The sequence below is a fragment of the Paractinoplanes maris genome (assembly GCF_023544465.1).
Lineage (GTDB): Bacteria > Actinomycetota > Actinomycetes > Mycobacteriales > Micromonosporaceae > Actinoplanes > Actinoplanes maris.
Genome location: NZ_JALPVL010000015.1, coordinates 1 through 54,707, shown reverse-complemented (window position 1 = coordinate 54,707; position 54,707 = coordinate 1). Strand labels below are relative to the sequence as shown.

Genomic DNA, 54,707 nt, shown 5'->3' with positions numbered 1-54,707 from the left:
CCGTGCCGGATCACCGCGCGCACCTCGGGACGCGCCTCGAGCAGCGCGTCGTCGACCGGGGCGGACGGCCGGAAGCGGATCCGCTGCTCGGTGTCCATGCCGGCGATCAGACCGGCCGGGGTGTCCAGCGCGACGACCTGCCCGCGGTCGATCACGGCGAGCCGGTCGCAGAGGCGCTCGGCCTCCTCCATGAAGTGGGTGACCAGCACGATCGTGACGCCGCTGTCGCGCACGCCCTCGATCAGGTCCCAGGTGTCGCGGCGGGCCTGCGGGTCCAGCCCAGTGGTCAGCTCGTCCAGGATCGCGATTTTGGGACCCCCGATCAGCGCGAGCGCGATCGAGAGGCGTTGTTTCTGACCGCCCGAGAGCTTCGCGTACGGGGTCGAGAGCTTCTCGCCCAGGCCGAGCTCGCGGGTGAGCGCGCGCCAGTCGGCGGGCGCCGGATAGAAGGAGGCGTACAGATCCAGTGCCTCGCGGACGGTGAGCTTGTCCGGCAGGCCGCTCTCCTGGAGCTGGACGCCGACGTCGTCGCGCAGCGACCGGTCGCCCGGATCGCGGCCGAGCACCCGGATCGTGCCGCCGTCGGGCCGGCGCAGACCGGAGATGCTCTCGACCGTGGTGGTCTTTCCGGCGCCGTTGGGACCGAGAATGCCGAAGATCTCGCCGGCTTCCACCGAGAACGAGACGTCCCGCACCGCAACCGTGTCCCCGTACGCCTTGCGCAGGTTACGGACCTCGATGACTGTCATGCATCGAGCGTCCCAAGAGGACCGGGGGTCGCGGATCGACCAGCTCGCTCCACCCCGGATCCACCAGTTGGTGGATGCCGGGCTACGCCACCGCTTCCTCGGTGCTGGTCGTCGCGGGGTTGCCCCGGCGCAGGCCGGTTACCGCCGAATAGACCGAGCCGACCTGAGCCGCGACCCGCTTCCAGGAGTACGCCTGACGGGCCCGGTCGACCGCCGCGGAGGCGTAGGCGAACCGCCGCACCTTGTCGTTGACCAGGCGCCGCAGGGCACTGCCGAGCGCGCGCGGGTCGCGGGCGGGCACCAGGTCGCCGGTGAGGCCGTCGACCACCGTCTCGTCAAGGCCGCCGACCGAGGTGCCGATCACCGGCACGCCGCAGGCCATCGCCTCGAGCGCGGACGGCTCGAACTGCTCCTCCCAGGGCGCCGCGACCAGCAGATCGGCCGAGCGGTACCAGCGCGGCATGTCGCGCGCGGGCACCCCGCCGACCAGCCGGAACCGGTCGGACACCTGAAGCTTCTCGGCCAGCGCGCGCAGCTTGCGGGCGCCCGGGTCGGTGGTCAGCTGGTCGGCCGGCGGGCCGCCGACGACGACCACCTCGGCCGTGGGGACATAGCGCATGGCCTGCAGGACGTCGCCGAAGCCCTTGCGCTCGACCAGGCGGCCGACCGACAGGATGCGGGGGCGGTGGGGGTCACGCTCGACGGCCGGGCCCTCGGGGGTGAAGCGGTCGCTGTCGACACCGGCGGGCACGACGGTCAGCTGGGCCCGGGGCACGCCGATGCGGACGAGACCCTGGAGCTCCTCCTGGCTCTGGGCGACCACCCGGTCGACCGCGCGGCCCAGGGCGCGCTCGTAACCCGTACGGGAAGGCCGGCCGTTGCCGGCGGTGATCTCGCCGAGCTCGTGGAACGACTGCACCACCGGGATGCCGAACCGGCGCGCGGCGGTGACGGCGGCGAGCCCGCTCGTCCAGAAGTGGGCGTGCACGACCTCGGGCACCCAGTCGCCGGAGCGCCAGTTCTGCTCGAGCCACCGGGCGAACTCGCCCATGTGCGGGAGCAGCAGGTCGGGCGGCAGGAACTGAGGCGGGCCGGCGGTGACGTGGACGACGCGGATGCCGCCGGGCGTCGTGACCACCTCGGCCGTCGCCGGGTCGTCGCGACGGGTGTAGACGCACACCTCGTGACCGAGCTCAGCCAGGGCCGCCGAGAGGCCGGCGACATGGGTGTGCTGGCCGCCGTCACCCAGGGGGCTGGCGTGCTCGGAAATCATGGCAATGCGCACGAGGTCCCCTCCGTATTGCTGCGGTTCGCGGGAGGCTGATGCCCGGCTGCCGGATCCGTAAACCTGGGCCCATCCGTTACGGCGTCTTCTCGCAGGGTATGTCCTCCCCGTGGCTACCGTGCAACGAACTATCCAGGCTCCGCCGGACCGTGTCTTCGCCGTCCTCGCCGACGGCTGGACCTACAGCGACTGGGTCGTCGGCACCGTCCATATCCGCGACGTCGACCAGACCTGGCCCCAGGTCGGCTCGCACCTGCACCACAAGGCCGGGCCGTGGCCGCTCTCCCTGCACGACAAGTCGACCGTGCTCGACATGGAGCCCGGCCGCCGCCTGCGCCTCAACGCGGGGCTGTGGCCGCTCGGCGAGGCGGTGGTCGACATCCACCTGGAGCCTGCGGGCCCCGGCGCCACCAGGGTGACCATCCACGAGGACTTCGAGCGCGGCCCGCTGCTGGCCGTGCGCAACAAGCTCAACGACCTCATCCTGCACCGCCGCAACATCGAGTCGCTGCGCCGGCTGGCCGACATCGCCGAGCGCAGCCACGCCCGTCAGTTCGACGAGCCCTAGATCAGCTCTTGTAGATCAGCTTGTTCCCGCCGTTGATCACCGCGCGGTAGGCGCCGCCCAGCAGAGCCCGGTCGCGAGCCAGGGCGGCCCGGGCGGCGTTGCTGCCGGGAGCGCCGTGCACGCCGCCGCCCGGGTGGGCCGACGAGCTGGCCATGAACAGGCGGTCGATCGGGGTGTCGGCCCGCCCCAGGCTCGGGATCGGGCGCAGGAACAGCTGCTGGAAGGCGGCCGCGGTGCCGCCGCCGAGAGCGCCGCCGACCAGCGACGGGTCCTGCTCCTGCAGGTCGGCCGGCGAGAAGACGTTGCGCCCCACCACCTCCTGCTGGAAGCCGGGCGCGTGCTCCTCGATCACCGCCTCCATGCGCTCGACGTGGGCGGCGATCTCGTCGGGCTCCCAGTGCGCGCGGTGCGGCAGGTGGGTGTACGACCAGAGCGACTCGGTGCCCTCGGGCGAGTGCGCCGGGTCGGCCGTGGTCATCTGGCCCAGCAGCAGGAACGGGTGCGTCGGCACCTCGTCGGTCGCCAGCTTGGCCGCATACCGGGTGAGGCCGTTCATGTCGGCGCCCAGGTGCACTGTCCCGGCGCCGGCGGCGGCCGGGTTCTTCCAGGGCATCCGGCGGCGTACGGCCCAATCGACCTTGACCGTCGCGCCGTCCCACCGGAAGTGGGCCAGGTCCTCGACCAGCCGCGGCGGCAGCCATCGCTCGCCGACCAGGTCGAGATAGAGGGCCGGCGCGGGCACGTCGGCGATCACGCCGCGAAAGGCCCGATAGTGCTCCGAACCCGACTGGACGCCCATGGCCCGGCCCTGGGCGATGAGCACGCGGGAGACCGGGGTGTCGTAGACGATCCGGCCACCGCGCTGCTCGAGCCGCGCGACCAGGGCGTCGGTGATCCGCTGGGCGCCACCCACCGGCACCGGCCAGCCGTACTGCTGGCCCAGCATGGCCAGCAGCCAGCCGTAGACCCCGCCGCCGGCCTCCTCGGGAGACAGGTCGGTGTGCAGGGCGCACCCGGCCATCAGCAACGGCCCGCCGTCGCCGGCGAACATCTCCGACCCCATTTCCCGTACGGAGAGAAGCAGCCGCCGGGCCAGCCGGAGCGCACCGCCGGTCCCCAGCCGGCGCGCCAGCGAGACGCCGTGCCGCACCGGCGGGAACGGCGTGAGGATGGTGTCGAGCATGACGTCGGAGACCGACAGCCACTCGTCGTACGCGTTCTTCCACTTCTGGCCGTCACCGGGGGCGAAGGCCTCCAGCGACTCCATCGTGCGGGCCAGGTCACGGTTGATCGTGGCCGCCCGCCCGTCCGGGAAGAGATGGGTCAGCACATCGGGCGCGTGCGTCCAGGTCAGACCGTGGTCGCCGAGATCGAGACCGTTGAGTACCGGCGAGGCGAACCCGAGCGGATAGAACGAGCTGAAAAGATCACTGAGGTAGCCCGGCGCGGTCACGTAACCCGACCGCACCGCGCCGCCCGGATGTGGGGTCGCCTCCAGCACCAGCACCGACCAGCCGGCGTCGGCCAGCAGATTGGCGGCGACCAGGCCGTTGTGCCCGGCACCGACCACGATCGCGTCCGCGCTTTCCATGCCCACCCCCTGCGTTTGCCGCCTGACGTGCCCGGGTAGCTGCCGTCAAAACATGTCAGGAGCCGGCATGGACACCGAGCGCACCGACGACACCGAGCGCACCGACGCCGAACCCACCAACGCCGACGCCGTCGACAGCGAACCCACCGTCGATCGGGAGTCCGAGGCGTTCGCCGACGACGTTACGCCGCGTCCGCTGCCGCTCAAGCTCCGGCAGCTCCGCTGGCGCAGCTGGCGCTCGGTGCTGTGGCGCAGCGTGGCCGGCTACATCGAGGACGACTGCTCGGACTACGCCGCGGCGATGACCTATCAGACCGTCACCGCGCTGATCCCGTCGCTGGTCGTCATCGTCGCCCTGATCAACCTGGTCACCGACGGCTCGACCGTCCTGACCGCGGTGGTGGGCATCCTGCGCGACCTCGGCGTCGGCGCGGTGGTCGACAACGAGAGCCTGCTCCCGGTCGTGCAGGCGCTGCTCGTGCAGCAGAGCTCGGCCAAGGTGCTGTTCGGCTTCGGCCTGCTGCTGGCGCTCTGGTCGGCCTCCGGCTACGTCTCCACGTTCTCCCGGGCGTCCAACCGCATCTATGGCGTGCGCGAGGGCCGCACGTGGTGGAAGCTGCAGCTGCTGGAGATCGCGCTGGCCGCCGTGGCCCTGGTCCTGCTGGCATCGATCGGGGCCGGTCTGATCATCAGTGGCCCGCTGGTCGACGCGGTCGGCAACGCGCTCGGCGCCGGCGAGACGGCCCGGCAGTTCTGGTCGATCGGGCGCTGGCCGGTGCTGGTGGCCATCGCCACGGTGGTGCTCTCGCTGCTGTTCTGGATCGCCCCGAACGTGCGCCAGCCGCGTTTCCGCTGGCTCACCGTCGGCGGCACGGTCTCCCTGCTGGTGTGGAGCATCGTGTCGTTCGGGTTCGGGCTCTACGTGGCCAACTTCGGCTCCTACAACCGCACGTACGGCAGCCTCGGCGCGATCATGGCGTTCCTGGTCTGGATCTATCTGTCGAACATCGCGGTGCTGCTCGGGGTGCAGGTCAACGCCGAGGTGCAGCGGGCCCGGCTGCGGCAGGCGGGCGACGAGGATCCGAAGACTCCGCTCGCACCTCGTTTAGCCCCGGCCGACCCGGGCACCAGTTAGTGCGTAAGGCGGGGTAACACAACCAGGAGGAGTTCACACCGTGAGCACCGTGACCGAATCCGTAGACGTCGAGGTCCCGATCCGCGCTGCGTACAACCAGTGGACGCAGTTCGAGGAGTTCCCCCGGTTCATGGAGGGCGTGCAGGAGATCCGTCAGCTCGACGCGACCAACACGCACTGGAAGACCGAGATCGCCGGGGTCAAGCGCGAGTTCGACGCCGAGATCACCGAGCAGCTGCCCGACGAGCGGGTGGCCTGGAAGTCGACCGAGGGCGAGAAGCAGGCCGGCGTGGTCACCTTCCACCGCCTCGACGACACCAAGACCCGCGTGACCGTGCAGATGGACTTCGAGCCGCAGGGCGTCGTCGAGAACGTCGGTGACAAGCTGGGCGTCCTCGACCGCCGGGTGAAGGGCGACCTCAAGCGGTTCAAGGAATACATCGAGGGCCGCGGCGGCGTCGAGACCGGCGCCTGGCGTGGCGAGGTGGACCGCCCCGGCCAGTGAGCAGGGGGTTCTCCCAGGGATGAAACGGCCGTCCGGTCCTCCGGGCGGCCGTTCCTCATATCTCACCCCGGCGCAGGGCCAGCAGGCCGATGGCCGATCGGGCCCGCAGCCAGTAGCGGTCGCGGGCGGTCGGCCAGATGGCCGGAGTGAGGACGGTCGCCGCCGGAAGTTCCTCGTCGGCGGTCCACGGGGTCAGCGCCGAGCCGGCACCGCGGGCCAGATTCAGCCGGAGCGGGGTGAATTGCGGCGTACGGATGCTGAGCGTCCCGATGCCGCCGACGAGCGTGATCGGCACGGTTCCCCGCGGGGCGGGCAGCCGCAGCTCGACCAGGCCGGCCGGCCCCAGGTCGAGCCGGGTGACGCGGCCCCGGCTGAGATCCAGACGCTGTTCGCCGGCCCCGGCCGGCAGCCGGAGATCCCAGCGCACGAAGCGGTTGAGCACGATCCGCACCTCGTCCGGCCCGCCCTCGCCGGTCGGCAGCAGCCCGACCCGGAGGATGCCGCCCGGGCGGGTCACCCGCGGGGTCAGACCCGACCCGGCGGGCGTGGTGATGCGATAGAGCAGGCCGGGGATCGTGGCCAGCACGACGTGGACCCGGGAAGCGGCGTCCGGGACGATCAGCCGGGCGCCCTTACGTGACTGCAATGGGCCCGTCACGACGTGTTCACCAGGCACAGGCGCACCAGCCGGCACAGGCCTCTCACAACCGGTAATCGCCAGCGCGCTGACCAGCAGCAATGCGATAATTGAGCGGTGGCGACGCAATGCTGGGGGCACGATCGGACAACGGAGAATCGGCCGAATGGGTGACGGCGATCCGCCCGATGCGAGCCAGACTGTCCGAATGCGTGCTGCCGGTTTCCTCTCCGAGCGTCAGCGTCGACTCGCCTGGCTGGGCTTCATGCTCGCCGCATTCCAGGCCCCGCTGGCCGCGAAGCTGATCGACGACGCCTCCTGGCTCTTCGCCGTGGTCGTGGCCCTGGTCGTCGCCACCGTCATCCTCGCCGACGACGCTCAGCGCCGCCGGCCGGCCCAGGTCGAGATGGAGTAGGAAGCCTCACCGCGCCTCGTGCCCGGCCTTGCCGTGGGTGCGCCGGCGCTCCTTGAGCTCGGCCTCGAAAAGGTGCCGGCGCCCGCCGGCCAGCTCGTCCCGGGCCGCCCGCTCGACCGTCCGGAACTCGTTCCAGTAGGTGTCGTCGTACTCCTCGATGACCTGGAACGTCCAATGGCCGGGGATGACGTTGCGGCCGATCAGGTCCTGCTGGATCCGGTCGGCGATCTTGTCGTGCCCGGCCCGGCGGAACAGCGCCACGGCCTCGTCCAGCTCGAAGTCGGCCTTGCCGGTGAGCTGGTGGAACGAGTGCAGATGGCCGCGGGCGCGATCGGTCGTCTCCAGGGCCGAGCTGAGCTTGCCCAGCGCCTCCACGGTCGTGTCGTCCATCCCGTCCGGGCGCCGATGATCGGTCATGCCGCTGTGCTTTCCCCGCCCGGCCCGGTTCAACCGAGCTGCACCTGTCCGAAGAACCGTTGGCTACCCCAGGCTTCTTAATGTTCCTACTCATGAATGGCCTGTTCAGCGGCGCTGCCGCCCGTGCTGCCCACCGTTCCGCCCACGCCAGCCTGACCGAGCTGCACGACACCGTCGGTGCCGGCCTCGTCCAGGCCGACGCCAACCCCGGCCTGATGGCCCTGATCGACCAGCACTCGGCCGGCATCCGCGACAGCCTGTCGGTGGACACCCGTCCGCTGACCGCGGTGCTGCTCGCCGCGTACGCCGAGGGGGTGCGCGACGCCGCCTTCACCCACGGCTGGCGCCCGCCGGCCGGCGAGATCGACTGGACCGCGAACGACTGGGTGCTGCGCCGCCTGCTGGCCGTCTGCTCCCTCGCCCGCAGCCTCCCCCAGCCCGCCTGACCACTGCTGTGACCCGCTGATCGACCTTTCATTACGGGGGCCGGTGCCGAGATCTTCGGTACCGGCCCTCCTCATGTCCGCCTCTGTTTCATTTCTCGTCGCCGGGCGGGATGACCTGGGTGCTCTCGATGCCTTCGGTGCCGCTGCCGATGACCAGGGTGTCGTTCGGGCCCGGGTTGACGATCGTGGTGTCGCCGGCGGCCGTGTGGATCACGGTGGCCTCGTTGTCGCCCCGGCGCGGGGCGATCACCTGGGTCTCGTCCGGGGCGTGCTCGTCCGCGGTGGTGGTGGCCGGGGCGAGCTGCGTCGGTGTGCTGGCCCAGCTCGGCCGGTCCGGATTCCCGTACGAGATGACCTGCGTCTCGCCCGGGTCGGCGGCCGCGGCCCGGTAGGCGCCGACGTGCTCGCGAATCGTCGCCGCCTCGGCCTCGGCCCGCTCCAGCCAGGTCTCCCAGCGCTGCTGCATGGGACGGATCAGCCCGCCGCCGACCCCCACGATCACCACCCCGGCCACGACGGCCAGCACCGTGATCAGCAGCGGCTGGGTCACGGCGGCGGCGATCCGCACCTGGTCGAGCGCGGCGATCACGCCCAGGACGACGATCACCCCCGACACCACCCGGCCCACCAGACGCCCGTAGCTCAGCCCGCCCAGCGCGCCGGCGATGAGATCCTGCGCCGTCCGGGCGATCGTCGTGGCCACGACCACCAGCACGATCGCCACCAGCAGCCGGGGCAGCCAGCCGAGCAGGTCGCTCAGCAGGTCGCTGACCGGGTTCGGCCCCCACACGCCGAACGCGAGCTGCAGCGCGACCAGCAGCACACCGGCGAAGGTCAGCTTGCCGCCCACCTCACTGGCGGTGGGCCGGCCGGGTGGGAACAGCCCGGCGGCCGCGCCCCGCTCGATCGCCCGGTCGAGGCCCGCCCGGCGCAGGACGCGGACCACCACCGTCCGCAGGAGCCGCGCGACCAGATAGCCGGCCAGCAGGATGCCCGCGAAGAGCAGCGCGGCCGGCACGATCAGCACGATCGACCGCCACATGTCACTGAGACCCCGGCTCAGCCCGTCCCCGGTCATCGTGCACTCCCTGCTGCCGGCCGGGCGGCCCACCGCTGCCCTGTTGTGACCACAGGACGCAACGACCGGGTGGCGGCGCCGCCACGGTCGCCCGGCGAACAGTTATCGGGCGTGGACCGGGTCGGCGGCGGCGGTCGGGGTGCCCCACCGGACCGGCGCCGGTGGCGCGGGCGTCGCGGCGGCGGGCGGGGCCGGGACGGCGTCCGGCGTGGTCGCGGCCAGGGCGGGACGCAGGGCGGTGTAGCCACCGGCCCCGGTGAGAGCCGCGACCACGGCCACCACGGCGGCCTGGCGGCGGAGCCGGGCGTGGGGGTGGCGAGGCGCCGACGGTCGGATCACCGACAGGTCGATCAACGGCTCGGACGGCGGGCGGCTCTCGGACACGACCAGGACTGTAAGTGACCATCGCTCCATTCGGCCAGCTCAGCGAGTCGGTTTGGAGCTACTAAGAGTGATATACCGTCGGGAACGCCCGAGAGGGACCAGAGGGTCGTACCGTCAAGAATCGGACGGTTGGCTGGTGCGGCATCGTCCGAATGGACGAGCCGGGCTACTCTTCAGGCATGGCCGGGACGGGTGGGGTGAGCCCCTCAGTGATGCCCGCTCTGCCCGCGCAGACCACCGCGGCCGGGCTGGGCCCTCCCGGCTGTGCCGATCTGGTGCGCGGGCGCGACTGGAGCGACACCGAGCTCGGCCCCCGCGAGCACTGGGATCCGGCCGTCTCGGCCACCGTCGAGCTGGTCCTGTCCTCCCCCATGCCGATGGCCTACAGCCACGGCGACGGCTTCCTGCTGATCTACAACGACGCGTACGCGGATCTGATCGGCACCCTGCACCCGGCCGCCCTGGGCCAGCCCGCGGCCGAGGTCTTCGGCGATCTGTGGGAGTCACGCGGCTTCGGCGGCGCGGTCGAGCAGGTCTACCACAGCGCCCAGCCACTCCTCGAGGCCGAGACCCAGCTGACCGTCACCCGCGGCCAGCAGGGCCGCCCGGAGCAGGCATTCTTCACCCGCGGCCACTCCATCGTGCGCGACCTGCGCGGCCAGGTCACCGGCGTGCTCACCGTCGTCGCCGAGACCACCCAGGTGACCCGCCGCCTGCAGAACCTGGGCGACCTGACCTCGCGCCTCGCGGGCGCGCTCACCGTCGACGACGTGGCCCGGGTCGTGCTGGCCTATGCGATGACCTCGTTCGACGTCGACCACTGCGCCTTCGCGGTGGACGACGGCGGAGCCTACCGCTATGTGCGGCGCATCCGGGGCGAGATGCTCGACGAGGCCGACGAGCGCCTGCCCCCGGTGTGGAAGAGGGTGCCCAACGACCCGCAGGCCCCGATCGTCGCGGCCGCCCAGACCGGCGAGGCCACGTTCGTGGCCGACGGTGAGCCGCTGCTGCCGGTGGCCTCCGACCGGCACGAGCGCCGCATCCGGGCCCTGGCCGCCGTGCCGCTGCGCACACCGCTGCTGACCGGGGCGCTGACGATCGGCTATCGGGAGGCCCACCGCTGGCTGCCGGCCGAGCGGGCGCTGCTCGACGCCGCCGCCCGCCTGGTCGCCCAGGCGGCCGAGCGGGCCCGCCGGTTCGAGGCCCAGCACGGCACGGCCCAGCTGCTGCAGCGCAGCATGCTGCCCGAGCATCTGCCCGAGCTGGAGACGTTCCGCATCGCCGCCCGTTACGACGTGGGCGTCGACGGCAACGCGGCCGGCGGCGACTTCTACGACGCGTTCCGCCTGATCGACGGCCGGCTGGCGATGGTGCTGGGCGACGTGGCCGGGCACGACGTGCGCGCGGCGGCCGTGATGGGCCAGGTGCGGGCCGCGCTGCGGGCGATGGCGCTGACCGATCCGGCCCCGCCGAGCGTGCTGGCCGGGCTCGACCGGCTGGTCGGCTCGCTGGGCGCCGAGTCGCGCAACGAGGAGATCTTCGTGACCGTCGTCTACGGGGTGCTCGACCCCGCGGACGGGACGATCACCCTGGCCAGCGCCGGCCATCCGCCGCCGGTGCTGCGCCGGGCCGGGCAGGGCGGCGGGCCTCCCACGGCCGAGCTGGTCAAGGTGCCGCCGGGGGCCCCGCTGGGGCTGGGCGGGCGCTGGCAGACCGGCCAGGTGCGGCTCGAGCCGGGCGACACGATCCTGATGTACAGCGACGGCGTCGTCGAACGGCGCGGGCACCCGCTCAACGAGGGCCTGGACGCCCTGGTGGCGGCCGTGGCCGGAGCCGCCGGCGGCGACCCGCGCAACCTGTGCTCGCTGGCCACCTCGGCGGTGGCGGGCTCGACCGACGACGACGTGGCCGTGCTGGCCGTCGAGCACGCGGTGGCGATGAGCCGCTCGGCCACCATGCTGGTGCCGGCTGAGCCGACCGGCCCGAGCCGGGTCCGGCAATGGATGACCACCCGCCTGCGCGAGTGGTCGGTGCCCGAGCCGGTGATCGGCGCGGCCATCCTGTGCACGAGCGAGCTCACGACCAACGCGCTGCTGCACGCCGGCACGCCCGCGCAGGTCCACATCGACCTCAACGCCGAGCGCTTGCTGGTCTCGGTGGCCGACGAGGGCACCCGGGGCAGCGTCATCCGCGCGCACGCCGACACGATGAGCAGCCGCGGCCGCGGGCTCGGCCTGATCGAGGAGCTGAGCGACTCGTGGGGCACCGATCCGACCGTGCGGGGCACGACCGTCTGGTTCGAAATGCTCATCCCGCACACCACCACCGATCGACCGTCGTGACTGGACACGCTCCCACTACCGGCAACTCACCGAACCGTTAACGCTCGCGTGACACCGGACCTACAGGCAGTCACTTTAGGTAGCGGAAAGCTCCTCCAAAGCGGACATTGAACCCCCAGGTAGTGACGGCGCGTATAGATTGCCGTAGAGTCATCGCCATTCGGGGACGTCCACGTTGGAGTGGTATATGCGGATCAGAGGCTTTGCGCCGTCGACTCCTTGCTGGGTCGAGCTGACGACGTCAGACCCGGACGACGCGGCAGGTTTCTATGCCGGGCTGTTCGGCTGGCAGGTCGAGGGTGATCGATTCCTGCTGGACGGCAAGGCAGTGGCCGGCATCGGCCGCACCCGGCCCGCGCAGCCGCCGGGATGGCTCACCTACCTGGCCGCGCCCGATCTCGCGGCGACCGTCGAGCGGGTCATCCAGGCCCACGGCCGCCAGCTGACCTGGCCCGAGGAGCGGCACGGGGCGTGCACGGCGATCGTGTCCGACACCGACGGCGCCGTCTTCGGCCTGTGGCAGGCCGCCGGGTTCGCCGGCGCCCAGCTGCGCGGTGAGCCGGGCACTATGGAGTGGTCCGACCTGCTGGCCGGTGACGTGTCCGCGGCGACTGCCTTCTACGGCTCGGTCTTCGGCTGGACACTGACCCACGAGTTCGGCAGCGGCGAGTGGCTCAGCCAGGCCCACGACTCGGTGGCCGGGCTGGTCACCGGGCGCTACGACGTCCGCTGGCAGCCGTCGTTCCAGGTGGCCGACACGACCGAGACGATCGACCGGTGCGCCGGGCTGGGCGGCCGGATCGTGGCCGGCCCGGTCGAGATGGGCCTGGGCAGCTACGTCGAGATGCTCGACCCGCACGGGGCCCCGTTCGCCGTGACCGCCCCGGTGCATCGCCCGGTCGAGTTGAACGTGGCTTACAACGACATCATCGGCATGGAGTTGACCTACGGCGGGTAGAGGAACAGGTGTTCGAACACCTGATCACCACCGGAGGCATGCGTCATGACCGACCAGTCGAACGCCGAGAAGGACCCGTCGGACTGGGTCACCGGTGAAGAACCGGCCACCGGCGCCCAGGAGTCGTACCTGCACACCCTCGCCGGCGAGGCGAAGGAAGAGGTACCGGACGGCCTGACCAAGGCGGAGGCGTCGCAGAAGATCGACGAGTTGCAGGAGAAGACCGGCCGCGGCCAGTGAGCTCCCGCTGAAGGCCGGCCCATGCGGGCCGGCCTTCTTTTTTTGTCCTTGGTGTCAACCCGGGTTGACGATCAGCGCCTCGTCAACGTAAGTTGACAGCATGACCGAAGCAACCGATCTCGCCGCCGCGGCGAGCAGCGCCGACCCCCGGGTCGGCCTGCGCGCGGTGGTGGCGCTGCGCCGCCTGCTGGAGGGCCTCGAGCATCTCCAGGTGGCCAATGCCCGCCGCAAGGGCTGGTCCTGGCAGGAGATCGCCGACGCGCTCGAGGTGACCCGCCAGGGCGTCCACAAGAAGCACGCACGCCTCATGCCGTCGCCGGACCCACGGGAGGACTGACATGTTCGAACGATTCACCGCCGGGGCGCGCGCCGTCGTGACCAACGCCCAGAGCGAGGCCCGCAGCCTGCGCCACAACCACATCGGCACCGAGCATGTGCTGCTCGCCCTGCTGGCCGACCCCGACGGCCCGGTCGCCCGGTCGACCGGGCTCACCGCCGAGGCCGTCCGGGTCGACGTCCTGGAGCGGATCGGCGGCCACTCGCAGGACGGGCCGGTGCTCAGCGACGCCGACGCCGAGGACGCGGCCGCCCTCAAGGCGATCGGCATCGACCTGGCCGCCGTCCGGGAGGCGATCGAGGCCAATTTCGGGGCCGGCGCGCTGCGTCTGCCCCGCCCGCCGGAGAAGAAGCGGGGCCTGTTCGCCAAGTTCTCCCCGACCAGCGGGCACATCCCCTTCACCAACCGCAACAAAAAGGTGCTCGAGCTGTCGCTGCGCGAGGCCCTCCGGCTCAAGCAGAAGTTCATCGCGCCCGAGCACATCATGCTCGGCCTGCTGCGGGAGGGCCACGGCCTGGCCGCGCTGATCATGGTCGACCGCGGGGTCGACCTCGATCGCCTCCGCCAGGACATGGAGCGCACGGTCACCGCGGCGACTCAGCCGCGGTAATAGACCCGGAGCTGGTGGCCGTCGGCGGTGTGATGCCAGCCGACGTCCCCCAGGGTCGTGATGTCCGGCCGCTTCTCCAGCCAGGCGGCCGCCATCGCGAAGGCCTCGGCCGGCGTCGGCCCGACGAAGACCACCCGGCGTTCCCACTCCTCCCAGACGGCGGGGCCGGGACCCGAGATGAGCGCCGTCGGGCCGATCCGCCGCCCGTTGCGCACACCGCGGACATACCAGTCGTCGACTTCCTCGTCGTGCTCGACCGCCCAGCCGTCGATCCGGCCCAGATCGTTCACGATCGCGTTGCGCGCGCAGTCCAGCGCGGCGTCCAACGAGGCGAACTCCACCACTTCGCCCTCGTATTCGACCCTGTACCCCATGCATCGCCCCCACACCGGCCGACCCAGGGGCACGATGATAGGCGACTTTACGAGTAAGTTTCAGATCATGCCTGCTCACGTCCTCGTCACCGGGGCGGCCGGCCTCATCGGCACCGCCGTGCTCGACCTGCTGTCCTCCGACGGCGTCACCACCTCCGCCCTCGTCCTCGACCCCACCAGCACCCGAGCCGACCGCACCCTCGTGGGCGACGCCCGCGACGTGGCGCTGGTCGACGACGCCCTCGACGGAGCCGAAGCCGTCATCCACCTGGCCGCCATCCCCCACCCCGGCAGCGACCCCGACGAGGAGGTCTTCGGCCGCAACACGCAGGCCACGTTCACCGTGCTCGACCGGGCGGCCCGCCGGGGCGTGCGCAACGCGGTGATCGCCAGCAGCTACGCGATCGGCGGCCTGCCGTTCGCCCGCCGCCCGTTGCGCCTGCCCTACCTGCCGATCGACACCGCCCAGCCACTGCAGATCACCGACCCGTACGCCCTCTCGAAGCGCACCGACGAGGCCACCGCCGACATGATCCACCGCCAGTACGGCATGACCGTGGTGGCGCTCCGCCTGCCCTTCGTGGGGGCGGCCGACGACCGGCTGGCCCCGATGGCCGAGCTCTTCGCGCGCGACCCCGGCCGGGGCGCGGCCGACGTGTGGAGCTACCTCGACGTCCGGGACGCGGCGCGCGCCCTGGTGGCGAGCCTGCAGCCGGCCCTGCCGGGCAACCACGTGCTCTACGTCGCGGCGCCCGAGACCCTGGCCCCGCAGTCCACCGAGTGGCTGCTCGACGAGTTCCACCCCGGCGTACCCCGCCCCGGCTTCCCCGGCCGCACGGTGCCGATCGACCTCCGGCCGGCCCGCGAGCTGCTGGGCTTCACCGCCCGATACGAGTTCCCGGCCGGATGAGCGCGCCCACGATCACCGGCGTCCGGGTCGTGGTGACCGCGCCCGAGGGGGTCAACCTCGTCGTCGTGCGCATCGACACCTCGGAGCCCGGGCTGCACGGCCTGGGCTGCGCGACGTTCCACCAGCGGTTCGCCGCCGTGGTCGCCGCGCTCGAGACCCACCTGACCCCGTTGCTGATCGGGCGGGACGTCAGCCGGATCTCCGACATCGGGCGGACGCTGCACTACTCGTCGTACTGGCGGGGCGGCCCGGTGCTCAACAGCGCGCTCTCCGGGGTGGACATGGCGCTGTGGGACATCGCCGGCAAGCGCGCCGGGCTACCCGTCCACGACCTGCTCGGCGGCCGGCTGCGCGAGGCGGTGCCGGTCTATCTGCACGCGTCCGGCGCCACCGTCGAGGAGACGCTGGACGAGGCGGAGGCGCTGGTCGAGGCGGGCTACCGGCATGTGCGGCTGCAGACCGGGCAACCGGGCCTGGGCACCTACGGGGCGCCGGGGGCACCGGGCGGCTATCCCGGTTCGCCGTACCCGGACGGCTGGAGCGTCGAGAACTACCTGGCCCGGACGCCACGGTTGTTCGCCGCGGCCCGTGAACGCCTCGGCGACGACGTGGAGCTGCTGCACGACGTGCACAGCCGGCTCACGCCCAAGCAGGCGGTGGTGCTGGCCCGCGCGCTCGAGCCGTACCGGTTGTTCTTCCTGGAGGACGTGGTGGCGCCCGAGCACTACGACCGGCTGCCCGAGGTGCGCGCGGCCTCACCCGTACCGCTGGCCGTGGGCGAGCTGACCGCCTCGGTGACCGACGCCGCCCGTCTGGTCACCGCGGGCGGCGTGGATCTGCTGCGCTGCCACATCTCGGCGATCGGCGGGCTGACCCCCGGGCACAAACTGGCCGTGCTGTGCGAGCTGCACGGCGTGCAGACGGCCTGGCACGCCCCGGCCGACGTCTCCCCGGTCGGTGCCGCGGCCAACCTGGCGCTCGACCTGACCAGTCCGGCGTTCGGCATCCAGGAGGGCCACGTCTATCCGGACGTCGTGCACGAGATCTTCCCGGGTACGCCGGTGATCGCGGCCGGATACGCCCGGCCGTCCACCGCGCCGGGCTGGGGCATCGAGCTCGACGAGGCCAAGGCGGCCCAGCACCCGCCGGTGCTGGGCGGTCACGAGCGCTGGTCCGACACCGTCCGCCGCCCGGACGGCTCCATCGAAGCGCCCTGACCGCTCGCGTCCTCAGCCGTCTTCGTTGCCGGGTCGAAGCCCGCGTCGTCAGCGCTCTTTGTCGTCGGGCCGGGAGCTCACGGCTTCAGCCCACTTCGTTGTCGGGCCGGCAGCTCACGGTTTCAGCCCTTTTCGTTGCCGGGCCGGGAGCTCACGGCCTCAGCCTTCTTCGTTGCCGGGCCGGGAGCTCACGGCCTCAGCCTTCTTCGTTGCCGGGCCGGGAGCTCACGGCCTCAGCCTTCTTCGTTGCCGGGCCGGGAGCTCACGGCCTCAGCGCTCTTTGTCGTCGGCCGGGAGTTTCCGTCCCGCAGCAGCGCCAGTGCCTGCTTCGCCGCGTCCGGATCGGGCAACCGGATCTCGCGGCCGGCCACGGTGCTCGCCGACGCGGCGACGGCGACCGCGCCGATCTGGCCGGGGGTGATCCAGTCCGGCTGGGCGTCGCCGATCGACCGGGTGCGCACCGGCCCCAGCACGAGGGCGAAGACCCGCTGCCGGTCGGCGACCTCAGCCTCCAGGACGCTTCGCATCATCAGCAGCGCGGCCTGCTGCATGCTGAGCAGGCCGCTGCCCGGCACCGGCCGGAATCCGGACTCACCGGCGACGATCTGATAGGTGCCGGTCGGGCCGAGCCTCGGCACGACGGCCCGCATCACCGCGGCGTGCGTCGTCGCCAGGCCGACGAAGGCGTCCTGCCAGTCCTTGGCGTCGATCTCCCACAGGCGACGCCCACCCCAGTAGCCGCCGATCGGCGCGACCACGTCGTCGATGCCGCCGAGCCGCTCGGCCATCTCGGCCGCCAGCCGCTCGGCGCCGTCGAAGCCGGTGTAGTCATGGACGACCAGGTGCAGCCGGTCGGTCGCGGCATCGCCGAGAATCCGCTGGAACTCGGCCGTCCGCCGCTCGTCGCGGCTGGGCACGACCACCTGGGCCCCGGCGGCCAGATAGGCCCGGACCACGCCCTCGCCGACTCCGCCGGTGCCGCCCGGGATCAGTACCCGCCGGTCGCTGAACTCGCTTGTCATAGCACTCCCTCACGCATTTCGTTGGCCATACCAACGTTGGCTCGACCAACGTAGCAGCGATTGTTGGGGGAACCAACGGCTAAGATGGCGGCATGCCCGAGACGGACGACACACCGCAGCCGCCGGCCCGGCTCCGCGCACTGGCCAGCTGGCAGGCGAGCAAGGTGTCGACCATCGGCGCCCGGCTGTTCGCCCGCGAGATGAAGCTGGGCGCCCGGGCCGACTTCGCCGTTCTGGCCGCCCTCGACGAGTGCGGACCGTTGAGCCAGGCCGACATCGGCCGCCGCCTGGGCCTGGATCGCAACGACGTCAACGGCATCCTCAACCGCTTGGAGCAGGGGCGCCACGTCACCCGCGAGCCCGACCCGGCCGACCGGCGCCGCAACGTCGTCACCCTCACGACCGGCGGCCGGCTCCACCTCGACGAGCTTCAGAAGCACACCGACGCGGTGCAGGACGAGCTGCTGGCCGGCCTGAGCACCGCCGAGCGGCGCCAGCTCCAGGCCCTGCTGACCAAGGTGCTCGGCAGCCACCAGCCGGAACCGGCGTAGGTGACCCCAGCCACTTGTTATTTCAGATTTGAAAGAGTTACTGTTCTGGTATGGCCGACCCGCTCACCGAGAGCCAACAGCTCGCCTGGCGCACCTTCGTCGAGAGCTCGTGGGCGCTGCACACCCACCTCGAGGACGACCTGCGGGCCCAGACCGGCCTCAGCATGAACGATTACCACGTGATGGTCACCCTCTCCGAGGCGCCGGACCACCGCCTGCGGATGGGCGAGCTGGCCAGCCGCCTGGTCTTCTCCCCCAGCCGCATCACCTACCAGATCAGCTCGATGGTCAAGCGTGGCCTCGTCCGCAAGCAGCCCTGCCCCGAGGACGGCCGCGGCCAGGAGGCCGTGCTGACCGACGAGGGCATGGCCGCCCTGGAGTCCGCCGCCCCGATGCACTTGATCACCGTCCGCGACAGCTTCATCGATCGCCTCGACCCCGACGAGCTCGCCGTGATCGCCCGCGTGTTCGACAAGGTCCGCAAGCCCTGAGGCACTCATAACGACGCCCTGCCAGATGTAGTAACATTGCGATATGCCGATCTCGTGGCAATCCGACGTAGCTCTTCGCCATCGCGCTGCCGCCTACGTCCGCCAATCCTCTCGGCCCGAGAATGCGAGCGAGGCATCCCCTGCCGTTCAACGCCTCGCCACTCGTGCACGGTCCGCCGAGCTCGGCACCACCTTCGTGGGCAGTTACGAGGACATCGGCATGTCGGCCTACTCAGGCACGCAGCGCCCAGCGTTCGAGCGACTGCTAGCCGACTGTCGTGCCGGTCGTATCGAATTGGTCATCGTCCACCACGTCGCGCGGCTCTCCCGCATGGATCCGATCGAGGCGATTCCACTGGTGACCGAGTTGCTGAACCTCGGCATCACGATCGTCAGCGTCATCGAGGGCGAGTTCCGAAAAGGCAACGCCACAGGCCTGTTCCACCTGATCATGAGACTCGACCAGGCGCACAACGAGTCGAAACTCAAGAGCATTGCGATCAAAGGTGCCAACGAGATCGCCCGGAGCCTGGGCGGCTTCATCGGCGGCAAGGCTCCCTACGGCTTCCGGGTGATTCGCGAGAACCGCGTCAACCCCGCCGACGGCCGACCGGTGGCCATCAACCTCCTGACCCTCGACCCGGCCGAGGCACGCGTGATTCGCGACGCCGCCGCGGAGCTTATGAGCCCTTCGCCGGTCGAGCATCAGGCAAAGCGCGCAGGGCAGCAACAACGCCCCGGCACACTCGGTTTCGTCTGCCGGCAGCTGAACGTCAACGGCACACCGACTCGGGGTGCCACAACCGGAAAGCTGACGGCCGACAGCTCCTGGGCGCCACGCACCCTGGAACGGATCATGCGTGACCCTCGCACCGCCGGCTACTCCGCCGAGGTTCTCTACAAGCGTGATGACCATGGTCGAAGTACACGCTCGATCCAGGGCTACGAAATCCTTCGCGACGGTCAGACCGGCGTCCCGATCGTGGCCCATCCAGCCATCCTGGGACCCGATGCCTTCTGGGCCGTGCAGCGGATTCTGAACGGCCAACCGACCGTCAGCCGGAGCAGGCCGACGCCTTCACTGCTCGCGTCGACAGGTTTGCTGTTCTGCGAATGCGGCTCGCCCATGAAGAGCAACAGCAACTCCGCTGTCACCGCCAAGTCAAGCTATCGGTGCTCACGCCCAGCCGGACGCACGCTGCCCGGCCAGCACGCCTTGGACTGCACAATCTCGAAAAACGCACTGGAGGGCTACGTCGGTCGGCACCTGTTCGCACTGATCGCCGCGGCGGCCGCGAGCGACGGCTCGGGCGAGGTCCTTCACGAGGCCATCCGCCTCTTCAACCTCGCCTCCATGACGCCGGAATCAGCCGCATTGAGCCATAAAATCCAAGCCGACCTGACCGACGCCAAACGCCAGCTGAGCCAGCTGAACAATGAGCACGGCAAGAGCTGTCGTCGATCTCCGCAGCAGACGCGGATTCTCAGCGCCCGCATCGAGGCAATGGCCCAGCAGCTTGCGGCCATTCACCCTGACCCGGCGCCCACACTGCCCATCAAAGTTTGGCTCGGCGAGCCCGGCGCCGATCCGCTCGGGCCCGGCTCGTGGTGGCGCAACGCGGCCATCGGCGAACGCCGGGCCATGCTTTCGCTCTTCATCCGGCGCATCACCATTTCGAAGTCGCCCTCGGGGCACACGCGCCCACCCGTGGAGTCCCGGGTGCGGATCGCTTGGATCGCCGGCGACAACCAGCACAGGGGCAGTCGCGGTTAACCAACAGTTCCGTCACTGCGACCCATCGGTCGCTGCCATAGTGAGCCGACGCACCCTGGTATTTCAGTTTTGAAAGATATAGTGTTCAGGCACGGTCGCGCTAGCCAAGTCTGGGAGGCACACCATGCCCGCCATCACCGTCGACGACGTTCTGGTTCTACCGCGGGTGCCGCAGCTCGACCCGAGCACGAGCTTCCGTCCGGTCCGCCGCCTGACCACCGCCCCGAGCGGCTACGAGGGTGAGGGCTTCCCGGTGCGCCGGGCCTTTGCGGGCGTGCCGGTCAACGAGCTGGACCCCTTCATCCACCTGGATCAGATGGGCGAAGTGATGTACCAAGCGGGCGAGCCGAAGGGGACGCCGTGGCACCCGCACCGGGGGTTCGAGACGGTGACTTACATGATCGACGGGATCATGGATCACCAGGACTCGCTGGGCAGTGGGGGCACGATCGCCAACGGGGACACCCAGTGGATGACGGCCGGGCAGGGCATTCTGCACATCGAGGCGCCGCCGGAGCATCTGGTGACCAGCGGTGGGCTGTTCCACGGGCTGCAGCTGTGGGTCAACCTTCCCCGGGCGGCCAAGATGATCACGCCGAAATACCAGGACATCCGCGGTCGTGAGTCGGCGCTGCTGACCACGCCTGACGGCGGCAGCCTGATCCGGGTCATCGCCGGTGAGGTTGCCGGGCACGCCGGGCCGGGCTCGACGTTCACCCCGATCAACCTGGCCCACGTCACCCTGCAGCCCGGCGCCCAGCTCGACCTGCCGTGGCAGGCCGACTACAACGCGCTGGTCTATGTGCTGGCCGGCCGGGGCACGGTCGGCGCCGAGGCCCGCCCGATCCAGATCGGTCAGCTGGCCGCCCACGGCAAGGGTGACGCCCTGCGGGTCACGGCCGACGCCGTGCAGGACTCGAACATCCCGGCGATGGAGCTGTTCATCATGGGTGGCCGCCCGATCCGGGAGCCGGTGGCCCACTACGGCCCGTTCGTCATGAACACCCAGGCCGAGCTGAAGCAGGCCTTCGAGGACTTCCAGAAGGGTCGCCTCGGCGTCATCCCGGCCGAGCGACTCCCCCACACCGACTGAGCGAGAGGCCCGGCCGAGCGACTCTCCCTCACACCGACTGAGCGAGAGGGCCAGCCGAGCGACTCTCCCTCACACCGACTGAGCGAGAGGGCCAGCCGAGCGACTCCCCTCACACCGACTGAGCGGAAGCTCGGCCGATCCCGTGCGGGCGCGGCGCGGCGCGGTCCAGGTGGCGCCCGGCGTCAGGCCGTGAGCCCGGCGGGGATCACGTAGTCGGCGTACGGATCGGTCTTGGGCTCGTCACCGACGGTGGCACCGGTCGAGGAGGCCCGCAACAGCACCGCGGTTCCGTCCGCGCACGTCACGCTCACCCCGGCCGGGGCCGAGCCGGTGCGGTCGCTGGGGCCGAGGTCCGGCAGGGACACCAGGTGCCACGACGTGAAGGCGGCCGGCCGGGCGGCGTCGAGCAATTGGACGACGAGGATCGACAGGCGGGCCACCCGATCGCCGATCATCGGCGGTTCGGCCGGCAGCGGGAGCGGTTTCGCGCCCGGCCAGACCGCGCCCCAGAGCATCGCGGTCGCGGTCGACGTGTAGGTGACCTTGACTCCGGCGATCTTGTTGGTCCGGGACTTCGCGGCCGACGGTCCCCAGGCATCGGTCCCGGTGCCGGTCCGCTCGACCTTGACGATGTCGGGGTGCTCGGCCGCGACGAGCACCCGCTCGACCACCTCGAGAACCTGGGCGAGCTGCATGTGGGCCCCTATCGGTTGCCGGTTCGCCAGTCGCCGCGCAGTCTAATCCGCGGCAGCGAAAGGCCCCGCCCGGACAACCGGGCGGGGCCTCGGCCGCGGATCAGGCGCGCGAGCGGGGCAGGCAGTCCTTCTTGTATTTGAGGCCGGAACCGCACCAGCAGGCGGCGTTACGCTCCGGGGGCCAGGGGATCTGGCCGGGGGCGGCGGCGAGCTGGTTGGCGTACGCCGTGCGGGTCGCGGCCTCGGCCGGGTCGCCTTGCTGGCTCAGGCCGTCGACCGAACCGGGGTAGACGGTCAGGCCGGCGCGGCCGGTGGCGGTCAGGCGGACCAGTTCCTTCTCGAGGCGGGCCCGGTGCTCGTCCCAGTCGGCACCGTACTGCTCGGCGAGCGCCGGCCACTGCTTGAGCAGGCTGTCGAACTCGGGCTGCGGAAAGAAGACGAGGCCGGTGTCCGCCGCGACGGCGGCCGGGGCGGAGCCCGCGTTGGCCAGCCGGGTCTCGAGGCGCTCGGCCAGGTTGTCGTTGTGGTCGTGCTGCAGGCCCAGCGCGTGACGCAGGCGGTGGCGCTGCTGGAGCAGGAAGAACAGGGTGCCGGCGTCGTCGGCGCTGGCCGGCTCGGACGACTGGTCGGCCGCGGCGCGCTCGGCGAACGCGAGCTTCACCGCCTCGGTCAGCCACTCCTCGGCCTGCCGCGAGCGCTTGCCGACGACGAGGGCGGCGGTGATGAACGCGGCCGCGTCGGGGTACTCGGTCAGCTGCGGGCGCAGGGCCTCGATCTCGGCCAGCGCCTCGTCGTCACGGCCGGCCCGGAACAGGATGCGGGCGCGCACGGCGCGGGTGGTCGCGACCTGGCTGTCGTCGCGGTCGCCGTACGCCTCGATGGCCCGGTCGGCGTAGCGGAGCGCGGCGTCGAGCTTCGAGCGGCTCTCCGCGATCTCGGCGGCGAGGGTCAGGGCCTGGCCGGCGTCCTCCGGATCTTCCAGACGGCCGGCCTCCACGGCGTCGGCCACCTCGGCCGCGACGCCGAGCGGGTTGGCCGCGCCCAGGGCGGACTGCCGGATCTCTTCAAGGTCTGCGCTGGTCAGAACGGTTTTAGTCGCCACGTCGACAATTTACTGCTACTTGCGCATCCGTGGCTGTTGATCTGAGTCTCACTTGGGAGCAGGGCTGCCCGGGCGCGCCCTTTGTTCTACTCTGCACCGCATGGCGCTGATCGAGCGATTCGCAGACCTCGTCGTGCGTGGCGGCATCAACGTTCAGCCCGGTCAGGGCGTTGTCCTGCACACCGACACGGCTCATCTCGAGATCGCCCGGGCGGTGACCGAGGCGGCTTATGCGGCCGGGGCGGCCTGGGTCGAGCCGATCTGGAGCGATGGCCCGATGCGCCGTTCGGCGGTGAGGCACTCGACCGTGGAGCGTCTTTCCGCCGTACGGCCCTGGGCCCTGACCCGGACAGCCGAGCTCAGCCAGGCCGGTGCCGCCTGGATCCGGCTGCTCGGCGAGGCCGACCCGCACCTGTTCGACGGGCTCGACCCGGCCAAGGTCGCGGCGAACCCGACCGAGGAGACCCAGGCCATGCGCCGCGCGCTGTTCGGCCGCTCGCGCTGGACCGTGGTCGGGGCGCCCAATCCGGGCTGGGCCCGCGAGGTGTTCGGCGAGCCCGACGTCGACCGGCTGTGGCAGGCCGTGGGCACCGCGATGCGGCTCGACTCGGACGACCCGGTGGCCGCCTGGCAGGGCCGGGCCGAGGTGCTGGCCGAGCGGGGGCGGCGGCTGGACGCGCTGGAGCTGAGCGAGCTGCGGTATGCCGGCGACGGCACCGACCTCACCGTGGGCCTGGTGCCGGGCAGCCGCTGGACCGGTGGCGGCCTGATCGACGACGCCGGCATTCCCTATCTGCCCAACATCCCGACCGAGGAGGTGTTCACCAGCCCCGACCGCAACCGCGCGGACGGCGTGCTGCGGGTGACCCGGCCGGTCGTGATCAGCGGCCAGGTCGTGACCGGGCTGCGGGTCACCCTCGCCGGGGGGCGCATCACCGAGGTGACGGCCGACGAGGGGGCCGAGGTCGTGCGGGCCCATCTGGAGGCCGACGAGGGCGCCCGGCACCTGGGCGAGGTGGCGCTGGTCGACAAGGACAGCCGGATCGCCCGCACCGGTGTCGTCTTCCACAACATGCTCTTCGACGAGAACGCGGCCTGTCATGTGGCCTGGGGGCAGAGCTTCCCGTTCGCGGTGGCCGGGGGCACAGCGATGACCGAGCAGCAGCGGGCCGGCCTGGGCCTGAACATGTCGAGCGTGCACACCGACGTGGTGGTCGGCGGCGAGGGCATCACGGTCACCGGCCGGGGGCCGCGGGGCACCGTCGACATCATCCGCGACGACGAATGGGTGCTGTGAGATGACTCCGGTGGCGGCGTACGACGAGATCGCCGACTGGTACGAGCACGACTTCCTGCCCACCACCGGGGCGGGCGATCCGATCGGCATCCGGCGTCAGCTGGCCGAGCTCCTGGGCCCGGGCCAGGGCCTCTGCCTGGAGGTCGGCTGTGGCACCGGCGTGCACGCGGCTCAGTTGCGCGAGCTCGGCTGGTCACCGGTGGGCGCCGACCTGTCGGCGGGCATGCTGGCGTACGCGAAACAACGCCTGCCGATCGTGCGGGCCGACGCGACCCGGCTGCCCGTGCGCGACGCGTCCGTGCCGGCGGTGGTGGCGATGATGGTGCACACCGACATGCCCGGCTACCCGCAGGTGCTGCGCGAGATCGGGCGTGTGCTGCGGCCGGACGGCACATTTGTCCACGTAGGAGTGCATCCGGCCTTCTGCGGCGGCTTCGCCGATCGCAGCGACCCCCGGGCGGTGGTCATCAGGCCGGGCTATCTCGACGGTCACTGGACGAAGGACTCCTGGACGACCCAGGGGGTGCGCAACCGGGTCGGTGCGTCGCATTTTCCCCTGCCGGTGCTGCTGCAGGCCGTGCTCGATGCCGGCTTGACGCTCACGGGTTTCGCCGAGGGCGGCGGCCCGACGCCGACCACCCTGGCCTTCCGCGCCACGAAAGCGTGATCTAGATCATGAACAGCATGGCCCCGACGCCCATCAGGACGAGCAGCAGCATCGCGATGAGAAGGCCCTTCTCAGCGGCAGCGGCAGTGTCAGCAGGGGTGACGGCTTCGGCGATCGGCTCGGCGCTCATGGGCTGATCCCTTCGGAAACGGTGTCGGCGCTCCGCACGTCGACGTGCGCGCGCCCGGCTGGGGTCTAACATTCGGGGCGTGCCTCTGCCGGACTGGTTCCTCACTGAGGAGGAGCGTGGCAACCCGGACTCCTCCATACCCACCTGGTCGACCGGAAACGCGGTCCAGCCACTAATTCATGGCAAAACATATTTTGACCGTTTGGTGACCGAGGTGGAAAGTCTCCGCGAGGGTGACCATCTCTTCTTCACCGACTGGCGAGGCGATCCCGACGAGCGGATGCGCGACGACGGTCCGACCATCGCCGAGCTGTTCTCGGCGGCGGCCAAGCGCGGCGTCGTCGTCAAGGGCCTGCTCTGGCGTTCCCATCTCGACAAACTCGCGTACAGCGAGGAAGAGAACCGCACGCTCAGTGACGACATCCGGGCGGCCGGTGGCGAGGTGCTGCTCGACCAGCGCGTCCGCCGCGGCGGCTCGCACCACCAGAAGCTCGTCGTGCTGCGGCACCCGGGCCGCCCCGAGCTCGACGTCGCCTACGCCGGCGGCATCGACCTGTGTCACAGCCGCCGCGACGACGAGCGCCACCTGGGCGACCCGCAGGCGGTGGACATGTCCAAGGCCTACGGGCCGAACCCGCCCTGGCACGACGTGCAGCTTGAACTGCGCGGGCCGGTCGTGGGGGTGCTCGACCTCACCTTCCGCGAGCGGTGGAACGAGCCGGACGACCTCGACCAGCACGGACCGATCTCCACCGTGGTCGACAAGCTCAAGCACGCCGACATGAGCGCCGATCGCCTGCCGCCGCAGCCGCCCGACCCGCCCGAGCGCGGGCCGCTGGCCGTGCAGACGCTGCGCACCTATCCGGCGATGCGGCCGCAGTACGACTTCGCGCGCAACGGTGAGCAGACCGTGGCCCGCGGCTACACAAAAGCCATCAAACGGGCCCGGCGGCTGATCTATCTGGAAGACCAATATCTGTGGTCGACCGAGGTGGCCCGGCTCTTCGCCGACGCGCTGCGGGCCAACCCCGACCTGCACCTCATCGCCGTGGTGCCCCGCTACCCCGACGTCGACGGCCGGTTCGCGCTGCCGCCCAACCAGATCGGCCGGGAGAAGGCGATCTCGCTCTGCACGATGGCCGCGCCCGACCGGGTGCACGTCTTCGACCTCGAGAACGAGGTCGGCACGCCGATCTACGTGCACGCCAAGGTGTGCGTGGTCGACGATGTTTGGTGCAGCGTGGGCAGCGACAACTTCAACCGTCGCTCGTGGACCCACGACAGCGAGCTGTCCAACGCGATCCTCGACGACACGCGCGACGAGCGGGAGCCGCGCGACCCGGCCGGGCTGGGTGACGGCGCCCGCGAATTCCCGCGTGAGCTGCGGCTCGCGCTGACGCGCGAGCATCTCGACCGGGACGATCTGCCGGTGGTTGATCCGGCCGACGCCGTACGGGAAATGACCGCCGCCGCCGAGAAGCTGAAGGCCTGGCACGACGCCGGCCGGACCGGTCCCCGCCCGCCGGGCCGGTTGACGCCGCACCAGACCGAGAAACTGCCCTGGTATCAGAGTCTGTGGGCGACACCGGCCTACCGGCTGGCCTACGACCCGGACGGGCGGTCGTGGCGGGACAGGTGGGCTAACCGCTGGTGAGCGACCAGCTCGCCGGCAGGAGGATCGGCGCGTCCGGGTCGCCGCCCGGTTCCAAGGTGATCCGCCACGCCTGCATCGGCGGGCGGGCCGCCTCGAGCCAGCGGTCGATGATCCTGGTCGCGTCGGCGGCATAGCGGTCGGCCTCGTCGCCGCCGGCCAGCACGCTGCCGTCGGGCAGGACGAAGGCGCCCCCGGTGCGCTTCTCGTCGAGCAGCATGAGCGCGTTCTGCTCCCGGCGCGGCACGGCCGCATAGGTGGCACGGCGGTGCCACACCCCGGCCGCATACCAGAGATCGCGGTAGGCGAGCGGTTCCAGCGGGGGGTTGAAGCGGCTTCCGGCGTACGGGACCAGTTTGCGCAACGTGCGGGGCGGGGCCGGCGCGGGGAACTGGTGGGCGGCGGTGAGCGGCCCGGCCGCGGTCATGAAACCGGAGGCGGTGACGACCCGGGCCCGCAGATCCGGGGTGATGCGCAGGACCGGGTGGGTGCCGGCGTGCTCGACCGGGGCGACCAGCACACCGCCCGGGACGTCGCCGAGCTGCTCGAGCCACCGCGGCGAGACGCCGGCCACGCCGACCGTGACGATGACCCGATCCACCCGTACGCCCGGACCCTCGTAGCCGTCGCCGTGCACCACCCGGACCCCCTCGACACCGGCCCGGGCCAGCGCGAAGCGCGCCCGGTCGGCCACGTCCTCCTGGACGTCCACGCTGATCACGGTCGCCCCTAGCCGGGCCAGAAGGGCGGCGTTGTAGCCGGTGCCGGCGCCGATCTCGAGAACCGTCAGCCCCGGACGCACGTCAAGCGCCTCGATCATCAGGGCCATGAGCGAAGGCTGGCTCGACGAGCTGACCGGCGTGCGGCCGTCCACCTTGGTGATGAGCACGTCGTCGTCGTAGACCAGATCGAGGAAGTCGGGGTCGGCCGGCTTGGCCCAGGTGCCGTCGCGCCGCTGGAAACCGTCGGGCACGAAGACCTCGCGCGGCACCTCGGCGAAGGCGGCGGCCAGCTCCGGCGAGAGGACCAGGCCTCCGTGCCGGATCCGCTCGAGAAACGCCTCCCGGGGGCCCACCCCTATCACCATAGAGCCGGGATCAGCGAGGTCCGCGAGGTGAGGGGACGAAGTCCGACACTGTCCGGCAGCCGGCGGGCCACCCCGGCGAGCAGGTCGGCCAGTTGAACGCGGGGGTCGTCACGCGAGTCGACCATGATCAGGCCGGCCAGGGGCGACACCCCGTCGACGGCGAGCGCCTGCTGGAGACGGGTCAGGCGGTCGGCGGTGAGGGCGCTCTGCTCGTCGTGCGTCACCAGAACCCGGCGGCGGGCGCCACTCCAGGTCAGAACCGTCTCGGCCAGCGCGGGCAGCAGCGGTTCCAGCGGCGGCGGAACGACCGGGTCATCGCTGTCGAGCCGCCTCACCAGCTCGAAGACCTCAGCCGCATCCACTTTGTCCAGTTTGTCCATCGCGAAGCGGGACTGATCGCTCAGCGCGTTGCCGGTCCCATCGCTCAGCGCGTTGCCGGCCCGATCGCTCACGGCGTTGCCGGCCCGATCGCTCACGGTGTTGTCGGCTAGCTCGCTCAGCGCATTCCTGGCTTGGAGGAAGCGGGCCACGGCTTGCTCGGGCGGCTGCCGGCGTTTGGTGCGGAGCAGGTCGATGAAGGCGGTGAGAAAACCAGTCCACTCGGAGCCGGTGGTGCGGCCGGCCCGATAGAGAGCGAGGGCGGCCGGCCGTTGATCGCGGGTCAAACGGGTGCCGGCCGCGTAGGACGGCTCGGCCAGCAGCAGGTCGACAATCCGGGTGACCAGGAAGAACTCCTTGTCGACCAGATGAACGAGAGCTCGGCCGCGCAGGGCGACCAGGAAGTACTCCAGTGCCTCGGCCGCCCGGGGGCCCCGCAGGAATGGGCCGGACTTCAGCTCGTGGGCCGAGAACCGGGTGGACCGGAGCTCCGCGATCAGCCGGCCGGCTTCCTCCGTGCTCAGGTCGACGCTCGCATGCGTGATCATCGGGCTGGCCGGGTCGAGCAGGTTGGTGCCGGAGAAACCGGACTCATCACAGGCGATCTCCACCACCGGGCCGGCCACCGCCCCCGCGGGCGGCAGGCCACCCTGCAGTGGCGTCCTCATGGGCGGGCGGCGGCCACGGCGGCGGTCAGCCCCGCGGGGACATCGTCGGCGTGGTACGGCCATTCGGTGGGCTCGATGTTCTCGAGGAACTCGGCGTAGATGAGAGCCCCGCGCAGATGGGCGACCGGCTGCATCAACTCGACGGCTCGCACCGGGTCGGAGCCCGGGACCGTCCGCTGCCAGCGGTCGGCCCACTCGGTCAGCAGCTTGTCGCGGCCGGGCAGACCGCCGCCACGCTCGCCGCCACCGGTGTCGGCGTCAGTCAGCCGCAGGATGTCGAGCGCCGGATGCCCACGGACGGAGTCGCCCCAATCCATGATCGTCAGCTTGCCGGTCTCATCGGTGCGGACATTGCCCGGGTGCAGATCGCCATGGACCAGCGTGTCGGGCAGGCCGCACGCGGCGATCGCGGCGAACCGGGCGGGCAGGTCGCCGATGAACTCCCGCAGACCGGGCAAGCCGTCGAAATAGGGCTCGGCGATCCGGACGTAGTCATCCAGCGTGCGCGACAGCCGAGCATCGGGGATCCGTGCCAGCGGAGCAGGATCGGCTGCGAAGTGCGCCTGAATCGGATGAAACGCGGCAGCGATCTCGGCGCACAAATCGGCCCCCGCGCCGTAGCGATCCTCACCCGGCGCGTGGGCCAGCAGCATACGGCCGTCCGAGCCTTCCGCGATCAGCCGCGGAACCAGATCGGGCGCGATGCCGGCGATGGCACGAATGACATACGGCTCGTGAGCGAAAAACCGCGGCACCTGTTTGAGCCAGGCCACCGGGTCACCCTGCTCGTCGTCCAGCCGCCAGATGGCCGACAGATTCCAGGTACGCCGTTGGTGAGCGGTCGTGCCCGGCACCAGCCCCGTGGCCCAGGCGATCGACGCTGTGGGCCCACCCAGCTCGGCATAGGGCGCACGCTTCGGGTGCGGCTCGCGCAGACTCCCGGCGTACCGGGAATGTGGCCCGACGCCCTCACCGGCCGCCGCCGAACCACCCAGCCCGCTGCCCCACCCCGAAGCATCCGACCCGGCAGCCCGCGCCGCCACCTCGAGCCCGCCCCCCGAACCGGCCGCAGGCAACGCATCTCCCGAACCCACCGCAGGCAACGCGTTCCCAGAACCCACAGCGGGCAATGCATCTCCCGAAGCCGCAGCAGGCAACGCATCTCCTGAACCCGCCGCAGACAGCGCATTTCCTGAACCCGTAGCAGGCAACGCATCTGTTGAACCCGCCGCAGACAGCCCACTTCCTGAACCCGTAGCAGACAACGCATCTGTTGAACCCGCCGCAGGCAACGCATCTCCCGAACGCGCCGCAGGCAACGCGTTGCCGGAACCCGCTGATAGCACCGCGTTCCCCACGCCTGCCGGTCGCAGCCGATCTCCCGATCCCGCCGACTCCGGGGTGATCATCAGGCCCGCCGGCGCCCGCCGCCCGATTTTCCGGATACTCGCGTCTTCATCGGTGACTTCCGCGAGATAAGTGACGTGGCCGCCGGGTGGGCCGGGGCGGTCGCTGGCCAGCAGGCGCAGCACTTGCAGGCCGGGGCCGAACCCGTCGACGTCCTGCCACCATGGGTTCGCCGGCTCGAACGGCTCGGTCTCCCCCAGCAGCTCGCCGTCGGGACTGACCAGCACCAATGTCACGGTTCTCGTCACGGTCGGAAACCGTAACCCAGACACCGGGCCGTCTTCGCGCCATTTTCCCGGGATCCGGCCGCGCTCGGACCGGGTCGACTGCCTGCTCGACCGGCCCGGCAGCGATACCGGTCTGGTGCCTGCCGGTCGAGCGCAACTACGATGCGCGGATGTTCGGACGCTCCGCCATCGCCCTGCCCGAGCTCTGCACCGGCCTGGCCGAGGCGGTGATCCGGCTCGATACGAAGGCTTCCACCAAGAGCTATCGCGCCATTGTGGACCGTCTGCCCCAGGCCGATCAGGCCGAGCTGAGCGAGGCTCTGCCACTGCTGATCCCCGCCCTCCAACAGGTCGCGCTCGGCAACGGCGGACTGCTGGCCACGCTGGTCGCGGGGCTGATCGAGCAGGGCGCCGACCCGCTGCCGGTGCTGCCGGTGCTGGTTGATCGGGTCGCCACCGGTTTGGAGCTGGCCGCGCGGTTCGGTGTGCTGGCCGACAAGCTGGGCGGGCCGGTGACCGCGCCGACGTCGGCCGACGAATACCGCGAGCTGCGCGAACGGCTTGTCGGGGCGGCGCCGGAAGCCGGGCTCAGTGTCGGCGAGGCCGGCGAGATCGCGCAGGCCTGGTTCACGGTGAACGACTGGATTCCCAGCCTGTTGCTGCCGCTGCAGCAGAAGGGTGCGCGTCAGGCACTGCCCGACCGGGCCCGGCTGGCCGCGGCGGCGGCCACGATGAGCCCGCACGCCGAGGACGCGGCCTGGCTGTTCGGGCTGCTCGAGGTGCTCGACGACGAGCCGCTGCTGGTGCTGCACCGGCCGACCCGCCGGGCCTTCGACCTGACGATCAGCGGGGTGAGTGACAACTTCCAGCTCCACACGCTGCTGGCCGCGACCCTGATCGGGGACGAGTCGCGCGGCCTGCTGCCGGGTGAGCCGCCCGCCGCGCCCTGGGTCGCCGCGGCCACCGACGGCGAGCTGATGCCGGCCGAGGCCATTCACGGGCAGTTCTACCTGGCCGACGCGGCGGGCGAGACGATCTGGAACGAGGGGCGGCCGGCCGACATCGCGCTGCTCGGTGACCACCGGGTGATCGTGCTCGACCCACCGCCGTACGAGCGCAGTTGGAATCTCGGTCGCGCCTATCCGCTGATGCGTCCCGAGGTCGTGCTCAACCGCATCCTGCCGGCCGACGAGGCCGAGCAGTGGTCGTCGCGGGTGGCGCCCGCTAAGTGAGCTCGTGCCCGGTCGTGCTGTGCACGTGATCCGGGATCTCGCCCTCGTGGCGGTCGCCGGTCGTCACCGTCCCGGACGGCTCGAACATGAGGATCGACCCGCCCGGTGACGACGGCCGGTGCTCGACCCCCTTGGGCACGACGAAGACGTCGCCGACCTCGAGCTCGACCGTGCGGTCGCGCAGGGCGATCTGCAGCGTGCCGTCGAGGACGAGGAAGAACTCGTCGGTGTCCTCGTGGACGTGCCAGACGTGGTCACCCCGGACGTGTGCGATCCGCACGTCGTAGTCGTTCATGCGGGTCACGATGCGCGGGCTGTAGACCTCGTCGAAGCTCCGAAGGGCGGCGGTGAGGTTGATCGGTTTCTCCATGCCCTCAGCATGCCCCGTCGTCACCGGGCCGCGTCGAGCATGACGCGGTCGAGCACCGCTTCGAAGCCGAGGGCCTCGTGGGCCGGCACGTCGGTGGTCAGCACGAGGACGTCGTCCGCGACCTCGTCGGCTTCCGCGCAGGCAGCGGCGAAGACGGCCGCGGTCCGGCCGTCGGGCGCGTAGGTGGCGCTGACCCGCGTCATCCCGGCGGTCACCCGGCTGCGCCCGGCCATCGCCACGGGGACGCCGTCGACCTCCCACAGGAGGAGCCCGCCGCAGCTGAGCGGGTCGTCGATGACGTACGCGAGGTCGCTCGGGTCACCCGGGTCGGCCGCCATCAGGTCGTGGAACCAGCCGACGAGCAGGTCGCGGTCGTCGGGGGTGGCCCGTCGCGGCCGGCCGGGCGGGAACGCCGCCGGTCGCAGCGTCCGCAGGCGGCACAGGGTGACCCGGAAGCCTTCGGTCAACGTGACGCCGGGCCAGGCGGCCCTGACTTTGTCGGCGTCCCGGGCGTCGACGCCGAGCTGGGTCACTCCGGGCAGGGTGGCGGCCAGGGCTCGTACGGCTTCTTCCGGCTTCCCGGGCAGGGGCGACAGAATCGGCGGGTGGCGTGGCGCGCGGAGGAAAGCCGCCGTCACGGGTCCGGAGCCGGTGGCCCACCAGCCGTAGAGCTGATCGGCGGCGGGCGGACAAGCTTCCAGGTACGCGGCCTCGGACAGCAGCATCGTGTTGCCGACCGGGTCGGCGTGCAGGAAGTCACCCGCGGCCGCCAGGAAGTCGCGCACGTCGGTGGAGGTCGACCAGGCCACATCTGATCCTGGATCGCCACGCGGCCGGATGCAACACCGTTCGGTCAGGAATCGAGAAGCACCGGCCGGACCTCCTCTCGTAGCGTGACCTGCACAGACATCACGATCGAGGAGGCTTTCGATGAGCAAGGTGATCCGGCAGTTCCACCGGTGGGTGGCTCTCGCTTTCACGGTGACCGTGCTGGCGACGGTGGTCGCGCTGGCCCGGGAGGAACCGCTGGTGTGGGTCTCCTACACGCCGCTGCTGCCGCTCGCCCTGCTGTTCTTTTCCGGCGCCTACCTCTACACGCTGCCCTATCTGGCCAAGCGCCGCGCCGCGAGGGTTTGACCGTCTATTTCGGAGGGAGACCCATGACGTGGTCGTGCGCCTCGGCCAGCCAGCGGTCGAGTTCCGGGTCGTCCAGGTGGTCGCCGGCCACCAGGATCCAGCCGCGCATGGTGCGGCCGTTCCCCTCGAACGGGCGCACGCCGGGCCGGGTCAGCGAGGCGGCGACCTCCTCGGGGCCCAGCCGCACGATCAACTCGTCGGCGTGCACGCCCACCGTCATGTTCCCGTTGGTGAAGAACGCCAGCCCGCCGAACATCTTGCGTTCGGTGACCGCGGGATCGGTCAGCCGCTCGCGCAGGCGCTGGGCCAGGGTCTCGTCATAGGCCATCGCGCTCGCCTCCCGTCGGCTTCGCCCCGGCCCGCTCTCCGTGACGGCGGAACTGCTCGTCGAGGTGGCCCGCGACCGGGCGGCCGTGCAGGCGCAAGCGGGCCATGCCGCCGTCGGGGAAGATGTCGAGTCGGACGTGGGTGGCGACGCGCCTGGGGCGAACCGGAAAGCGGTGCGGCGTGTCGGGGCGCAGCGCGACACGGGGCAGGATGTCGAACCACTCCTGGCCGTCCTCGGTGCCCCGCACCGAGGCGGAGCCGGGGGCGTTGCCCTTGAAATGGGTGGTGTCGAGGTCGGCCAGGAAGATCTCGGCCGGTGCGGCCAGGCGGACGGTCACCCAGTCGTTGGCGTCGTCGCGGCGGCGCGATGTCTCCCAGCCGTCGCCCATGTGCTGGGCCAGGCCAGGCATCAGCATGTGGCCGGGATGGCCGTAGAACATGTTGCTGCACTCGGTGACGTGAGCGCCGTGGGCCAGGGCGGCCACGTCGAAGACCTCGGGGAGCAGCCGCGGGTCGGGCACGACGGTGCCGTGGACGCGCAGGCGGGCGACCCCGCCGTCGGGGTGGATCGTGAGCCGGACGTGGGTGAAGCGGCGCGGGTCGGTGACGGCGAACAGGTTGCGGCTGTCGCCCTGCAGCGGCGATCTGGGCACGAGCGGCATCCACTCGGCGGCGGTGAGGGCGGCGGGCGCCGGATAGCCGTCGACGGCCAGCCCGTCGACCGAGGCGTGCGGCGGATAGTTGCCGGTGAAGAACGCGGTATCGATGTCGACGCCATGGATCACCCCGGGCGCGCCGAGCCGGACGATCGCCACGTCCTCGCCGGGCTCGCGGCGACGCCGGGTCTCCCACCCGTCATACACCTGACCCTTGTGGTCGAAGGTGCGCGGCGCGAAGACCGGTGGCTGCGGGAGCACGAGATGGTCGGCCGCGGCGAAGAACTCGTCGTTGGCGAACACGACACCGCCGCCGAACGCACGGGACGCCAGGTCGGGCAGGGTGGCGAAGTCTTCCATCAGGCGCCCTTCCGCTCGAGGAACCGGCCGCGCGCCGTCTCACCGGTGACGGCGTGGCCGCGCAGCCAAGTGGTGCGCACAATGCCGTGCAACTTCTGCCCCGCATACGGCGTGACGGGATTTTTGTGGTGCAGCCGAGCCGGCTCGACGACGAAAGTGTCCTCCGGGTCGAAGGCGACCAGGTCGGCGTCGGCCCCCACCGCTATCCGGCCCTTGGTGTGCAGGCCCACCAGATCGGCCGGGCGCCGCGCCATCCACTCGGCCACGTCGGCCAGCGCCAACCCGCGGGCCCGGGCCGCCGTCCAGATCACCGGCAGGCCCAGCTGCACCGACGCGATACCGCCCCACGCCGCGGCGAAATCACCGGTGTCACGCTGCTTGAGCTCGGGCGTGCAGGGCGAGTGGTCGCTGACGACGCACGTGATCAAACCGTCGGCCAGCGCTTGCCAGAGCTGGTCGGCGTTGGCGGCGTCGCGGATGGGCGGACAGCACTTGAACTCGGTCGCCCCCTCGGGGACGCGGCCGGCGTCGAGGGTCAGATAGTGCGGGCAGGTCTCGGCGGTGACCCGCAGGCCCTCGCGCCGGGCGGCGGCGATGAGCGGCAGCGCCGACGCGGCCGAGAGATGCAGGATGTGGACGCGCCGGCCGGTGGCCCGGGCCGCGTCGATGGCGGTGGCCACCGCGGCGTGCTCGGCCTCGGCCGGGCGTGAGCCGAGGAACGCGGCGTAGGTCGCCGGGCCGGACAGCTCGCCCAGATGGTCGGGATCCTCGGCGTGGACGACGAACTGGGCATCGACCGCGTCGAGGGCCTGCCTCAGCTCGGCCGCCGACACGGGCGGGAACTCGGGCACCCCGGAATCGGCCAGGAACGCCTTGAACCCGAACACACCGGCCTCGTGCAGCGCCGGCAGGTCGGCGGCATTGCCCGGCACGGCCCCGCCCCAGAAGCCGACGTCGACGAACGTCTGCCCGGTCGCGGCGGCCCGTTTGACCCGCAACGCCTCGACATCGATGGTCGGCGGCAGACTGTTGAGCGGCATGTCGACGATCACCGTGACCCCGCCGGCCGCGGCCGCCCGGGTCGCCGACGCGAAGCCCTCCCACTCCGTGCGGCCCGGCTCGTTGACGTGCACATGGGTGTCGACCAGGCCGGGCAACAGCGCGGTCTCACCCAGGTCGGTGTCGACGGCGGTCTCGAAGACGTCGTCGTAGCCACCCACCGCCACGATCTTGCCCGCCTCGATGGCCACAGCGGCCGGCCGCTCGCCACCCTCGACGATCACCCGCCGCGACCGCAACACCAGCTCGACCATGCTCAGGAGCCTAGCCGTCCCCTCCGACAGAAAAGCCGGTTGCGCTCATCGCCTCCGGCCCGCCGTCGTCGGCTTGTCAAAAATCTGCCGGCGCGACTCCGGTGGTCACAGGAACGCCAGTAGCTCCTCGCGGGTGAAGGTGGCGTCGGTCAGAGCGCCGCAGTTGAGGCCGCGCAACAGATAGGTGGCCAGCGCGCGGGCCGTGGCCGGCTCGTCGGCGATGCCGCCCTGCTGGCGATCGAGGTAGCGGCGCAACCGGGTGACAGCGGCCTCGCGCCCCTCCCGGAAGAACGTATACGTGGCCGCGTAGCGGGTGGGCAGCTGGGCCGGGTGCAGATCCCAGCCCTGATAGAAGCCGCGTTCCAGCGACCGGCCGACCAGGCGGTGGTGCACCTCCCAGGCGGCCTGGACGTCCTCCCGCGAGCCGACCGGCAGGATGTTGGTCGAGCCGTCGGAGAGACGGACCCCGGTCTGGGCGGCCGCCACCTGCATGACCGCCTTGGCGTGGTCGGCCACCGGATGGTCCATCGCCTGGAACCCCGCGGCCACCCCGGCGGCGGCGCTGTAGTCATAGGTGCCGTAGTGCAGACCCGTGCACCGGCCGTCGGCCGCGGTGATCAGCCGGGCCACGGTGGCTGTGCCGTCGGCGGCCAGCACGGCGGCGGGCAGCTCGATCTGGATCTCGAAGCGCAGCGTGCCGGCCGCGAGCCCGTACGCGTTCTCCAACCGATCCAGCAGCGTGACCATGGCGGTCACCTGGTCGGTCCCGCTCACCTTGGGCAGGGTGACGATGAAGTCAGTGTCCTGATAGGACGACAGGAACAGATCGAGCGTGCGCAGCGCCCGCCGCCGGGTGGGCGCCTCGAGCGACTTGATCCGCAGGCCGAGAAACGGCGGGCGGTCCCCGGCCCGCAGGATCGTCGCCGCCTTGCGGACGGCCGCGTCCTCCTGATCGTCGTCGCGGACCCCGTAGCCGTCCTCGAAGTCGACTCGCAGGTCTTCGATCGGCTCGCCCGCCAGCTTGTCGCGGACACCCGGCACCGACCACGGGAAGTCGTGCAACGCCATGACGCGCAGGGCCTCCGCGCCCCACTCACGGAAACCGTCGAGCCGGTCGGCCGGGATGTAGACGGTGTGCACCGGTTGCCGACCGGCGCTCTCGCCCGGATAGCGCGCGGCGAGGAACGCGTCGTGCGACGCCAGCCGCACGTCGAGGTCGTCGTAGTCGGCGCCGGTGAGCCGCATCAGTCGATCGACTCGTAGGCCGCGGTGGTCAGGAAGTCGGCGAAGTCGTCGGCCAGCGCCACCCGCTCGAACAACTTGCGCGCGTCGTCGAAACGGCTCGACGTCCACGCCTCGTCGCCGATCGCCTCCCGGATCTTGGCGAGTTCCTCGTCCTCGATGCGACCGACCAGCTCGGCCGTGATGCCGGTGCCGTCGGGCAGGCGGACGCCGTTGTGGATCCACTGCCACACCTGGGATCGGGAGATCTCGGCGGTGGCCGCGTCCTCCATCAGGTTGTTGATCGCGACGGCGCCGTTGCCCCGCAGCCACGCCTCCAGGTATTGCAGCGCCACCGAGACGTTGGAGCGCAGCCCGGCCTCGGTGACCTCGCCCGGCGTGGCCGCGACGTCGAGCAGTTGCTCGACGGTGACGGAGACGTCGGGCCGCAGCCGGTCGAGCTGGTTGGGCTTGTCCCCGAGCACGCGGTCGAAGATCTCCCGGCAGACCGGCACCAGGTCGGGGTGGGCCACCCACGATCCGTCGAAGCCGTCGCCGGCCTCACGTTCCTTGTCCTCGCGGACCTTGGCCAGCGCCACCTCGTTGACCGCGGGGTCGCGTCGGCTGGGGATGAAGGCCGCCATGCCGCCCATCGCGAAGGCGCCGCGCCGGTGACAGGTGGAGACGAGCAGCTCGGTGTAGGCACGCATGAAGGGCGCGGTCATCGAGACCGAGGCGCGATCGGGCAGCACCATCGACGGATTGTCCCGGAAGTATTTGATGATGCTGAACAGGTAGTCCCACCGGCCGGCGTTCAGACCGGAGATGTGCGGGCGCAGGGCGTGCAGGATCTCGTCCATCTCGAACGCGGCGGGGATCGTCTCGATGAGCACGGTGGCCCGGATGGTGCCGACCGGGATGCCGAGCGTCTCCTGCGCGTGGGTGAAGACGTCGTTCCACAAAGCGGCTTCCTGGTAGGACTCCATCTTGGGCAGATAGAGGTAGGGGCCGCTGCCGCGCTCGAGCAGTTCCTTGGCGTTGTGGAAGAAGTAGAGCCCGAAATCGACCAGCGCGCCGACCGCCGGCTCGCCGTCGACCGGCAGGTGGCGCTCGTCGAGATGCCAGCCGCGCGGGCGCATGACGATCGTCGGATAGGGGCCGCCGTTGAGCTCGTACGTCTTTTTCGGCGTCTCGAGGCGGATCGTGCGCCGGATCGCGTCATACAGGTTCTGCTGGCCGTCGACGACGTTGGACCAGTGCGGGGTGTTCGCGTCCTCCAGGTCGGCCAGCCACACCTTGGCCCCGGAGTTGAGCGCGTTGATGGTCATCTTGCGCTCGGTCGGGCCGGTGATCTCGACCCGGCGATCGCGCAGGTCGGCCGGCGCGGGCGGAGCGCTCCACTCGGCGGCGCGGATGTCCGCCGTCTCGGGCCGGAAGCCGAGGGACCCGCCGGCGGCGATCTCGGCCCGGCGAGCGGCCCGGGCCTGCAGGAGCTCATCCCGCCGGGGCCGGAAAAGCCTGGTCAGCCCGGTCACGAACGCGACGGCCTCGTCGGACAGGATCTCGGTCATCGTCGACGGCTCCCCTCGATGTGGTTGCTCCCTCAAACCGTAGTGGAGGGGGAAGCCCCCGCAAGCGGGTGTGGATAAACGTGGGGGTGCGGGCGCGCACCGGGGACGGTGGGAACGCGCCCGCACCGGTCCATCAGTGGTTGCCGAACGTGTCGCACTTCGCCTTCTGGACGATGCAGTCCTTGACCCGGTGGCCGAGGGCGGCGTTGTCCCAGGCGAAGAACGCGTCGCCGTGCATCGAGCTGGCGTTGCCCGAGCTGAGCTTGAAGCCGGCGTCGGAACCCGAGGTCGGGTAACCGATCACGAACGACAGCGACGGGATCGCGACCGGGAACTTGCCGCTGCACTGACCCGAGCCGTCGGCCGGGCCGACGTGCGACTTGTGGTCGGGGCTGTCCAGGTGGACGCCGTCCCAGCAGTCGGGGAAGGTCAGCTGGAAGGTGAGCTCAGCGGTCTTGGCGCAGACCGGCCAGTTGCCGTCGGCGCTGCGACCGACCTCGCCGCCGGCCCCCGCGCACCAGAACTGGCCCGGAGCGCCCTTCGGCGTGGCCACCTGCCGCTTGGCGTCGCCGACGATCATGCGGAAGCCCTGCGGGAACGGCATGGTCTTGGTGGTGTCGGACAGCCGGGAACCGTAGTAGACGGTGACGCCGTGCGGCTCGATCGCCTTGCCGTTCTCGAGGAGGCTGGGGATCCAGTAGGCCGAGCGGTCCTCGAGCGGCTTGCAGCTGGAACCGGCATTCTTCAGCAGCGTGTCGGCCGTCGTGAAGGCGTCGGTGGAGTCATTGCCGAGGAACGAGTGCATGTGCGAGCCGCCGGGCAGACCGGGCAGGACGATCGGGTCGTCGGCCAGCGAGTGGCTCACCGTGCAGGAGGCGTTGAACTCCGCCACCCGTACGGGATTGCCGGTGATCGCCTTGGGCTTCATCGCGGTGAACTCGGCGACCTGCGCCTTCCACGCGGCCTGGTCGACCTCGACCCAGCCGGCGCCCGTGTTGGCGGGCGGCGTGCTCGTCGGCGCGGTGGCCGGCGGCTTGGTCGTGGGGGCGGTCGTGGGCGGCGTGCTCGTCGGCGGCGTCGCCGTTGCCCCCAGCGTGAACCAGTTGATGTTCACGAAGTCGCCGGCCTGCTTGCTCTTCATGACCGCGACGAGCTTCTGCGGGCCGGCCGGGGCCTTCACGGTCGCGGTCGTGGTGACGTATTTCTGCCAGCCACCGGTCCTGGCCACCGGGATGGTCGTGAGCAGCGTGCCGGTGGGCGAGCCGAGGCGCAGCTCGACCGAGCCGCCCGCCGCGTTGTCCGACGCGAGGCGAGCGGTGACCGTGGTGCCGACGGCCACGTTGTCGTAGCGCAGCCAGTCGCCGTTGGCGAGCCAGCCGACGTTCTGGCCGCCGTCCTGGTCACCCGTGCTCTCGGTCTGCGCGCCGGACTGGGCGGTGAACGCCTCCGCCTGCAGACGGCCGGGAACGACGGTCTCGGCGGCGTTGGCGTTGGCGATGTAGACGCCGCTGGCCCCGAGCGCCACGGCCACGGCCGAGCCGAGGGCGGCGCGGGTCACGCGGCGACGGGTCTTGGGGTTGGGCGGGGCGACGTGGAGGGGATCCGTCCGCATTTCGAAATCTCTCGTCTCTGCCGTTTCGGTATTTCTTGGTGGGCAGTTTCACGAGGGAGTATGCACAGCTCAGAGGCTTACTTCAACACACGGAGAAAGACTTAGGAATTGCTTTCCGAAGCGCCGCAGGTAGCCGCGATTTCCATTCCGGATAACATTTTTCGGCGAATCAGACCTTAAGTCTTCCTTAAATCGCCCGGGCCGGGCGGGCGGCGCGGGGCCTGAGCGTACGGGATCAGGCGCGCTTGTCCAGCAGGCGCCGATGGGCCCGGGTGGCCTCGCGGGCCAACGTCTCGGCGTCGGCGTTCACCAGCTCACCCCGCTCGACGACGGGCCGCCCACCGACCAGCGCCAGCGCGACCGGGGCGGCCGGGCCTAGCACGAGGGCAGCGAGCCGGTCGTCGATCCCCGCATGGCCGAGCCCGTCAAGCCGCCACACCACCAGGTCGGCCAGCTTGCCCGCCTCGAGCGAGCCCAGGTCGTCCTGCCGCCCCAGACAGCGAGCACCACCCATGGTGCCCAGCCGCAAGGCCGTGCGCGCGTTCATCGCGGCCGGCCCACCCCTCGTACGCGCGGTGTAGAGCGCCTGCCGCAGCTCCTCCCCCAGGTGGCTCGCCTCCTGAGACGCGGAACCGTCGACGCCCAGCCCGACGGGCACCCGGTGGTCGAGCAGCTCGCGCACCCGGGCCGCCCCCGCTCCCAGCCGGGCGTTCGAACTCGGGCAGTGCGCCACGCCCGTCCCGCTCGCGCCCAGCTTGGCGATCGCCGAGTCGTCCAGGTGGACGCCGTGGGCCAGCCACACATCGTCACCCAGCCAGCCGAGCCGCTCCGCATACTCGACCGGGGTGCAGCCGAACCGCTCGCGGCAGAAGTCCTCCTCGTCGTCGGTCTCGGCCAGGTGCGTGTGCAGGCGGACACTCTTGCGCCGGGCCAGCTCGGCCGCCTCGCTCATCAGCCGCTCGGTGACCGAGAACGGCGAGCACGGCGCGACCGCGATCCGCAGCATCGCGTCCGGTGACGGGTCGTGCCAGCGATCGACCGCCTGCTCGGTGGCGAGCAGCGCCTCGTCGGTGGTCTCGACGATGTTGTCCGGCGGCAGCCCGCCGTCCTTGTTACCGAGATCCATCGAGCCGCGGGTGGGGTGGAAGCGCAGCCCGATGCGCCGGGCCGCCTCGATCTCGGCCTCGAGCACGTCACCACCGTCGCGCGGAAAGACGTAGTGGTGATCCATCGACGTGGTGCAGCCGGACAGCGCGAGCCAGCCCAGCCCGGCGCCGGCCGCCGCGCCGACGACCTCGGCGTCGAGCCGCCCCCAGATCGGATACAGCGCCTGGAGCCAGCCGAACAGCGTCTCGTCGACCGCGAGGCCGCGCGTCGCCCACTGGTAGAGGTGGTGGTGGCTGTTGACCAGACCCGGCGTGACCAGGCAGCCGGCCCCGTCGACCCGCCGGCCCGCGCTGGCGGGCGCCGCACCCGGGCCGACCGCGGCGATGCGGCCGTCGTCGCCGACCACCACGTGGCCGTCGGCGTGATAGGTGTCGGCGTCGTCGACGGTGGCGACCGCGACGTTCTCGATGACGATCACGGATACCACTCCGTGATCGCGGGCGGGACGTCGTCGCGGGTAACGGTGCCCTCGATCAGCCCGTAGGGCCGGTCGCCGGCGATGAAGACCTCGTTGTGGTTGGAGAGCTCGAACGGCGAGAGATCGACCAGATAGTGATGCTTGTTGGGCAGGGCCAGCCGGATCTCGGCCACCTCCGGCAGCTCGGTGAGCACCCGGCTGCCCATCGCGAACAGCGTCTGCTGCAGCGAATAGCTGTAGGTGTCGACGAAGGCGGCGGTCAGCGCCTCGACCGCGGCCGGGAAGGACTTGGCCCAGTCGGTGTCGTCGCGCAGGTGCCGCCACCGCGCGTCGACCGCCGTGGCCAGGATGCGGTCGGTGGTCTCGGGCAGGGTCGTGTAGCGGTCCTGTGCGAAGCCGTGGAACTCCGAGTTGGTCGCGTTCAGCAACGTCATCCCCGAGATGCCGCTCACCACCTGGGTCTGCTCGACGGTGACGGTGACCTCGGTCGTCCGGGTGTGGTCGCCCAGCCGCCGGAACGAATGCGGCCCGAGCCTCTCCCACCCGAACGACTCGATGCCGACCCGGGCCGCGCGGATCTGCGTGTGGGTCTCGACGAAGTGCCGGGCCAGCAGCAGCGCGAACTCCTCGGGCTCGCCGACGCCGGGCTCCTTGGCGAAGGCGTACACCGTGTTCTTCATGGTGTCGGTGGGCAGCACCCCGCCGTTGTCACCGGTCAGGTGGGTCGCGGCGAGGTCACCGGAGAGCGCCACGCTGACGTTGAGATCGGTCAGCGTGTGTGTCTCGCCGTCGCGGGTGACGCGGACCAGCCGCGTCTCGGCCTTGCCGTAACGGTTTTCTCCGAGCACGATCGCCACGCGCTTTCAGCTCCCTCGATAGGTCGTGTATCCGTAACGGCTGAGCAGCAGCGGCACGTGATAGTGCCGCTCAGGGTCGCGGACGTGGAAGGCGACCGTGATCTCCGGGAAGAAGCAGTCGGCGCCCAGATAGGGCTCGACATAGAAGGACAGGCGATAGCCGCCCGCCTGCCACTCCTGCAGCGGCACCCGGTAGCGCAGCCGGCCGTCGTCGTCCGTGCGCCCCTCGGCGATCGTCCCCCACCCCTGCGTGTCGCGTCGCTCCAACCGGACATAAACATCGCGGGCCGGCTCGCCGCTGATCGTGTCGAGGATGTGCGTCGAGATCCGGGCGTGGTGGGAGGCCGTCCCGTCGTCAGAGGGCATCGAGCACCCGCTCGAGTCGCAGCCGCGCGATCTGGCGCAGCTGGTCGGCGACGACCGGGCGCTCGGTGGCCTCGTCGTGGGTCAGACGCTCGCGGGCGGCGGCGAGGATCTCCTCCTGCGAGCGCCCGCTGGCGAAGATCAGAAAGACGTGGCCGAACCGTTCCTCATACGCCTGATTGGCCTCTTTGATGGCGGCGGCGGTGCTCTCGTCGGCGCTGAGGGCGGCGGCCGACTGCTCACGACGGGACCAGGCGGCCTCAGCCGAGTCGCCGGTGGCACGCTCGCCTATCCGGGGGTGAGCGGACAGACCGGCCAGCACGTCGGCCCAGCTCAGGGCGGCCGAGGCGGCGTCGGCGGCGGCCAGCAGGTCGGCGCGGCTCCGATAGGGCCGCGCACCGATGATCGCGGCGCCCCAGGCGGGCGCGGCGCAGCAGGCCAGCAGGTCCTGCTCGAGGCGGGCGGCGGGCAGCGAGTTGAACACCTCGACCGCGTCCATCGGCACCCCTTCCTTGTATCGATCAGTCAAGCAGTCACCCTCGGGCCGATGCAGTCTTTCGGCCCGGAATCACCGCCCGGTTTCGTGGTGCCGCCAACCCTCCCATGCCGGTCCGACAGTTTCCTGTTATCCACAATCCGGGGTTATCCACAGCCGAGCGGGCTGGTGGCCCGAAGTGTCGGACCGGTGCGTCAGGATGGGTCCCGTGCTGATCGCCGACGACGCCCTGCCCGACCTCCCGATCCGTGCGGTGCTGCCGCAGGTCCGCGAGGCGCTCTCCGGTGCCGGCGCGGCGGTGCTGGTGGCGCCGCCCGGCACCGGCAAGACGACGCTGGTGCCGCTGGCGCTGCCGGGCCGGGTCGTGGTCGCCGAGCCCCGTCGCCTGGCTGCCCGAGCCGCCGCCCGGCGCATGGCATCGTTGCTCGGCGAGCGGCCGGGCGAGCAGGTGGGCTACACGGTGCGCGGCGATCGCCAGGTCTCCCGGCGCACCCGCGTCGAGGTCGTCACCACCGGCGTGCTGGTGCGCCGTCTGCAGCGCGACCCCGAGCTGGCCGGCACGGCCGCCGTGATGCTCGACGAGTGCCACGAGCGCCACCTGGACACCGATCTGGCCCTCGCGTTCCTCCTCGAGGTGCGAGCCGCCCTGCGCCCCGACCTGCACCTGCTGGCCACCTCGGCGACGGCCGACGCGGGCCGGCTGTCCGAGGTGCTCGGGGCGGCGCCGGTGGTGACCGCGACGGCGCCGCTCTTCCCGGTCGAGCAGCATTGGGTGCCGCCGACCGGCCCGATCACACCGCCGCTGGGCCTGCGCGTCGACCCGCGCCTGCTCGACCACGTGGCCGCCACGACCCGCCGGGCGCTGACCGACGGCGACGGCGACGTTCTGGTCTTCCTGCCCGGCGCCCGCGAGATCGACGCCGTGGCGACCCGCCTGGCCGGGGTCCAGGCCGAGGTGATCGCCCTGCACGGCCGCCAGCCCGGCGCGGTGCAGGATGCGGCTCTCCGGCCGAGCACGCGCCGGCGGGTGGTCCTCTCCACCGCGGTCGCCGAGAGCAGCCTGACGGTTCCCGGCGTCCGGGCGGTGGTCGACGCCGGTCTGAGCCGGGTGCCCCGGATGGATCACGCCCGCGGCCTGGGCGCCCTGGTGACGGTCGCGGTGTCCCGCGCGTCAGCCGTGCAACGAGCCGGCCGCGCGGGCCGTGAGGCGCCGGGCCGGGTCTATCGCTGCTGGTCACAGGCTCAGCACGACCGCCTGCCGGCCCAGCCCGAGCCCGAGGTGGCCGCGGCCGACCTGACCGGCTTCGCACTCGACCTGGCGCTGTGGGGTCATCCCGACGGCTCCGGCCTGTCGCTGCCCGACCAGCCGCCGCCGGGCGCCCTCCAGGCCGCCGTGACCACGCTGCGCGGCCTGGGCGCGGTCGGCCACGAGGGCCGGGTGACCGCGCGCGGGCGGGCGCTGGCCGACGCGGGCCTGCATCCGCGCCTGGCCCGGGCCCTGCTCGACGGTGCCCCGCTGGTCGGCGCCCGCCGCGCGGCCGAGATCGTCGCCCTGCTCGACGACGAGCGTTCGCAGGCCGACGATCTGACGGCGGCGTGGCGCCGGGCCCGCGGCAGCCGCGACCCCGCCTGGCGCAGCGAAGTGAGCCGGCTGTCGGCCGCCCTGAACCGCAAACCCGCCGACGAGACAACTCCCGACGTGACCGACGCCGCCGCGACCGTCGACCAGCCCGACGCCGCCGCGACCGTCGACCGGCCCGACGCCGCCTCGGCCGTCGACCGGCCGGACTCCGCCGATGCCTCGCGCCACCCCGGCGCCGGCCCACGGCGGGCGGCGGCACTGCCGGACGATCTCGCGGCGGGCCTGGTCGTCGGGCTGGCCTATCCGGAGCGGGTGGCCCGGGTGCGGGAGGCCGGCGGGCGCTCCTACCTGATGGCCGGCGGCACAGCGGCCGAGCTCACCGGTGGCAGCGGGCTGGCCGGTGTCGAGTGGCTGGCCATCGCGTCGGCCGATCGGACGGCCGGGGCCCGGACCGCGCGGGTCCGCGCCGCTGTGCCGTTGGACGAGGCGACCGCGGTCGAGGCGGCCAGGACGCTGCTCACCGACACCACCGAGATCGGGTGGACCGACGGGGACGTGGTTGCCCGCACGGTGCGCCGGCTGGGGGCGATCACGCTCGTGGAGAGACGGATCGCCGACCCGGATCGACAGCTCGTGCGGGCCGCCTTGCTCGACGGGCTCCGGCGCGAGGGGCTCGGGCTGCTGACGTGGTCGCGAGGTGCGGTCGAGCTCCGGGAGCGGCTGGCCTTCGCGCATGCGGCGATCGGCGAGCCCTGGCCGGACGTGTCGGACCAAGCCCTGAGTGAGCGGATGGACGACTGGCTCGAGCTGGGCAACGCTCGCCGCCGGTCCGACCTCGGCCGGATCGACGTGGCCACCAGCCTCCGCCGGTTGCTGCCCTGGTCGGTGGCCGGGCGACTCGACGAGGTGGCGCCCGAGCGGCTTCCGGTGCCCAGCGGGTCGCGGGTGCGGGTCGACTACTCCGATCCGGCCGCCCCGGTGCTCGCGGTCAAGGTGCAGGAGGCCTTCGGCTGGAAAGACGCACCACGGCTGGCCGACGGGCGCATCCCGGTGCTGCTGCACCTGCTCTCCCCGGCCGGGCGGCCGGTCGGCGTCACCCGGGATCTGGCTTCGTTCTGGGTGCAGGGTTATCCACAGGTGCGCGCCGAGCTGCGGGGGCGTTATCCCCGGCATCCGTGGCCGGAGGACCCGACGACCGCGGCATCCACCAAACGCACCAATCCTCGATCGCGATGACAGCTCAGCCGCTTGGCCCCGGCCGGAAGTCGGCGAAGGTGAGCCTTGGCCGTCAGGAGGCGTGATGAGTTATCTGGTTGAGGTGGAGCATCGGTTCCGGGCGGTGCAGGGCCTGCCGTCGCCGGTGCGAGCGGGGCGGGGCCTGTCATTGCTGGCGGCCGGAGAGGGTGTGGAGGTCGTCGTCCGGGCGGGGGTCGCGTTCGAGGATGAGCAACTCACCGAGCGCGGGTGGTTCTTCGACACCGACGCGGCGGCGGCCGAGCTCGAGAGCTGCTGTGCCGGCTTGAGCGGGCGGCCGTGGACCGAGGTGTTCGAGTTCCGGCCGACGTTCGAGCTGGTGGCGCGGCACCTCTTCGGCCGGCTCGCCCCACGCCTGCCGCAGCTCGCCTACGTCGAGATCCGGGACGTGGATTTCGGCGTCACAACCAGGTACGTGCCACGGCCCGACGACTGACCCGAAACGCGGTGCTACGCGAGGTGGGCGGCCGATGAGGGTGGGGTGTACTGGGAGGGGATCATCGGGGGCTGCTGGCGGTGGAGCGGGGCCGGCTGGCCGAAGAGGTAGCCCTGGCCGACCGCGCAGCCCAGGTCGGCCAGGGCCTGGGCTCGGGCGGGGGTCTCGATGCCCTCGGCGACCACGACGATGTCCAGGTCGGTGCAGATGGTCAGGACCGACCGGCACAGGGCGCCGGCCCGCTCCGGGGCGATGTCCACGTCGGTCAGTGTGGCGTCGAGCTTGACGATGTCGACCGGGAGCGAGTGCAGTTGGGCCAGGGCGTTGAAGCCGCTGCCGAAATCGTCCAGGGCTATCCGTACGCCGAAGGAGCGCAAGCGTTCCACCACCGCCGCCGCCGAAGCCATGTCCTGGATGCGACGGGTTTCGGTGATCTCCAGGACCAGCTGGGAGGCCGGCAAGCCGGTGCGCGACAGGGCGCCGGCCACCGACTCCTCGAGGCCGTTCTGGCTCAGGCGGGCGGCCGACACGTTCACGTGCATGTCGATCGGCCGGCCGTAGACGATGGCCAGGGCCGCCGCGTCCACGCAGGCCTGGTTCAGCACGAAGTCGTCGATGGCGGCCACCAGGCCCGTGCGCTCGGCCACCGAGACGAAGACATCCGGGTGCACCGCGCCGACCACCGGGGAGGTCCAGCGGGCCAGTGCCTCCACCGCCACCGTGGCACCGTCGGTGAAGCGGACGATCGGCTGGTAGAAGACCTCGAAACCGGCACCGGCGGGATGACCGGAGCCCAGCGCCTGGGCCAGCAGGTGCGGCAGGTCGGCGTTGGGGCCGCCGTCGTTCGAGCCGGCGTAGCGGGCCATCGCCCCTTTGCCACGGCGCTTGCTCGAATACATCGCGGCGTCCGCCCGGCGCAGCAGGGCGTCCGCCGTCAGTGGTTCCGCGGGCTCGGACACCACCAGGCCGATGCTCGCGCCCACCCCGAAGGTGCGGCCGTCGATCACGAACGGCTCGCGCAGCGCGGCCAGGATGCGGTGGCCGGTGGGCTCCGCGTCCGCCGGTGTGTGGTCGAGCAGCACCGCGAACTCGTCGCCTCCGAGCCGGGCCACCAGATCGCCGGCCGACACGCAGCCCTGCAGGCGCTCGGCGATCGCGCGCAGCACCCGGTCGCCCATGGCGTGACCGAAGCTGTCGTTGATGAGCTTGAAGTCGTCGAGGTCGGCGAAGAGCACAGCCACCGGCTTGGCGCCCAGCGCCCCGGTGAGCCGCTCGCGGAACAGCGCGCGGTTGGCCAGCCCGGTCAGCGGGTCGTGGTAGGCCTGGTGGCGCAGCCGCCGCTGCCCCTCCGACACCCGCTCGAGCAGCACGGTGTTGTCGACGATCGTGAACATCTGGCGGGCCACGACCAGACCCAGGCCGAGCCAGCCGAGATAGGCCTCGAACGGCGAGAGCGGTTCGCCGTCCACACTGTTGATCCCGATCATCACACCGGTCGCGATCACCGGCACGTACGGAAGCAGCAGGTGAAGCCACTCGCGCTCGGCCGCGTCGGCTGGTGACGGCGGCACCGCCGACGGCGTGGACAGCGCGGCCAGGGCGAGCAGGGCGGGCCCGAGCAGATGCCCCACCGACTGCCACGGCGAGAGCGGGCCGTCGGCCAGGTGGATCAGCCGCAGCGTGTCCGAGACGCCGAAGGCGAGCAGGGCCAGCCCGCCCAGCGCGAGCGGCTTGCGGGCCGCGCGCGAGTCGGGCCGGGTGAGCAGCAGCAACGTGACCATGGTGGCCAGCACCAGATCGGCGATGGCGTAGCCGGCCGCGGTCACGATCAGGCCGGTGGGCTGCCCGGACCAGTGGAACCAGTCCCGCGGGACGGCCGACCAGACCAGGGCGAGCAGCGATCCCGCGATCAGCACGCTGTCGATCATCAGGGCGATCTGGTCGCGGCGGGCCGAGGTGGGCACGGGGCGCGGCCGGGTGTACGGGGCGTGCAGCAGCGCCACCAGGAAACACGCGGGCAGCACGAAGAACCCGATGTCGGACACCATCGTGACCGGCCGATCGGGGACCATGACGTCCTGCACCAGCCACCACAGCCGGATCAGCGCCCAGCAGGCCAGGCCGAGGCCCATCAGCACCCGCCAACGCCGCTGCAGCACGGAACGGCCGCGCGCCGCCGCGAAGCAGATCGATGCCGCGGCCGCCCCCGCGACCAGTTGAGCGGCGTCGGTGTAGACACGCCAGCCCTGCGGCTCGATGACCTCACCGAGCGCGGTGACCCCCAGGACGATCGCCAGCGTGACGAACAGTCGCGCGGTCATCATCACCACCCAGTTGAGCCGCGGGACCCCCTGATCCGCGACCGCTGTAACCTACCGCAGCCCTGAGCAGGGGCAAGAGGTGATTACTCCACCGCTGTCAGATCGGCGACAATCACCGTCACGTTGTCGGGACCGCCGCCGCGCAGAGCCAGGTCGATCAGCCGCTCGCAGCACGATTTCGGGTCGTCCGCGGCCAGCATCTCCTGCTCGATCGTCTCGTTGGTGACCACCGCGGTCAGGCCGTCGCTGCACAGCAGCCACCGGTCGCCCGGCTCGGGCTCGACGATCACGTAGGCCGGGCTGACCGGCTCGCCCTGCAGCACCCGGGTGACCACCGAGCGGCGCGGGTGACCGGCCGCCTCGTCGGGCCGGATCAGCCCCTGGTCGACAAGCATCTGGACGTACGTGTCGTCCTTGGTCAGCTGGTTGAGCCGGCCGTCGCGCAGCAGGTAGGCGCGGGAGTCACCGACGTGCGCCATGGCCGCCCGGGTGCCCGAGAACAGCACCGCGGTGAGGGTCGTGCCCATGCCCTGCAGGGAGTTGTCGGCCTCGACCTGCTCGGCAATCCGCCCGTTGGCGATCTCGAGCGCCTGGTGCAGCGCGTCCATCTGGTGATCGTTCTCGATCGGGACGTCGAGCGGCGTCATCGACTCGATGGCGAGGCGGCTCGCGAGGTCACCGGCAGCCATACCCCCCATGCCGTCGGCGACGACGAGGAGGCGGTCACCGGCGTAGTAACAGTCCTCGTTGTTGCTCCGGACATGTCCTTGATCGGTGCCGGCGGCCCACCGCAGGTGCAAGGTCATGGCGTGCAGCTTCCCAGATCATCGCAACCCTGTCTGCACGCGGTCGGCGGCGTTTCGCCGGAAAAGACCGCTAGCTGGGTTTCAGCGGTCGCCCTAGGCATCGTGGATCGACCTCCGTCACGCGGCGTGTCGGTGCGATCCAGGACAGAGCGGAGTCGGTCACCGCCCACCCGTGTGCCGAGACGGAGCTGTCGGGCGGCCGTACCGGTTCGGGGCAGAGAGTCTTGGAAAGCACCTGATCATTGGGGATGAACCTCACCAGTCCACCATCTTCGAGCACCGTCGTCGAGGTGTCGTCGACCGCGATCAGCTGTCCGCGTAATACAAGTGTGGATTTGCCGTTCTCGCCCACTTCGACGGCACTGTTGGGCAGCACCGGGGCACGCAGGAAGACGATGCCGATGGCGACCGGCGCGACCAGTGCCGCGGCCACCGCCGGCCAGTGCGTGACGAGTCTCGCCGCGCGAGCCGGCACCGGCCCGGTCAGCAGCGGGCCGAACAGCGGCGGCAGTCCCAGCAGCAGAGCCGTCGACGTCTCGCCGAGGCGGAGCGCCTGAACGATCCCCGGCCACACGAAGATCAGCACGAGCACCCCGACCAGCACCGGTACGCCGATCGTGATCCACACCATCAGCCAGCGCTCGGTGTGGAAGCGCTGCACCGCGGTCAGCCCGAGTATCGCCACAATGAGCATGCACAGCAGCGGCAGCAGGCGCAGCTGCCAGGTGAACGCGGCCAGCATGGCGGCCAGCAGCACCACCCAGTCGGGCATCCGCAGAGCGGTCACCGCGAGCAGCGACCGGCCCGCGTCCTCGGGCGCGCTCACCAGCAGGATGCTGCCGAGCAGGCGCAGCACCAGAACGACGGCCGGCACGCTCCAGATCAGCGTGATGAACAGGGCGCTGATCATGCCGAGCGGCGAGATGTACTGCACCAGCAGCAGCATCGTCGGCAGGTCCTGCCGGCTCAGATACCAGAGCCGCAGCACCAGCAGCACGAGCGGGAACGCGGGCAGGACGGTGAACAGGTAGTTGAGCTGCGCTCGACGACGCCGCGCGGGGATCGGCCCGCCCTTGACATAGATGCTGTCACTCACCGAACACGTCCTCCCACGGCTGCTCGCGGATGTCCGGCCGGACGACCCGCGGCTGCTCGGCCACGGCGATCGGCGCCCCTTTGTTCGCGTTGACCTCGGACTGGAAGTTCCGGTCGTAGGCCTCCTCCCACCGGGTGTCCTTCGGATCGGTGTACGAGCGGTAGAGCGTCAGATCGACCAGCTTCTGCAGTGCCGGGTTGTCGCCGACGTTGATACCCCACGTCTCGTTCGCCGGGTAGCCGACGTCCCAATGGTCGAACTCGTCCCGGGACTGAGCCTTGTAGCCGGCCAGGATCGCGGCGTCGGTCGTGACCGCGTCGACACGGCCGGCCCGCAGGTCCCCGATGCACTGGCTGATCCGGTTCCGCGGCACCACGACGGCATTTTCCTTCTTGGGCGCGTCCACGCTGGTCGAGGACGAGATGGAGCAAACGCGTTCGCCCGCCAGATCGGCCATCGTCGAAACCACCGGGTGCTTGTCTTTGCGCAGCGTCAGCACCGACTGCTCGGTGTAGAGGTACGGCGCCGAGAAACGCACCCCCGGCGCCGCTTTGCGCTCCGCGTTGATGCTGAAGCTGGCGATCACCAGCTTCACCGGCACCCGGGCTCCCTTGGGCGTGGTGGCCTGCATCCGCGGCCGGTCCTCGCTCTCGATCGCATAGAACTTCACCTCGGACCGCCGGAAGCCCAGATCCTCGGCGACCATGTACGCGATATCGACATCGAACCCGGTCCACTGCCCGCTGGAGTTCCGCAGCGCCGTTCCCGGTTGATCGTCCTTGACCCCGATCGGCAGCTCGGACCAAGACTCGACACCCGCCTGTTCCCGCAGATCGGCCACCGACGGCGGCCCACCCACAAAGAGCTTCACCAGCGCCAATCCCAGCGCGAGCACCAGCGCCAGCCCCAGCGCCGCCAGCCGGAACGCGGCCAGGTTGAACCGCGGCGGCACGATCATCGGCTCCGGCTCGGGCGGCGGCAACCGCTGCTCAGCCGCCTCACGCTCGGCCAGATCCTGCACCGCGATGTCCTCCGCGGTGCCTTCCGGCCCTGGTGGCGTACGCCGCCGCACCGGCCACGTGAAACGACCGGTCACCCCGCTGCGATCGGAACCCATGGGCGCCAATCGTGCCGCATGAATGTCACAGGCCGGCGTCCCGGGGGGAATTCACCCGCCCGTTCCGGGTAGTCGAACGGATATGAAAGGTCCCGTCCTAGCCGCCGTGGTCGTCGCCTTGGGCGTCCGCGTGATCCGCTCCCGCCATCGCCGCTTCCTGCACCCCGACGGCCGTTCCTTCACCGCCGAGCTCACCGTCTGGGGCACCGGCCGCACCGAGGGCGCCGACCTCCTCGACCACCCGGCCCGGCACGACGCCGTGGTCCGCATCTCCAAGGGCGCCGGCACCCGAGGTGCACGCGCCGACATCCGCGGCCTGGCCGTTCGCCTCGCGGGCGACCGCCCGCTGGATCTGCTGTGGTCCACCGCCGGCGAGGGCCGCTTCACCCGCCACCTGCCGGCCCCGCGCCGCACCTTCGACACGTTCTACGGCTCGATCCTCCCCTACCGCACCGGCACCCGCCGCAAGATCTACCTGGGCGCCCGCCCCGACACCCCGTTGGGCCGCACCCTGCAGGAGCTCACCGACGGCACGATCACCCTCTACGCCGGCGACCGCCCCTTCGGCCGCCTCACCTTCGGCACCCAACTTCCTTTCCGTACGGACGCCGAGCTCGCCTTCGACCCGGTCCGCAACACAGCCCCCGACCTCCACCCCACCGGCTTCATCCACTTCACCCGAGCCTTCGCCTACCGCCTGAGCCAACGCTGGCGAGGCGCCCACCCCGCAGCCCCCGCCCCATCCGCAGTCGAACGAACCGCCCTGCACCGCTAAAACCCTGGGGCTCCGCCCCAGACAGTAATGATGGTGGTGGGTCACCCGGTTGGTCTGACTCAGCCCCAAACTGGCGCGTTCTGCTGTCTTCCCGGGGATTCGTCGGCTTGTCCGGGTGACCCGTCCGGCACTCACCGGTTGGGCGTGTGACCTCATAGGAGCCTGTGCAAGAGGCGCCCATTACTGTCTTGTCCGCCGGCCCAGCGCGTGCGTGCCGACCCTGTTCGGTGCAAGCAAAAGGGACGGCGGTTCCAGGATGGCAGCCAAGAAGCGTCAGGTCGTCGGTGGTGTCGATACGCACGGCAAGTTTCATCACGCGGCGGTGATCGACGACACCGGCCGGCAACTCGCTGATCAGCAGTTCCCGGCCACCCAGGCGGGTTATCAGCTACTGCTGCTGTGGCTGCGCCGGGCCGGACGGCTCGTCAAGGTCGGGGTGGAAGGCACTGGATCATATGGGGCCGGTCTGGCCCGGTACTTGAGTGATGCGGGTGTGCAGGTGGTCGAGGTGGATCGGCCTGACCGTAAAGCTCGCCGCCGGCAGGGCAAGTCGGATCCCCTCGATGCTTATGCGGCTGCCCGGGCGGTGTTGTCCGGGCGGGCCACCGGTGTCCCGAAGACCCGCACCGGGCCGGTGGAGTCGATCCGGTTGTTGCGGGCGGGCCGCCGGGCTGCGGTCAAAGCCCGCACCGCGGCGATCAACCAGCTCCGCGCGTCGTTGACCTGCGGCCCGCAACAGTTGCGAGAGCAGATGCAGGGGCTCACCCAGGCAGACCTGGTGCAGCGCTGCGCTGCCCTGGCTTTCGATGAGAATCGGCTGGCTGATCCGCTGGAGGCGGCCAGAGCAGCCTTAGCCGATCTTGCCGAGCAGATCCGATCGCTCAACGTCCGGATCGCCCGCGCCGATCGCCGGCTGGGAAAGCTGGTCACCGCCATCGCTCCGGCTCTGAGCGCGGTCCACGGCGTCGGCACCGACGTCGCGGGGCAACTACTGACCACTGCTGGGGACAACCCGGAACGGCTGCGCTCAGAAGCCGCGCTGGCGCACCTGTGCGGGGTGGCGCCGATTCCCGCCAGCTCGGGACGCATCGACCGGCACCGGCTCAACCGCGGCGGCGACAGAGCCGCCAACTCCGCTCTGTTCATCATCGCCTTGGTCCGCATGCGTTCACACGCGGCTACCCGCGCCTACGTCGAGAAACGCACCCGGGACGGCCTGAACAAAAAAGAGATCATCCGCTGCCTCAAGCGCTACATCGTCCGCGAGATCTACACCGCTCTGATGACCGACCTGACCAGTCCAAACACCGCTTGACAAATATAGGAGCATCCCCGGCCATCGCTGGAGAGCACTCTGGCGATGGTTGCGGTGGGAGGTTTGGGTGTTCTCCGGTCAACGACAGCCGAGAGCGAATCGCAAGTGAGGGTGGGACGCAAGCAAACTGCGCTTGCGTCCCACCCTCACTCACGATGAGCAGCGACTGCCGTCGCCCGGAGAACACCCAAACCAAAGGCGAACGCTGTAGAAGAAACCCAACCCCACGTCACTCACCACCAAGGCTGAGCCTCACCACAGGCGCGAGCCCCACCGCACTTCCCTTCCCCCCCCACGTTGAGACCACATTCATCCCCACCCACCCCCGACGTCCTTCCCCACGACGTACGCCGAAGGCGGAAGCAACCGGCATTGTTAAGTTCCCGCCCCCCACCACCAAGCCCGGCCTGCGAGACCAGCCCCCTCAGCTTCGTCCACAGCGCGGCAGCCAGACCCCCACCCGTCAG

Annotated in this window: 56 protein-coding genes (1 of these 56 running past the window's edge); 25 read left to right on the top strand and 31 right to left on the bottom strand. The window is 71.1% G+C overall.

The window, feature by feature from the left end:
- Positions 1-749: the 5' portion of an ABC transporter ATP-binding protein gene (locus tag NAG42_RS36760; protein WP_250036860.1), read on the bottom strand. It extends 154 nt beyond the left edge of the window; only the first 749 of its 903 coding nucleotides appear in the window; it begins with the start codon at positions 747-749; the stop codon falls past the left edge of the window.
- Between the two features lie 82 nt (positions 750-831).
- Positions 832-2,034: a glycosyltransferase gene (locus NAG42_RS36755; protein WP_250036858.1), complete on the bottom strand. Its 1,203-nt coding sequence runs from the start codon at positions 2,032-2,034 to the stop codon at positions 832-834.
- A 118-nt stretch (positions 2,035-2,152) separates the two neighbouring features.
- Here NAG42_RS36755 and NAG42_RS36750 point away from each other — a divergent pair, with 118 nt between their 5' ends.
- Positions 2,153-2,602, top strand: coding sequence for an SRPBCC family protein (locus NAG42_RS36750; RefSeq protein WP_308201235.1), 450 nt, complete (start codon positions 2,153-2,155; stop codon positions 2,600-2,602).
- A gap of 1 nt (position 2,603) precedes the next feature.
- Here NAG42_RS36750 and NAG42_RS36745 read toward each other — a convergent pair whose 3' ends face one another.
- Complete coding sequence (locus NAG42_RS36745; protein WP_250036853.1) at positions 2,604-4,193, bottom strand: phytoene desaturase family protein; 1,590 nt, start codon at positions 4,191-4,193, stop codon at positions 2,604-2,606.
- Between the two features lie 67 nt (positions 4,194-4,260).
- Between NAG42_RS36745 and NAG42_RS36740 the strand changes: the two genes are divergently transcribed.
- Positions 4,261-5,328, top strand: coding sequence for a YihY/virulence factor BrkB family protein (locus NAG42_RS36740; RefSeq protein ID WP_250036851.1), 1,068 nt, complete (start codon positions 4,261-4,263; stop codon positions 5,326-5,328).
- A 40-nt stretch (positions 5,329-5,368) separates the two neighbouring features.
- The gene (locus NAG42_RS36735) at positions 5,369-5,833 is read left to right on the top strand and encodes an SRPBCC family protein (RefSeq protein ID WP_250036849.1); all 465 of its coding nucleotides are present in this window, start codon (positions 5,369-5,371) and stop codon (positions 5,831-5,833) included.
- 55 nt (positions 5,834-5,888) lie between these two features.
- Here the strand turns inward: NAG42_RS36735 and NAG42_RS36730 are convergent, their stop codons facing one another.
- A complete protein-coding gene (locus NAG42_RS36730) occupies positions 5,889-6,491 on the bottom strand; it encodes a hypothetical protein (RefSeq protein WP_250036847.1) in 603 nt (200 codons plus the stop codon).
- A 187-nt stretch (positions 6,492-6,678) separates the two neighbouring features.
- On the opposite strand from NAG42_RS36730, the gene NAG42_RS36725 reads away from it, so the two are divergent.
- Positions 6,679-6,885, top strand: coding sequence for a hypothetical protein (locus tag NAG42_RS36725; RefSeq protein WP_250036845.1), 207 nt, complete (start codon positions 6,679-6,681; stop codon positions 6,883-6,885).
- A 6-nt stretch (positions 6,886-6,891) separates the two neighbouring features.
- Here NAG42_RS36725 and NAG42_RS36720 read toward each other — a convergent pair whose 3' ends face one another.
- Positions 6,892-7,302, bottom strand: coding sequence for a hypothetical protein (locus NAG42_RS36720; protein WP_250036843.1), 411 nt, complete (start codon positions 7,300-7,302; stop codon positions 6,892-6,894).
- Positions 7,303-7,394: 92 nt separating this feature from the next.
- Between NAG42_RS36720 and NAG42_RS36715 the strand changes: the two genes are divergently transcribed.
- Complete coding sequence (locus NAG42_RS36715; RefSeq protein WP_250036842.1) at positions 7,395-7,748, top strand: DUF6401 family natural product biosynthesis protein; 354 nt, start codon at positions 7,395-7,397, stop codon at positions 7,746-7,748.
- Between the two features lie 88 nt (positions 7,749-7,836).
- On the opposite strand, the gene NAG42_RS36710 is transcribed toward NAG42_RS36715, so the two are convergent.
- Complete coding sequence (locus tag NAG42_RS36710; protein ID WP_250036840.1) at positions 7,837-8,826, bottom strand: mechanosensitive ion channel family protein; 990 nt, start codon at positions 8,824-8,826, stop codon at positions 7,837-7,839.
- 102 nt (positions 8,827-8,928) lie between these two features.
- Positions 8,929-9,210 carry a hypothetical protein gene (locus tag NAG42_RS36705; protein WP_250036838.1) on the bottom strand — a complete coding sequence of 94 codons (282 nt, stop codon included), beginning with the start codon at positions 9,208-9,210 and terminating at the stop codon, positions 8,929-8,931.
- 179 nt (positions 9,211-9,389) lie between these two features.
- On the opposite strand from NAG42_RS36705, the gene NAG42_RS36700 reads away from it, so the two are divergent.
- From NAG42_RS36700 to NAG42_RS36680, 5 genes are all read left to right on the top strand, one after another.
- Positions 9,390-11,552: an ATP-binding SpoIIE family protein phosphatase gene (locus NAG42_RS36700; RefSeq protein WP_250036836.1), complete on the top strand. Its 2,163-nt coding sequence runs from the start codon at positions 9,390-9,392 to the stop codon at positions 11,550-11,552.
- Between the two features lie 187 nt (positions 11,553-11,739).
- Positions 11,740-12,510 carry a VOC family protein gene (locus NAG42_RS36695; RefSeq protein WP_250036834.1) on the top strand — a complete coding sequence of 257 codons (771 nt, stop codon included), beginning with the start codon at positions 11,740-11,742 and terminating at the stop codon, positions 12,508-12,510.
- A 45-nt stretch (positions 12,511-12,555) separates the two neighbouring features.
- Positions 12,556-12,750 (top strand): DUF3072 domain-containing protein, encoded by a 195-nt coding sequence (locus tag NAG42_RS36690; protein WP_250036832.1) that lies wholly within the window; start codon positions 12,556-12,558, stop codon positions 12,748-12,750.
- Positions 12,751-12,850: 100 nt separating this feature from the next.
- The gene (locus tag NAG42_RS36685) at positions 12,851-13,087 is read left to right on the top strand and encodes a helix-turn-helix domain-containing protein (RefSeq protein ID WP_250036830.1); all 237 of its coding nucleotides are present in this window, start codon (positions 12,851-12,853) and stop codon (positions 13,085-13,087) included.
- 1 nt (position 13,088) lies between these two features.
- Complete coding sequence (locus tag NAG42_RS36680; RefSeq protein WP_250036829.1) at positions 13,089-13,697, top strand: Clp protease N-terminal domain-containing protein; 609 nt, start codon at positions 13,089-13,091, stop codon at positions 13,695-13,697.
- Here the strand turns inward: NAG42_RS36680 and NAG42_RS36675 are convergent.
- A complete protein-coding gene (locus tag NAG42_RS36675; RefSeq protein WP_250036827.1) occupies positions 13,685-14,071 on the bottom strand; it encodes a hypothetical protein in 387 nt (128 codons plus the stop codon). The genes NAG42_RS36680 and NAG42_RS36675 overlap by 13 nt on opposite strands.
- Before the next feature lie 67 nt (positions 14,072-14,138).
- Between NAG42_RS36675 and NAG42_RS36670 the strand changes: the two genes are divergently transcribed.
- Positions 14,139-14,981 (top strand): NAD-dependent epimerase/dehydratase family protein, encoded by an 843-nt coding sequence (locus NAG42_RS36670; RefSeq protein WP_250036825.1) that lies wholly within the window; start codon positions 14,139-14,141, stop codon positions 14,979-14,981.
- Positions 14,978-16,198 (top strand): enolase C-terminal domain-like protein, encoded by a 1,221-nt coding sequence (locus tag NAG42_RS36665; protein WP_250036823.1) that lies wholly within the window; start codon positions 14,978-14,980, stop codon positions 16,196-16,198. The genes NAG42_RS36670 and NAG42_RS36665 overlap by 4 nt, the downstream gene beginning before the upstream one ends.
- A 233-nt stretch (positions 16,199-16,431) precedes the next feature.
- Here the strand turns inward: NAG42_RS36665 and NAG42_RS36660 are convergent, their stop codons facing one another.
- A complete protein-coding gene (locus NAG42_RS36660) occupies positions 16,432-17,220 on the bottom strand; it encodes an SDR family oxidoreductase (protein WP_250036822.1) in 789 nt (262 codons plus the stop codon).
- 92 nt (positions 17,221-17,312) lie between these two features.
- Between NAG42_RS36660 and NAG42_RS36655 the strand changes: the two genes are divergently transcribed.
- The 4 genes from NAG42_RS36655 to NAG42_RS36640 all read left to right on the top strand — a co-directional run bounded on the left by NAG42_RS36655 (position 17,313) and on the right by NAG42_RS36640 (position 21,129).
- Positions 17,313-17,771 carry a MarR family winged helix-turn-helix transcriptional regulator gene (locus NAG42_RS36655; protein ID WP_250036820.1) on the top strand — a complete coding sequence of 153 codons (459 nt, stop codon included), beginning with the start codon at positions 17,313-17,315 and terminating at the stop codon, positions 17,769-17,771.
- 50 nt (positions 17,772-17,821) lie between these two features.
- Positions 17,822-18,262: a MarR family winged helix-turn-helix transcriptional regulator gene (locus tag NAG42_RS36650; protein ID WP_250036818.1), complete on the top strand. Its 441-nt coding sequence runs from the start codon at positions 17,822-17,824 to the stop codon at positions 18,260-18,262.
- 43 nt (positions 18,263-18,305) lie between these two features.
- On the top strand, positions 18,306-20,036 hold the full coding sequence (locus NAG42_RS36645) for a recombinase family protein (protein ID WP_250036816.1): 1,731 nt from the start codon (positions 18,306-18,308) through the stop codon (positions 20,034-20,036).
- A 124-nt stretch (positions 20,037-20,160) separates the two neighbouring features.
- Positions 20,161-21,129, top strand: a complete 969-nt coding sequence (locus NAG42_RS36640; protein WP_250036814.1) for a pirin family protein — start codon at positions 20,161-20,163, stop codon at positions 21,127-21,129.
- Positions 21,130-21,311: 182 nt separating this feature from the next.
- Here the strand turns inward: NAG42_RS36640 and NAG42_RS36635 are convergent, their stop codons facing one another.
- Together NAG42_RS36635 and NAG42_RS36630 are read right to left on the bottom strand one after the other, a co-directional pair.
- The gene (locus NAG42_RS36635; RefSeq protein WP_250036812.1) at positions 21,312-21,824 is read right to left on the bottom strand and encodes a hypothetical protein; all 513 of its coding nucleotides are present in this window, start codon (positions 21,822-21,824) and stop codon (positions 21,312-21,314) included.
- 100 nt (positions 21,825-21,924) lie between these two features.
- Positions 21,925-22,926, bottom strand: a complete 1,002-nt coding sequence (locus NAG42_RS36630) for an SEC-C metal-binding domain-containing protein (RefSeq protein WP_250036810.1) — start codon at positions 22,924-22,926, stop codon at positions 21,925-21,927.
- Between the two features lie 100 nt (positions 22,927-23,026).
- On the opposite strand from NAG42_RS36630, the gene NAG42_RS36625 reads away from it, so the two are divergent.
- Both NAG42_RS36625 and NAG42_RS36620 read left to right on the top strand, forming a co-directional pair.
- Positions 23,027-24,223, top strand: coding sequence for an aminopeptidase (locus tag NAG42_RS36625; RefSeq protein WP_250036808.1), 1,197 nt, complete (start codon positions 23,027-23,029; stop codon positions 24,221-24,223).
- 1 nt (position 24,224) lies between these two features.
- A complete protein-coding gene (locus tag NAG42_RS36620; RefSeq protein ID WP_250036806.1) occupies positions 24,225-24,890 on the top strand; it encodes a class I SAM-dependent methyltransferase in 666 nt (221 codons plus the stop codon).
- A 1-nt stretch (position 24,891) separates the two neighbouring features.
- Here NAG42_RS36620 and NAG42_RS44620 read toward each other — a convergent pair whose 3' ends face one another.
- On the bottom strand, positions 24,892-25,020 hold the full coding sequence (locus NAG42_RS44620) for a hypothetical protein (protein ID WP_284046418.1): 129 nt from the start codon (positions 25,018-25,020) through the stop codon (positions 24,892-24,894).
- A gap of 79 nt (positions 25,021-25,099) precedes the next feature.
- On the opposite strand from NAG42_RS44620, the gene NAG42_RS36615 reads away from it, so the two are divergent.
- The gene (locus tag NAG42_RS36615; RefSeq protein ID WP_250036804.1) at positions 25,100-26,674 is read left to right on the top strand and encodes a phospholipase D family protein; all 1,575 of its coding nucleotides are present in this window, start codon (positions 25,100-25,102) and stop codon (positions 26,672-26,674) included.
- Here NAG42_RS36615 and NAG42_RS36610 read toward each other — a convergent pair.
- Genes NAG42_RS36610 through NAG42_RS36600 form a run of 3 tightly spaced genes read right to left on the bottom strand, consistent with a single transcriptional unit; the run spans position 26,661 to position 30,459 of the window.
- Complete coding sequence (locus NAG42_RS36610; RefSeq protein ID WP_250036802.1) at positions 26,661-27,746, bottom strand: protein-L-isoaspartate O-methyltransferase family protein; 1,086 nt, start codon at positions 27,744-27,746, stop codon at positions 26,661-26,663. The two genes, NAG42_RS36615 and NAG42_RS36610, sit on opposite strands and share 14 nt — an antisense overlap.
- A 5-nt stretch (positions 27,747-27,751) precedes the next feature.
- Positions 27,752-28,804, bottom strand: coding sequence for a hypothetical protein (locus NAG42_RS36605; protein ID WP_250036800.1), 1,053 nt, complete (start codon positions 28,802-28,804; stop codon positions 27,752-27,754).
- Positions 28,801-30,459, bottom strand: a complete 1,659-nt coding sequence (locus NAG42_RS36600) for a phosphotransferase (protein ID WP_250036798.1) — start codon at positions 30,457-30,459, stop codon at positions 28,801-28,803. Before NAG42_RS36600 ends, NAG42_RS36605 begins: the two co-directional genes overlap by 4 nt.
- A 149-nt stretch (positions 30,460-30,608) precedes the next feature.
- Between NAG42_RS36600 and NAG42_RS36595 the strand changes: the two genes are divergently transcribed.
- Positions 30,609-31,670, top strand: coding sequence for a hypothetical protein (locus tag NAG42_RS36595; RefSeq protein WP_250036796.1), 1,062 nt, complete (start codon positions 30,609-30,611; stop codon positions 31,668-31,670).
- Here NAG42_RS36595 and NAG42_RS36590 read toward each other — a convergent pair.
- Positions 31,663-32,040 carry a cupin domain-containing protein gene (locus tag NAG42_RS36590; RefSeq protein WP_250036795.1) on the bottom strand — a complete coding sequence of 126 codons (378 nt, stop codon included), beginning with the start codon at positions 32,038-32,040 and terminating at the stop codon, positions 31,663-31,665. The two genes, NAG42_RS36595 and NAG42_RS36590, sit on opposite strands and share 8 nt — an antisense overlap.
- 20 nt (positions 32,041-32,060) lie before the next feature.
- Positions 32,061-32,849: a hypothetical protein gene (locus NAG42_RS36585; RefSeq protein ID WP_250036793.1), complete on the bottom strand. Its 789-nt coding sequence runs from the start codon at positions 32,847-32,849 to the stop codon at positions 32,061-32,063.
- Between the two features lie 121 nt (positions 32,850-32,970).
- On the opposite strand from NAG42_RS36585, the gene NAG42_RS36580 reads away from it, so the two are divergent.
- Positions 32,971-33,177: a hypothetical protein gene (locus NAG42_RS36580; RefSeq protein ID WP_250036791.1), complete on the top strand. Its 207-nt coding sequence runs from the start codon at positions 32,971-32,973 to the stop codon at positions 33,175-33,177.
- 4 nt (positions 33,178-33,181) lie between these two features.
- On the opposite strand, the gene NAG42_RS36575 is transcribed toward NAG42_RS36580, so the two are convergent.
- The 10 genes from NAG42_RS36575 to uraD all read right to left on the bottom strand — a co-directional run bounded on the left by NAG42_RS36575 (position 33,182) and on the right by uraD (position 43,571).
- Complete coding sequence (locus NAG42_RS36575) at positions 33,182-33,505, bottom strand: TfoX/Sxy family protein (protein ID WP_250036790.1); 324 nt, start codon at positions 33,503-33,505, stop codon at positions 33,182-33,184.
- Positions 33,495-34,520, bottom strand: coding sequence for an allantoicase (alc, locus tag NAG42_RS36570; RefSeq protein WP_250036788.1), 1,026 nt, complete (start codon positions 34,518-34,520; stop codon positions 33,495-33,497). The genes NAG42_RS36575 and alc overlap by 11 nt, the downstream gene beginning before the upstream one ends.
- Complete coding sequence (allB, locus tag NAG42_RS36565) at positions 34,520-35,833, bottom strand: allantoinase AllB (protein WP_250036786.1); 1,314 nt, start codon at positions 35,831-35,833, stop codon at positions 34,520-34,522. The genes alc and allB overlap by 1 nt, the downstream gene beginning before the upstream one ends.
- Before the next feature lie 105 nt (positions 35,834-35,938).
- A complete protein-coding gene (locus tag NAG42_RS36560) occupies positions 35,939-37,078 on the bottom strand; it encodes a DUF6986 family protein (RefSeq protein WP_250036784.1) in 1,140 nt (379 codons plus the stop codon).
- Positions 37,078-38,625: a malate synthase A gene (gene aceB, locus NAG42_RS36555; protein ID WP_250036782.1), complete on the bottom strand. Its 1,548-nt coding sequence runs from the start codon at positions 38,623-38,625 to the stop codon at positions 37,078-37,080. The genes NAG42_RS36560 and aceB overlap by 1 nt, the downstream gene beginning before the upstream one ends.
- A 133-nt stretch (positions 38,626-38,758) precedes the next feature.
- Positions 38,759-40,237, bottom strand: coding sequence for a DUF1996 domain-containing protein (locus NAG42_RS36550; RefSeq protein ID WP_250036780.1), 1,479 nt, complete (start codon positions 40,235-40,237; stop codon positions 38,759-38,761).
- A gap of 235 nt (positions 40,238-40,472) precedes the next feature.
- Positions 40,473-41,822: an 8-oxoguanine deaminase gene (locus NAG42_RS36545; protein WP_250036778.1), complete on the bottom strand. Its 1,350-nt coding sequence runs from the start codon at positions 41,820-41,822 to the stop codon at positions 40,473-40,475.
- Positions 41,819-42,679, bottom strand: a complete 861-nt coding sequence (gene pucL, locus NAG42_RS36540) for a factor-independent urate hydroxylase (RefSeq protein ID WP_250036776.1) — start codon at positions 42,677-42,679, stop codon at positions 41,819-41,821. Before pucL ends, NAG42_RS36545 begins: the two co-directional genes overlap by 4 nt.
- A 6-nt stretch (positions 42,680-42,685) precedes the next feature.
- Entirely contained in the window at positions 42,686-43,045 is a 360-nt protein-coding gene (gene uraH, locus NAG42_RS36535) for a hydroxyisourate hydrolase (protein ID WP_250036775.1), read from the bottom strand.
- A complete protein-coding gene (uraD, locus tag NAG42_RS36530) occupies positions 43,035-43,571 on the bottom strand; it encodes a 2-oxo-4-hydroxy-4-carboxy-5-ureidoimidazoline decarboxylase (RefSeq protein WP_250036773.1) in 537 nt (178 codons plus the stop codon). Before uraD ends, uraH begins: the two co-directional genes overlap by 11 nt.
- Positions 43,572-43,752: 181 nt before the next feature.
- Here uraD and hrpB point away from each other — a divergent pair, with 181 nt between their 5' ends.
- Positions 43,753-46,356, top strand: a complete 2,604-nt coding sequence (gene hrpB, locus NAG42_RS36525; protein WP_250037210.1) for an ATP-dependent helicase HrpB — start codon at positions 43,753-43,755, stop codon at positions 46,354-46,356.
- 64 nt (positions 46,357-46,420) lie between these two features.
- The gene (locus tag NAG42_RS36520; protein ID WP_250036771.1) at positions 46,421-46,810 is read left to right on the top strand and encodes a 6-carboxytetrahydropterin synthase; all 390 of its coding nucleotides are present in this window, start codon (positions 46,421-46,423) and stop codon (positions 46,808-46,810) included.
- A 14-nt stretch (positions 46,811-46,824) separates the two neighbouring features.
- Here NAG42_RS36520 and NAG42_RS36515 read toward each other — a convergent pair whose 3' ends face one another.
- The 4 genes from NAG42_RS36515 to NAG42_RS36500 form a co-directional block, all read right to left on the bottom strand.
- A complete protein-coding gene (locus NAG42_RS36515; RefSeq protein WP_250036769.1) occupies positions 46,825-49,131 on the bottom strand; it encodes a putative bifunctional diguanylate cyclase/phosphodiesterase in 2,307 nt (768 codons plus the stop codon).
- 83 nt (positions 49,132-49,214) lie between these two features.
- Positions 49,215-49,937, bottom strand: a complete 723-nt coding sequence (locus NAG42_RS36510) for a PP2C family protein-serine/threonine phosphatase (protein WP_250036767.1) — start codon at positions 49,935-49,937, stop codon at positions 49,215-49,217.
- A 70-nt stretch (positions 49,938-50,007) separates the two neighbouring features.
- Positions 50,008-51,033 carry a hypothetical protein gene (locus NAG42_RS36505; protein WP_250036766.1) on the bottom strand — a complete coding sequence of 342 codons (1,026 nt, stop codon included), beginning with the start codon at positions 51,031-51,033 and terminating at the stop codon, positions 50,008-50,010.
- Positions 51,026-52,150: a transporter substrate-binding domain-containing protein gene (locus NAG42_RS36500; RefSeq protein WP_250036764.1), complete on the bottom strand. Its 1,125-nt coding sequence runs from the start codon at positions 52,148-52,150 to the stop codon at positions 51,026-51,028. Before NAG42_RS36500 ends, NAG42_RS36505 begins: the two co-directional genes overlap by 8 nt.
- An 82-nt stretch (positions 52,151-52,232) precedes the next feature.
- On the opposite strand from NAG42_RS36500, the gene NAG42_RS36495 reads away from it, so the two are divergent.
- Both NAG42_RS36495 and NAG42_RS36490 read left to right on the top strand, forming a co-directional pair.
- Positions 52,233-52,925, top strand: a complete 693-nt coding sequence (locus NAG42_RS36495) for a hypothetical protein (protein ID WP_250036762.1) — start codon at positions 52,233-52,235, stop codon at positions 52,923-52,925.
- A gap of 256 nt (positions 52,926-53,181) precedes the next feature.
- A complete protein-coding gene (locus NAG42_RS36490; protein WP_250036760.1) occupies positions 53,182-54,240 on the top strand; it encodes an IS110 family RNA-guided transposase in 1,059 nt (352 codons plus the stop codon).
- The last annotated feature ends 467 nt before the right edge of the window (positions 54,241-54,707 follow it).

What these genes read in the sequence shown, in the direction of transcription:
- NAG42_RS36745 (WP_250036853.1), bottom strand. Translation starts at nt 4,193, where the DNA reads ATGGAAAGCGCGGACGCGATCGTGGTCGGTGCCGGGCACAACGGCCTG.
- NAG42_RS36740 (WP_250036851.1), top strand. Translation starts at nt 4,261, where the DNA reads ATGGACACCGAGCGCACCGACGACACCGAGCGCACCGACGCCGAACCC.
- NAG42_RS36725 (WP_250036845.1), top strand. Translation starts at nt 6,679, where the DNA reads ATGCGTGCTGCCGGTTTCCTCTCCGAGCGTCAGCGTCGACTCGCCTGG.
- NAG42_RS36720 (WP_250036843.1), bottom strand. Translation starts at nt 7,302, where the DNA reads ATGACCGATCATCGGCGCCCGGACGGGATGGACGACACGACCGTGGAG.
- NAG42_RS36715 (WP_250036842.1), top strand. Translation starts at nt 7,395, where the DNA reads ATGAATGGCCTGTTCAGCGGCGCTGCCGCCCGTGCTGCCCACCGTTCC.
- NAG42_RS36710 (WP_250036840.1), bottom strand. Translation starts at nt 8,826, where the DNA reads ATGACCGGGGACGGGCTGAGCCGGGGTCTCAGTGACATGTGGCGGTCG.
- NAG42_RS36700 (WP_250036836.1), top strand. Translation starts at nt 9,390, where the DNA reads ATGGCCGGGACGGGTGGGGTGAGCCCCTCAGTGATGCCCGCTCTGCCC.
- NAG42_RS36695 (WP_250036834.1), top strand. Translation starts at nt 11,740, where the DNA reads ATGCGGATCAGAGGCTTTGCGCCGTCGACTCCTTGCTGGGTCGAGCTG.
- NAG42_RS36690 (WP_250036832.1), top strand. Translation starts at nt 12,556, where the DNA reads ATGACCGACCAGTCGAACGCCGAGAAGGACCCGTCGGACTGGGTCACC.
- NAG42_RS36685 (WP_250036830.1), top strand. Translation starts at nt 12,851, where the DNA reads ATGACCGAAGCAACCGATCTCGCCGCCGCGGCGAGCAGCGCCGACCCC.
- NAG42_RS36680 (WP_250036829.1), top strand. Translation starts at nt 13,089, where the DNA reads ATGTTCGAACGATTCACCGCCGGGGCGCGCGCCGTCGTGACCAACGCC.
- NAG42_RS36675 (WP_250036827.1), bottom strand. Translation starts at nt 14,071, where the DNA reads ATGGGGTACAGGGTCGAATACGAGGGCGAAGTGGTGGAGTTCGCCTCG.
- NAG42_RS36670 (WP_250036825.1), top strand. Translation starts at nt 14,139, where the DNA reads ATGCCTGCTCACGTCCTCGTCACCGGGGCGGCCGGCCTCATCGGCACC.
- NAG42_RS36665 (WP_250036823.1), top strand. Translation starts at nt 14,978, where the DNA reads ATGAGCGCGCCCACGATCACCGGCGTCCGGGTCGTGGTGACCGCGCCC.
- NAG42_RS36660 (WP_250036822.1), bottom strand. Translation starts at nt 17,220, where the DNA reads ATGACAAGCGAGTTCAGCGACCGGCGGGTACTGATCCCGGGCGGCACC.
- NAG42_RS36655 (WP_250036820.1), top strand. Translation starts at nt 17,313, where the DNA reads ATGCCCGAGACGGACGACACACCGCAGCCGCCGGCCCGGCTCCGCGCA.
- NAG42_RS36650 (WP_250036818.1), top strand. Translation starts at nt 17,822, where the DNA reads ATGGCCGACCCGCTCACCGAGAGCCAACAGCTCGCCTGGCGCACCTTC.
- NAG42_RS36645 (WP_250036816.1), top strand. Translation starts at nt 18,306, where the DNA reads ATGCCGATCTCGTGGCAATCCGACGTAGCTCTTCGCCATCGCGCTGCC.
- NAG42_RS36640 (WP_250036814.1), top strand. Translation starts at nt 20,161, where the DNA reads ATGCCCGCCATCACCGTCGACGACGTTCTGGTTCTACCGCGGGTGCCG.
- NAG42_RS36635 (WP_250036812.1), bottom strand. Translation starts at nt 21,824, where the DNA reads ATGCAGCTCGCCCAGGTTCTCGAGGTGGTCGAGCGGGTGCTCGTCGCG.
- NAG42_RS36625 (WP_250036808.1), top strand. Translation starts at nt 23,027, where the DNA reads ATGGCGCTGATCGAGCGATTCGCAGACCTCGTCGTGCGTGGCGGCATC.
- NAG42_RS36620 (WP_250036806.1), top strand. Translation starts at nt 24,225, where the DNA reads ATGACTCCGGTGGCGGCGTACGACGAGATCGCCGACTGGTACGAGCAC.
- NAG42_RS44620 (WP_284046418.1), bottom strand. Translation starts at nt 25,020, where the DNA reads ATGAGCGCCGAGCCGATCGCCGAAGCCGTCACCCCTGCTGACACTGCC.
- NAG42_RS36605 (WP_250036800.1), bottom strand. Translation starts at nt 28,804, where the DNA reads ATGAGGACGCCACTGCAGGGTGGCCTGCCGCCCGCGGGGGCGGTGGCC.
- NAG42_RS36595 (WP_250036796.1), top strand. Translation starts at nt 30,609, where the DNA reads ATGTTCGGACGCTCCGCCATCGCCCTGCCCGAGCTCTGCACCGGCCTG.
- NAG42_RS36590 (WP_250036795.1), bottom strand. Translation starts at nt 32,040, where the DNA reads ATGGAGAAACCGATCAACCTCACCGCCGCCCTTCGGAGCTTCGACGAG.
- NAG42_RS36580 (WP_250036791.1), top strand. Translation starts at nt 32,971, where the DNA reads ATGAGCAAGGTGATCCGGCAGTTCCACCGGTGGGTGGCTCTCGCTTTC.
- NAG42_RS36575 (WP_250036790.1), bottom strand. Translation starts at nt 33,505, where the DNA reads ATGGCCTATGACGAGACCCTGGCCCAGCGCCTGCGCGAGCGGCTGACC.
- alc (WP_250036788.1), bottom strand. Translation starts at nt 34,520, where the DNA reads ATGGAAGACTTCGCCACCCTGCCCGACCTGGCGTCCCGTGCGTTCGGC.
- allB (WP_250036786.1), bottom strand. Translation starts at nt 35,833, where the DNA reads ATGGTCGAGCTGGTGTTGCGGTCGCGGCGGGTGATCGTCGAGGGTGGC.
- NAG42_RS36560 (WP_250036784.1), bottom strand. Translation starts at nt 37,078, where the DNA reads ATGCGGCTCACCGGCGCCGACTACGACGACCTCGACGTGCGGCTGGCG.
- aceB (WP_250036782.1), bottom strand. Translation starts at nt 38,625, where the DNA reads ATGACCGAGATCCTGTCCGACGAGGCCGTCGCGTTCGTGACCGGGCTG.
- NAG42_RS36550 (WP_250036780.1), bottom strand. Translation starts at nt 40,237, where the DNA reads ATGCGGACGGATCCCCTCCACGTCGCCCCGCCCAACCCCAAGACCCGT.
- uraH (WP_250036775.1), bottom strand. Translation starts at nt 43,045, where the DNA reads ATGCCCTCTGACGACGGGACGGCCTCCCACCACGCCCGGATCTCGACG.
- NAG42_RS36520 (WP_250036771.1), top strand. Translation starts at nt 46,421, where the DNA reads ATGAGTTATCTGGTTGAGGTGGAGCATCGGTTCCGGGCGGTGCAGGGC.
- NAG42_RS36515 (WP_250036769.1), bottom strand. Translation starts at nt 49,131, where the DNA reads ATGACCGCGCGACTGTTCGTCACGCTGGCGATCGTCCTGGGGGTCACC.
- NAG42_RS36510 (WP_250036767.1), bottom strand. Translation starts at nt 49,937, where the DNA reads ATGACCTTGCACCTGCGGTGGGCCGCCGGCACCGATCAAGGACATGTC.
- NAG42_RS36500 (WP_250036764.1), bottom strand. Translation starts at nt 52,150, where the DNA reads ATGGGTTCCGATCGCAGCGGGGTGACCGGTCGTTTCACGTGGCCGGTG.
- NAG42_RS36495 (WP_250036762.1), top strand. Translation starts at nt 52,233, where the DNA reads ATGAAAGGTCCCGTCCTAGCCGCCGTGGTCGTCGCCTTGGGCGTCCGC.
- NAG42_RS36490 (WP_250036760.1), top strand. Translation starts at nt 53,182, where the DNA reads ATGGCAGCCAAGAAGCGTCAGGTCGTCGGTGGTGTCGATACGCACGGC.